48 protein-coding genes, 19 tRNA genes, 2 rRNA genes, 1 riboswitch and 2 other annotated features (1 of these 72 running past the window's edge) are annotated in these 46,903 nt (G+C 49.8%); of the genes, 61 read left to right on the top strand and 8 right to left on the bottom strand.

Annotated elements, in window-relative coordinates; all coding sequences use genetic code 11:
• The 30 genes from QOR60_RS03700 to QOR60_RS03555 form a co-directional block, all read left to right on the top strand.
• Positions 1-197: ribosomal RNA gene (locus tag QOR60_RS03700) — 23S ribosomal RNA — on the top strand; the annotation flags it as partial.
• Positions 198-279: 82 nt separating this feature from the next.
• Positions 280-396 (top strand): 5S ribosomal RNA (gene rrf / locus QOR60_RS03695).
• A gap of 7 nt (positions 397-403) precedes the next feature.
• Positions 404-476: transfer RNA gene (locus tag QOR60_RS03690), tRNA-Val, on the top strand.
• A gap of 85 nt (positions 477-561) precedes the next feature.
• A tRNA-Thr gene (locus QOR60_RS03685) sits at positions 562-634 on the top strand.
• Positions 635-638: 4 nt separating this feature from the next.
• A tRNA-Gly gene (locus QOR60_RS03680) sits at positions 639-710 on the top strand.
• A 10-nt stretch (positions 711-720) separates the two neighbouring features.
• A tRNA-Leu gene (locus QOR60_RS03675) sits at positions 721-806 on the top strand.
• Positions 807-817: 11 nt separating this feature from the next.
• Positions 818-891, top strand: a tRNA-Arg gene (locus tag QOR60_RS03670).
• 5 nt (positions 892-896) lie between these two features.
• Positions 897-970: transfer RNA gene (locus QOR60_RS03665), tRNA-Pro, on the top strand.
• A 21-nt stretch (positions 971-991) separates the two neighbouring features.
• Positions 992-1,065, top strand: a tRNA-Met gene (locus tag QOR60_RS03660).
• Positions 1,066-1,083: 18 nt separating this feature from the next.
• Positions 1,084-1,157 (top strand) — tRNA-Ile (locus QOR60_RS03655).
• A gap of 36 nt (positions 1,158-1,193) precedes the next feature.
• Positions 1,194-1,285, top strand: a tRNA-Ser gene (locus tag QOR60_RS03650).
• A gap of 16 nt (positions 1,286-1,301) precedes the next feature.
• Positions 1,302-1,375: transfer RNA gene (locus QOR60_RS03645), tRNA-Met, on the top strand.
• Positions 1,376-1,379: 4 nt separating this feature from the next.
• Positions 1,380-1,451 (top strand) — tRNA-Asp (locus QOR60_RS03640).
• 8 nt (positions 1,452-1,459) lie between these two features.
• A tRNA-Phe gene (locus tag QOR60_RS03635) sits at positions 1,460-1,532 on the top strand.
• Between the two features lie 10 nt (positions 1,533-1,542).
• Positions 1,543-1,613 (top strand) — tRNA-Gly (locus QOR60_RS03630).
• A 14-nt stretch (positions 1,614-1,627) separates the two neighbouring features.
• Positions 1,628-1,701: transfer RNA gene (locus tag QOR60_RS03625), tRNA-Ile, on the top strand.
• A gap of 4 nt (positions 1,702-1,705) precedes the next feature.
• Positions 1,706-1,793, top strand: a tRNA-Ser gene (locus QOR60_RS03620).
• A gap of 4 nt (positions 1,794-1,797) precedes the next feature.
• A tRNA-Glu gene (locus QOR60_RS03615) sits at positions 1,798-1,869 on the top strand.
• A 7-nt stretch (positions 1,870-1,876) separates the two neighbouring features.
• Positions 1,877-1,968 (top strand) — tRNA-Ser (locus QOR60_RS03610).
• A gap of 16 nt (positions 1,969-1,984) precedes the next feature.
• Positions 1,985-2,058, top strand: a tRNA-Met gene (locus tag QOR60_RS03605).
• Positions 2,059-2,062: 4 nt separating this feature from the next.
• Positions 2,063-2,134: transfer RNA gene (locus tag QOR60_RS03600), tRNA-Asp, on the top strand.
• A gap of 180 nt (positions 2,135-2,314) precedes the next feature.
• A complete protein-coding gene (locus QOR60_RS03595) occupies positions 2,315-3,577 on the top strand; it encodes an ISL3 family transposase (protein WP_283581988.1) in 1,263 nt (420 codons plus the stop codon).
• A 469-nt stretch (positions 3,578-4,046) separates the two neighbouring features.
• Positions 4,047-4,433: a hypothetical protein gene (locus QOR60_RS03590; RefSeq protein WP_283581987.1), complete on the top strand. Its 387-nt coding sequence runs from the start codon at positions 4,047-4,049 to the stop codon at positions 4,431-4,433.
• A gap of 173 nt (positions 4,434-4,606) precedes the next feature.
• Positions 4,607-4,873, top strand: a complete 267-nt coding sequence (locus QOR60_RS03585) for an AbrB/MazE/SpoVT family DNA-binding domain-containing protein (protein ID WP_283581986.1) — start codon at positions 4,607-4,609, stop codon at positions 4,871-4,873.
• Positions 4,866-5,195 carry a type II toxin-antitoxin system PemK/MazF family toxin gene (locus QOR60_RS03580; RefSeq protein ID WP_283581985.1) on the top strand — a complete coding sequence of 110 codons (330 nt, stop codon included), beginning with the start codon at positions 4,866-4,868 and terminating at the stop codon, positions 5,193-5,195. Before QOR60_RS03585 ends, QOR60_RS03580 begins: the two co-directional genes overlap by 8 nt.
• 481 nt (positions 5,196-5,676) lie before the next feature.
• Positions 5,677-7,407: a CAP domain-containing protein gene (locus QOR60_RS03575; protein ID WP_283581984.1), complete on the top strand. Its 1,731-nt coding sequence runs from the start codon at positions 5,677-5,679 to the stop codon at positions 7,405-7,407.
• Positions 7,408-7,519: 112 nt separating this feature from the next.
• Positions 7,520-7,604: riboswitch (SMK box riboswitch) on the top strand.
• A complete protein-coding gene (gene metK / locus QOR60_RS03570; protein WP_283581983.1) occupies positions 7,602-8,804 on the top strand; it encodes a methionine adenosyltransferase in 1,203 nt (400 codons plus the stop codon). Its footprint overlaps the riboswitch before it by 3 nt.
• 250 nt (positions 8,805-9,054) lie before the next feature.
• Entirely contained in the window at positions 9,055-11,469 is a 2,415-nt protein-coding gene (gene leuS, locus QOR60_RS03565; RefSeq protein ID WP_283581982.1) for a leucine--tRNA ligase, read from the top strand.
• 172 nt (positions 11,470-11,641) lie between these two features.
• Positions 11,642-12,988 carry an amino acid permease gene (locus tag QOR60_RS03560; RefSeq protein ID WP_283581981.1) on the top strand — a complete coding sequence of 449 codons (1,347 nt, stop codon included), beginning with the start codon at positions 11,642-11,644 and terminating at the stop codon, positions 12,986-12,988.
• Between the two features lie 195 nt (positions 12,989-13,183).
• The gene (locus QOR60_RS03555) at positions 13,184-14,770 is read left to right on the top strand and encodes a putative polysaccharide biosynthesis protein (RefSeq protein WP_456298551.1); all 1,587 of its coding nucleotides are present in this window, start codon (positions 13,184-13,186) and stop codon (positions 14,768-14,770) included.
• A gap of 68 nt (positions 14,771-14,838) precedes the next feature.
• On the opposite strand, the gene QOR60_RS03550 is transcribed toward QOR60_RS03555, so the two are convergent.
• Entirely contained in the window at positions 14,839-15,666 is an 828-nt protein-coding gene (locus QOR60_RS03550) for an NAD(P)H-hydrate dehydratase (RefSeq protein ID WP_283581979.1), read from the bottom strand.
• An 88-nt stretch (positions 15,667-15,754) separates the two neighbouring features.
• Between QOR60_RS03550 and pepV the strand changes: the two genes are divergently transcribed.
• The 15 genes from pepV (at position 15,755) to QOR60_RS03475 (ending at position 27,309) form a co-directional block, all read left to right on the top strand.
• On the top strand, positions 15,755-17,152 hold the full coding sequence (gene pepV / locus QOR60_RS03545) for a dipeptidase PepV (protein WP_283581978.1): 1,398 nt from the start codon (positions 15,755-15,757) through the stop codon (positions 17,150-17,152).
• Positions 17,153-17,206: 54 nt separating this feature from the next.
• Positions 17,207-17,282, top strand: a sequence feature (ribosomal protein L21 leader region).
• Between the two features lie 15 nt (positions 17,283-17,297).
• Positions 17,298-17,606, top strand: coding sequence for a 50S ribosomal protein L21 (rplU, locus tag QOR60_RS03540; protein ID WP_283581977.1), 309 nt, complete (start codon positions 17,298-17,300; stop codon positions 17,604-17,606).
• Between the two features lie 11 nt (positions 17,607-17,617).
• Positions 17,618-17,938, top strand: a complete 321-nt coding sequence (locus QOR60_RS03535) for a ribosomal-processing cysteine protease Prp (RefSeq protein ID WP_283581976.1) — start codon at positions 17,618-17,620, stop codon at positions 17,936-17,938.
• Positions 17,939-17,955: 17 nt separating this feature from the next.
• A complete protein-coding gene (gene rpmA, locus QOR60_RS03530; protein ID WP_283581975.1) occupies positions 17,956-18,237 on the top strand; it encodes a 50S ribosomal protein L27 in 282 nt (93 codons plus the stop codon).
• Positions 18,238-18,404: 167 nt separating this feature from the next.
• Complete coding sequence (gene efp / locus QOR60_RS03525; protein ID WP_283581974.1) at positions 18,405-18,962, top strand: elongation factor P; 558 nt, start codon at positions 18,405-18,407, stop codon at positions 18,960-18,962.
• An 18-nt stretch (positions 18,963-18,980) separates the two neighbouring features.
• Complete coding sequence (locus QOR60_RS03520; protein WP_283581973.1) at positions 18,981-19,424, top strand: Asp23/Gls24 family envelope stress response protein; 444 nt, start codon at positions 18,981-18,983, stop codon at positions 19,422-19,424.
• Positions 19,411-19,806 carry a transcription antitermination factor NusB gene (gene nusB, locus QOR60_RS03515; RefSeq protein WP_283581972.1) on the top strand — a complete coding sequence of 132 codons (396 nt, stop codon included), beginning with the start codon at positions 19,411-19,413 and terminating at the stop codon, positions 19,804-19,806. Before QOR60_RS03520 ends, nusB begins: the two co-directional genes overlap by 14 nt.
• 202 nt (positions 19,807-20,008) lie before the next feature.
• Entirely contained in the window at positions 20,009-20,869 is an 861-nt protein-coding gene (gene folD / locus QOR60_RS03510) for a bifunctional methylenetetrahydrofolate dehydrogenase/methenyltetrahydrofolate cyclohydrolase FolD (protein ID WP_283581971.1), read from the top strand.
• Positions 20,859-22,229: an exodeoxyribonuclease VII large subunit gene (xseA, locus tag QOR60_RS03505; protein WP_283581970.1), complete on the top strand. Its 1,371-nt coding sequence runs from the start codon at positions 20,859-20,861 to the stop codon at positions 22,227-22,229. The genes folD and xseA overlap by 11 nt, the downstream gene beginning before the upstream one ends.
• Entirely contained in the window at positions 22,204-22,443 is a 240-nt protein-coding gene (locus QOR60_RS03500; protein ID WP_283581969.1) for an exodeoxyribonuclease VII small subunit, read from the top strand. The genes xseA and QOR60_RS03500 overlap by 26 nt, the downstream gene beginning before the upstream one ends.
• Positions 22,430-23,332 (top strand): polyprenyl synthetase family protein, encoded by a 903-nt coding sequence (locus QOR60_RS03495; RefSeq protein ID WP_283581968.1) that lies wholly within the window; start codon positions 22,430-22,432, stop codon positions 23,330-23,332. The genes QOR60_RS03500 and QOR60_RS03495 overlap by 14 nt, the downstream gene beginning before the upstream one ends.
• Positions 23,329-24,141, top strand: a complete 813-nt coding sequence (locus QOR60_RS03490) for a TlyA family RNA methyltransferase (RefSeq protein WP_283581967.1) — start codon at positions 23,329-23,331, stop codon at positions 24,139-24,141. Before QOR60_RS03495 ends, QOR60_RS03490 begins: the two co-directional genes overlap by 4 nt.
• Positions 24,142-24,149: 8 nt before the next feature.
• A complete protein-coding gene (locus tag QOR60_RS03485) occupies positions 24,150-24,608 on the top strand; it encodes an arginine repressor (RefSeq protein WP_283581966.1) in 459 nt (152 codons plus the stop codon).
• 3 nt (positions 24,609-24,611) lie between these two features.
• Positions 24,612-26,282: a DNA repair protein RecN gene (recN, locus tag QOR60_RS03480; protein WP_283581965.1), complete on the top strand. Its 1,671-nt coding sequence runs from the start codon at positions 24,612-24,614 to the stop codon at positions 26,280-26,282.
• 103 nt (positions 26,283-26,385) lie between these two features.
• The gene (locus tag QOR60_RS03475) at positions 26,386-27,309 is read left to right on the top strand and encodes an IS30 family transposase (RefSeq protein WP_283581964.1); all 924 of its coding nucleotides are present in this window, start codon (positions 26,386-26,388) and stop codon (positions 27,307-27,309) included.
• A gap of 79 nt (positions 27,310-27,388) precedes the next feature.
• On the opposite strand, the gene QOR60_RS03470 is transcribed toward QOR60_RS03475, so the two are convergent.
• Both QOR60_RS03470 and lexA read right to left on the bottom strand, forming a co-directional pair.
• The gene (locus QOR60_RS03470) at positions 27,389-27,898 is read right to left on the bottom strand and encodes a YbhB/YbcL family Raf kinase inhibitor-like protein (protein ID WP_283581963.1); all 510 of its coding nucleotides are present in this window, start codon (positions 27,896-27,898) and stop codon (positions 27,389-27,391) included.
• A 17-nt stretch (positions 27,899-27,915) separates the two neighbouring features.
• Positions 27,916-28,539 carry a transcriptional repressor LexA gene (gene lexA, locus QOR60_RS03465; protein ID WP_283581962.1) on the bottom strand — a complete coding sequence of 208 codons (624 nt, stop codon included), beginning with the start codon at positions 28,537-28,539 and terminating at the stop codon, positions 27,916-27,918.
• A 150-nt stretch (positions 28,540-28,689) separates the two neighbouring features.
• On the opposite strand from lexA, the gene QOR60_RS03460 reads away from it, so the two are divergent.
• Together QOR60_RS03460 and QOR60_RS03455 are read left to right on the top strand one after the other, a co-directional pair.
• Positions 28,690-28,950, top strand: a complete 261-nt coding sequence (locus QOR60_RS03460; protein WP_283581961.1) for a DUF896 domain-containing protein — start codon at positions 28,690-28,692, stop codon at positions 28,948-28,950.
• A 75-nt stretch (positions 28,951-29,025) separates the two neighbouring features.
• Positions 29,026-29,253, top strand: a complete 228-nt coding sequence (locus QOR60_RS03455; protein ID WP_283581960.1) for a YneF family protein — start codon at positions 29,026-29,028, stop codon at positions 29,251-29,253.
• Between the two features lie 65 nt (positions 29,254-29,318).
• Here the strand turns inward: QOR60_RS03455 and QOR60_RS03450 are convergent, their stop codons facing one another.
• A complete protein-coding gene (locus tag QOR60_RS03450) occupies positions 29,319-29,945 on the bottom strand; it encodes a lysophospholipid acyltransferase family protein (protein ID WP_283582016.1) in 627 nt (208 codons plus the stop codon).
• 103 nt (positions 29,946-30,048) lie between these two features.
• On the opposite strand from QOR60_RS03450, the gene QOR60_RS03445 reads away from it, so the two are divergent.
• The 6 genes from QOR60_RS03445 (at position 30,049) to QOR60_RS03420 (ending at position 34,958) form a co-directional block, all read left to right on the top strand.
• The gene (locus QOR60_RS03445) at positions 30,049-30,807 is read left to right on the top strand and encodes a tRNA1(Val) (adenine(37)-N6)-methyltransferase (protein ID WP_283581959.1); all 759 of its coding nucleotides are present in this window, start codon (positions 30,049-30,051) and stop codon (positions 30,805-30,807) included.
• The gene (locus QOR60_RS03440) at positions 30,791-31,078 is read left to right on the top strand and encodes a GIY-YIG nuclease family protein (protein ID WP_283581958.1); all 288 of its coding nucleotides are present in this window, start codon (positions 30,791-30,793) and stop codon (positions 31,076-31,078) included. Before QOR60_RS03445 ends, QOR60_RS03440 begins: the two co-directional genes overlap by 17 nt.
• 146 nt (positions 31,079-31,224) lie before the next feature.
• Positions 31,225-32,025, top strand: coding sequence for a 30S ribosomal protein S2 (gene rpsB / locus QOR60_RS03435; RefSeq protein ID WP_283581957.1), 801 nt, complete (start codon positions 31,225-31,227; stop codon positions 32,023-32,025).
• Between the two features lie 95 nt (positions 32,026-32,120).
• Complete coding sequence (gene tsf / locus QOR60_RS03430; protein WP_283581956.1) at positions 32,121-32,996, top strand: translation elongation factor Ts; 876 nt, start codon at positions 32,121-32,123, stop codon at positions 32,994-32,996.
• A 138-nt stretch (positions 32,997-33,134) separates the two neighbouring features.
• On the top strand, positions 33,135-33,581 hold the full coding sequence (locus QOR60_RS03425; protein ID WP_283581955.1) for a DUF805 domain-containing protein: 447 nt from the start codon (positions 33,135-33,137) through the stop codon (positions 33,579-33,581).
• 12 nt (positions 33,582-33,593) lie between these two features.
• Entirely contained in the window at positions 33,594-34,958 is a 1,365-nt protein-coding gene (locus QOR60_RS03420) for a DUF975 family protein (protein ID WP_283581954.1), read from the top strand.
• 79 nt (positions 34,959-35,037) lie between these two features.
• Here QOR60_RS03420 and QOR60_RS03415 read toward each other — a convergent pair whose 3' ends face one another.
• Positions 35,038-35,832: an MBL fold metallo-hydrolase gene (locus tag QOR60_RS03415; RefSeq protein ID WP_283581953.1), complete on the bottom strand. Its 795-nt coding sequence runs from the start codon at positions 35,830-35,832 to the stop codon at positions 35,038-35,040.
• A gap of 104 nt (positions 35,833-35,936) precedes the next feature.
• Between QOR60_RS03415 and QOR60_RS03410 the strand changes: the two genes are divergently transcribed.
• A complete protein-coding gene (locus QOR60_RS03410; RefSeq protein WP_283581952.1) occupies positions 35,937-36,323 on the top strand; it encodes an iron-sulfur cluster biosynthesis family protein in 387 nt (128 codons plus the stop codon).
• Positions 36,324-36,384: 61 nt separating this feature from the next.
• Here the strand turns inward: QOR60_RS03410 and QOR60_RS03405 are convergent, their stop codons facing one another.
• The gene (locus QOR60_RS03405; protein ID WP_283581951.1) at positions 36,385-36,735 is read right to left on the bottom strand and encodes a hypothetical protein; all 351 of its coding nucleotides are present in this window, start codon (positions 36,733-36,735) and stop codon (positions 36,385-36,387) included.
• A gap of 12 nt (positions 36,736-36,747) precedes the next feature.
• The gene (locus QOR60_RS03400; RefSeq protein WP_283581950.1) at positions 36,748-37,704 is read right to left on the bottom strand and encodes a nucleoside hydrolase; all 957 of its coding nucleotides are present in this window, start codon (positions 37,702-37,704) and stop codon (positions 36,748-36,750) included.
• A 176-nt stretch (positions 37,705-37,880) separates the two neighbouring features.
• Here QOR60_RS03400 and prmA point away from each other — a divergent pair, with 176 nt between their 5' ends.
• The 5 genes from prmA to QOR60_RS03375 are packed head-to-tail and all read left to right on the top strand — an operon-like array spanning position 37,881 to position 42,899.
• Positions 37,881-38,762, top strand: coding sequence for a 50S ribosomal protein L11 methyltransferase (prmA, locus tag QOR60_RS03395; protein WP_283581949.1), 882 nt, complete (start codon positions 37,881-37,883; stop codon positions 38,760-38,762).
• Complete coding sequence (locus tag QOR60_RS03390; RefSeq protein ID WP_283581948.1) at positions 38,762-39,538, top strand: 16S rRNA (uracil(1498)-N(3))-methyltransferase; 777 nt, start codon at positions 38,762-38,764, stop codon at positions 39,536-39,538. The genes prmA and QOR60_RS03390 overlap by 1 nt, the downstream gene beginning before the upstream one ends.
• A gap of 42 nt (positions 39,539-39,580) precedes the next feature.
• Complete coding sequence (locus QOR60_RS03385; protein WP_283581947.1) at positions 39,581-41,797, top strand: RelA/SpoT family protein; 2,217 nt, start codon at positions 39,581-39,583, stop codon at positions 41,795-41,797.
• Positions 41,798-41,808: 11 nt separating this feature from the next.
• Positions 41,809-42,255: a D-aminoacyl-tRNA deacylase gene (dtd, locus tag QOR60_RS03380; protein WP_283581946.1), complete on the top strand. Its 447-nt coding sequence runs from the start codon at positions 41,809-41,811 to the stop codon at positions 42,253-42,255.
• Positions 42,256-42,269: 14 nt separating this feature from the next.
• The gene (locus tag QOR60_RS03375) at positions 42,270-42,899 is read left to right on the top strand and encodes an HAD-IA family hydrolase (protein WP_283581945.1); all 630 of its coding nucleotides are present in this window, start codon (positions 42,270-42,272) and stop codon (positions 42,897-42,899) included.
• A 77-nt stretch (positions 42,900-42,976) separates the two neighbouring features.
• Here the strand turns inward: QOR60_RS03375 and QOR60_RS03370 are convergent, their stop codons facing one another.
• The gene (locus tag QOR60_RS03370) at positions 42,977-43,834 is read right to left on the bottom strand and encodes an N-acetylmuramoyl-L-alanine amidase (protein WP_283581944.1); all 858 of its coding nucleotides are present in this window, start codon (positions 43,832-43,834) and stop codon (positions 42,977-42,979) included.
• Between the two features lie 121 nt (positions 43,835-43,955).
• Positions 43,956-44,136 (top strand) — a binding site (T-box leader).
• 71 nt (positions 44,137-44,207) lie between these two features.
• Here QOR60_RS03370 and hisS point away from each other — a divergent pair.
• Positions 44,208-45,485 (top strand): histidine--tRNA ligase, encoded by a 1,278-nt coding sequence (gene hisS, locus QOR60_RS03365; protein ID WP_283581943.1) that lies wholly within the window; start codon positions 44,208-44,210, stop codon positions 45,483-45,485.
• An 11-nt stretch (positions 45,486-45,496) separates the two neighbouring features.
• Positions 45,497-46,903, top strand: partial view of an aspartate--tRNA ligase gene (gene aspS / locus QOR60_RS03360; protein WP_283581942.1) — the 5' portion only. It continues 357 nt past the right edge of the window; the window shows 1,407 of its 1,764 coding nt (coding positions 1-1,407); the start codon lies at positions 45,497-45,499; its stop codon lies off the right edge, out of view.

Below are 46,903 nucleotides of genomic sequence, written 5' to 3'. Positions count from 1 at the left end.
CCAGGAGCAGCGCTGGGTAGCTATGTATGGATGAGATAAACGCTGAAAGCATCTAAGTGCGAAACTCACCTCAAGATCAGATTTCCCATTCCGTTAGGAAGTAAGACCCCTGAGAGATGATCAGGTAGATAGGATGGAAGTGGCAGTGTGGTGACACATGAAGCGGACCATTACTAATCGGTCGAGGACTTAACCAACGGTTAAGACGTGGTGGGTTCAAGCAAGAAGGAAAGAGTTGTTAGCTAGTTTTGAGAGCACAAAGTTCTCTTAAGAAGATAGTGCGGTGATGATGGCCTGAAGGATACACCTGTTCCCATTCCGAACACAGCAGTTAAGCTTCAGCGCGCCGAGAGTAGTTGGGGGACCGCCCCCTGTGAGGGTAGGACGTCGCCGTGCTCTTAATGGAGGATTAGCTCAGCTGGGAGAGCATCTGCCCTACAAGCAGGAGGTCACAGGTTCGAGCCCTGTATCCTCCATATACTTAAGTTAATCAACAAAATAGGTGATTGACTTTCATGTTGTTCCTTAATATAATAATAAGGTCGTTTGTGTTAAACAAATGCCGACTTAGCTCAGTTGGCAGAGCATCTGTCTTGTAAACAGAGGGTCGGAGGTTCGAATCCTCTAGTCGGCATTATGCGGAAATAGTTCAGAGGTAGAACATCACCTTGCCATGGTGGGGGTCGCGGGTTCGAATCCCGTTTTCCGCTTTTGCGATCTGCCGGGGTGGCGGAATTGGCAGACGCACGGGACTTAAAATCCCGCGGTAAGTAATTACCGTACCGGTTCGATCCCGGTCCTCGGCATTATATAGTTTGCACCCATAGCGCAACTGGATAGAGTGTCTGACTACGAATCAGAAGGTTGTAGGTTCGACTCCTACTGGGTGCATTGAACGGGAAATAGCTCAGCTTGGTAGAGCACTTGGTTTGGGACCAAGGGGTCGCAGGTTCGAATCCTGTTTTCCCGATTGGCGGAGGCCAATAAAGATCGCGGTGTAGCTCAGCTGGCTAGAGCGTTCGGTTCATACCCGAGAGGTCGAGGGTTCGATTCCCCCCGCCGCGATATTCATAATTAGAGCTTGGACCTTTAGCTCAGTTGGTTAGAGCAGACGGCTCATAACCGTCCGGTCGTAGGTTCGAGTCCTACAAGGTCCATTGGGTTCACAATGGATGCATTATGAGTACCATATTGGAGGGTTACCCAAGTCTGGCTGAAGGGAACGGTCTTGAAAACCGTCAGGTCGGGGCAACTCGGCGCGAGAGTTCGAATCTCTCACCCTCCTTTAAAAATAAGATTATCGCGGGATGGAGCAGTCTGGTAGCTCGTCGGGCTCATAACCCGAAGGTCGTTGGTTCAAATCCAGCTCCCGCAATTATGGTCGTATGGTCCAATGGTTATGACGCCGCCCTGTCACGGCGGAGATTCGAGTTCGATTCTCGGTACGACCGTTATAAATGGCTCGGTAGCTCAGTCGGTAGAGCAACGGATTGAAGCTCCGTGTGTCGGCAGTTCGATTCTGTCCCGCGCCATTTGACCCATGCGGGTATAGTTTAGTGGTAAAACCACAGCCTTCCAAGCTGTTGTCGCGAGTTCGATTCTCGTTACCCGCTTTAATTGAATATCTGGGCCTATAGCTCAGCTGGTTAGAGCGCACGCCTGATAAGCGTGAGGTCGGTGGTTCGAGTCCACTTAGGCCCATATTGGAGAAGTACTCAAGTGGCTGAAGAGGCGCCCCTGCTAAGGGTGTAGGTCGGTAACACGGCGCGAGAGTTCGAATCTCTCCTTCTCCGTTATGACCCGTTGGTCAAGTGGTTAAGACACCGCCCTTTCACGGCGGTAACATGGGTTCAAATCCCGTACGGGTCATTCCTATGGAGGGTTACCCAAGTCTGGCTGAAGGGAACGGTCTTGAAAACCGTCAGGTCGGGGCAACTCGGCGCGAGAGTTCGAATCTCTCACCCTCCTTTAAAAATAAGATTATCGCGGGATGGAGCAGTCTGGTAGCTCGTCGGGCTCATAACCCGAAGGTCGTTGGTTCAAATCCAGCTCCCGCAATTATGGTCGTATGGTCCAATGGTTATGACGCCGCCCTGTCACGGCGGAGATTCGAGTTCGATTCTCGGTACGACCGTGTGACTTAATTAATTTTCCGTCGCTTTTGCGGCGGTTTTTGCTATTTCGGCTCTACACTAAATCCTGTTGATATGGTTAAATGTTAAACTATATCAACAGGATTTTTGAGTACTATGACCAATAAAAAAGAGCCATAGTACCCAAAATCCACCAATACCCAAACAAAGGACTTGATACTATGAACTCCATTAACGATTATATCCACTTTGCGCTCGATATTGAAGACAATAATATTGTTTTTACTGGTTATAAAACAGAACTACGACATAGCCGACGAGTGAAAGTCTATTATGGCACCCTTAAAGCGACAGCTAAACGTTGTTCGTCATGTGGCTTTTCAACGCTCGTTCACAACGGAAGTGCTCGCGTGTCAATGCCATACCTGACGGTGGACGCTTCGCGGCCAGTTTATCTTGATTTACGCAAAGAACGATTACGTTGCCAACAATGTCACGCCACGATGATGGCCACGACACCGCTTGTTGATCGTCATTGTCATATCAGTAATGTCGTTAAACAGAAGGTGCGGATTAAGTTAACCCGTCAATTGGCAATGACAGAGATTGCGGCAGATACAGGGGTCTCCCCCAGTACAGTGGCCCGTGAATTAGCGACCGTCACTGACTTTCCGCAAGTCAAACAAGCCGGTTTACCAGTAAACTTAGCCTTCGATGAGTTTCGCGGCGTTGGCCACCAGCTACATTTTATCTGTTTAGATAACGATACCCATCGGATTTATCAAATTCTGGGTCAACGCGACCAACGGTCACTCTTGAATTACTTTAACGGCTTCTCAGCGGCTGAACGCGCTCGGGTTCAAACGATTACGCTCGACCTCAACTACCATTATCAAACGATTATTAAGCGTCTTTTTCCACATGCGATGATTGTTCTGGATCGTTTTCATCTTTGCCAAATGGTTAACCGGGCTTTTAATCAACTACGTGCGCAGATTACTAAAGACTTTGACCCGCATTCGCAGGCCTACAAGTACCTCAAGTTTGGCTGGAAACAGTATTTGATTGCCAGTGATCAGTTAAGTACGCACAATTACTATGATGTCCATCTTCAACAATGGATGTCGCCCGTAGAACACGTTAATAATGGCCTTCAACTTAATGAACAGCTAAGTAATACTTACGATGTTATGCAGGAGATTAACCATGCTTTACGACAGCGTGACCACCAGCGCCTCGCGGCGTGCTTAAACCAAACGCACCACGTTGGCCCCCAAATGCAGGGTGTTTTACGAAGTCTAAAACATAATTACCAGTATGTCATTAATGGCGCATGTTCGCCGTACTCAAATGGTGCTTTGGAGGGCACGATTCGGAAAATTAAACAGCTCCAACGGGTGGCATACGGTTTCCGCAATTACGATCAGCTTATCCGCCGAATTATGTTGCTTGAGAATGCGAAGGTACCAAAAAACGTCGCCTAAAAATAGGCGACGTAATCTCTTCATCAACAGGATTTGACAAAGAGCCGCTATTTCTGGCTCTTTGTCAACAAGCACTGATGAGTAATTTTGGCTCTACACTAAATCCTGTTGATATGGTTAAAGTTAAACTATATTAACGGGATTTAGTGTAGAGCCATTACTTCAAGGAAATCTAAAGAGTAAATTGCCTTTTAGTCTTTATTTGTCCATTGGTTTTAGTTTATCTAATAACTCATCATTAAGTCGTTGAACATGTATAATAGTACCGGATGGGAAATAAATAGAATAAAGATAGTGTGGGTCTGAATGAAAATGTTCTGTTTTTGTTTGGCTTGTCTCAGTACATTTACTTTTCACCTTAGTATTGGTTGCTAGATGTTCTTTTGTGCTAGTATTATTAATCTTATTCATTTCAAGAGAAAAGTATGTGCTAAGAACAATTGGGAGTGCAGTCATAAGATTCGAACAAATGAACTTTGTGGTTTCTGGATTGAACTGGAGAAGGTATAACCAAGCCTCAAGAAATCCCAAGACACCTGTTAGACTCAATGTGAATCCAAAAATGGATAGTGGATTACGCCATTTTTGTGTCTTATTGAAATATGAAAGCAGTGCTGCCACAAACAATAGCTCTGACCCAGATGTTAAGAAACCCCAGCAAATTTTTTCCTCAGATGAAAAGAAGAGTGATTTAGGGAGAAAGAAAATTAAAACTGTTATGACAATAGAAAAGATGAAAATCCGAAAAGGGTATTTCGCTATTAATCGCTCTAACCAATCTGGATTTTCATTTATGGATAATCTATTTACCTGTGTTCTATTGCTATGCATATTAAGTGTCCCCTTACCAGTTTAGTTCCCCGTTACATTTATACGATTGTATATATTTTACCACTATCGTTTTGATGAGATGAGTTGATTTGGGAATAATCTAGCTATTCCTTAAAAATCGAGGGAGTGAATGTTTGATATGGTTCTGTGGCCGTGTTATTCTTAGCGTAAGAGGTAGTACGTAAGGAGGTAATGCAAATGACAATGATGACGGCGAAAGTGTCACAAAAGGGACAGGTAGTAATTCCAGCTGCAATTCGTAAGGCTCAAAACATAACAACCGGAACGAAGCTTTCGTTTACGGTAACTGATGATGGTATTACGATAAAAAAAGTGCCTTCAAGTTTAAGCTGGGATAAGTTAATCAAAGATATTCCAAACGAAAAGGTCGAATTTGATCGGACAGGACATTATGATGCGGCGAAATCGCCATATTTTGACGAATGGATGAAAGAAAATGAGTAGTCCGATGGAAATTTATTTGGCGGAAATTCCTTACGAAGATTGTAATCAAGTAAAGTACCGCCCAGCATTAGTCGTTTCGATGGGGCGTGATGACGTCACGGTTTTTAAAATAACGTCAAAGTACAAGTCAAAATCTGAGCGAATAAGGAAATATTATTATCCGATTCAGGAATGGCAGCAGGCGGGATTAAACCGACAATCTTATGTTGATACCCACCGAACGTTTACGTTACCACAGAGAATTGTATTTAAGAAACCGCCGTTAGGAAAATTAACTATAATTGATACGATTGGGTTATTCGAGTTTATTAAGAAAAGTTAGATCGTAAAAATGGCATTAATGACAGATTCATTTTCACAACACTCTTGAACAAGACGAACGGTTATACTATAGGCGAATAAGAAAATCCTCTTAAACGAGCGAGCTCGGCTGATAATAGCCGAGTTCGTTTCGTCTAGTGACTGTTCTGTTGAGGTCGCGCGTTAGGACCTATACCTCTGTTTAACAGTCAAAAACGTTTTATTATATATTATTTATTGTATATAATTAAGGCTCTTTATCAAACTCTGCTGATGGGTGGAAAATACGTTGCCATGTCACGGGTTATTGCGCTTGAATTGACAATCCCCGTGCCTAAAACACTTAAAATCCAGCTAACATAATTTAATCACATTAATAAGGCTTAATGTAGATTACAAAATGTAACAAAAATGTAATGGGGGGGGGGGGTACTCCCATTTGTTATATACTGAACGTGTTGGGTAAAAGTTACATAGGTTTGATTTATTCGGAGGTATTCTTTATGAAGAAGAAGCAATTATTGACAGCGGCTGCCGTTGGGGCAGCTACGGTTGTTGCCGGGATGGGGGCAGCTAACGTTCACGCTGACTCTGTTACGGTTACCAAGCAACACATTGGTGACGAAACCAAGGTCACAACGACAACGCACCATGACGGTAAGAGCCAGTCACAGATTTCAAGTGACAAGGCTGCCGTTGCTAGTCAAAAGAAAGTTGTCAGCAGCGCTAAGGCCAGCATGGATAGCGCCCAGAGTGTTGTTAACAACGACAAGACAAAGGTAAGTTCAGCACAGGCTAACGTTAATAGCGCTAAGTCCAAGTTAGACAGTGCTCAGTCCAAGGTTAATGAACCGTCATCATTAAAGAATGATATGTCCAAGCAGTCCCAGCGGATTAGCAGTGACAAGACGGCAATCGCTAACAAGCAAAACGACGTTAAGAACGACCAGGCAAAGGTCGTTCAGGACAAGCAGCACAAGTTAACGCCAGCTCAGCAGTCCAAGATTGCTGCGGACAAGCAGGCGGTGGCTAACGCTCAGTCTAAGGTTAGCCAGGACGAGCAGAACGTTAAGAAGGCGGAGACTAATAATCCGGATGGGTTAACAGCACAGGAACAAGCTGCTTTAGATGAAATTAATAAGTGGCGCGCACAAAACGGACTTGCCCCGGTAAAAGTTGCAGGTAATCTCCAGAAGTATGCCGAGCAGTATGCTAATGATTTGAGTAACGGTGCGTCCGAGAGAGATTGGCACGTGGTTGATAAGGCCGTGCGCGCAATGGGATATCCTGCTAGCGATGCATCAATTGGAGGTCCTGTTTATAGTGGCAAACAAATGGCTGATGCATGGTATCAAGAAAAACCACATCAGTATGTTGATGGCGTCTTGAATCTGGATGATGGAACGCCACATCATAACATGATGATCCAGTCTGCTTGGGGAAGCGTTGGGGTTGCTGAGTGTAATGGCCATTGGGCAGTTGTATATGCTGCTGGTGCTCCAATTGGACCAAGCGTCACAGACAATCCAGCCTTAACCGCTGCCCAGAACCAGCTGAAGAACGATCAGCAGGCTCTGCAGAATGCGCAAAACCAGCTGAACAATGACGAACAGACTTTTGGCGTTAAGCAGTTAGAAAACGACCAGAAGCAGTTACAACAGGATCAGCAGGACCTGAACAACCTGCAAAATGACCTGCAAAACGCCCAGAACCAGCTGGACAACGACCAGAAGACGTTGAACAGTATCACGCCAGCCGACATCGCGAACGCCAAGAAGGTCTTGGCAGACGCCCAGAACGACTACAACAACGCAGTTCAAGCACTTAATCAGGCTCAGGCTCAGGAAAATGCAGACCAGGCAACCTTAGCTAAGTACCAGACTGCATATCAGGCTGCCCTGCAGAAGTTGGACGAATTAGAAGCCGCATTGAAGGCGGACGAACCGTATGACACAACGTCTGTTCAGTGGATCAAAGACCGGCAGCCAATGACGAGTGCTGAGATCAGCAGTCGTTACGTCATGCGGTCAACCGCGAAGGCATCATATAAGAATGGGGACGCCGATGTTGTGTACGCTGACACGGTAACAGCTAACAAGCAGGCTACTAAGAAGGCCCTGCCGGATACTGGTGATGCGCAGAACGGCGCCGCTTCAGTGGCTGGGATTCTGGGATTAGGATTAGCCGGAATCTTAAGTATGTTTGGTTTAGCTGAGCGGAAGAAGCGGAACTAGGCCAAAAATTATCCATTTTCGTATCAAGCAGAAAGCTACCGTTACGGCGGTAGCTTTTTGTTATAATAACGGTTTTATCTGCGCTCCACACCCAATGTTTGTGTTAGACTAGAACCGTTATAAGTCCATTTCCCGATAGGATTCACAAATCGTGAAGATGCCTTGTAACCAAATTATCTTTGGGGGAATTATTAATGACCGAGAAACATTTATTTACATCAGAATCGGTGTCAGAAGGACATCCAGATAAGGTTGCCGACCAAATCAGTGATGCGATTCTTGATGCGCTTTTAACTCAGGATCCCAATGCGCGGGTTGCCTGTGAGACGACCGTGACAACCGGATTAGTTGTGGTCGTGGGGGAAATCTCAACGACGGCATACGTCGATATTCAGCAGGTTGTCCGGAACACCATTAAAGAAATCGGCTATAAGGATAACCGGTTTGGGTTCGATGGCGATTCCTGTGCGGTAATGACGGCGATTGACGAGCAGTCGCCGGACATCGCCCAGGGGGTTGATGAGTCACTAGAACAGCGGGGCGGTAATACGGACCCGCTTGATCAAATTGGCGCTGGGGATCAAGGGTTGATGTTTGGGTACGCAACCGACGAAACACCCGAATTAATGCCGTTAGCGCTTGAGTTGAGTCATAAGTTAATGATTAAGCTTGCTCAGGTACGGAAATCAGGGGAGTTAACGTACCTTGGACCGGATGCAAAGGCCCAGGTAACGGTTGAATACGGGGACGATGGCCGCCCATTCCGGGTAGACACGGTTGTCCTTTCAACCCAACACCTTGAATCGGCTTCCCTTGACCAAATTCGCCAGGATATGGTTGAACACGTTATTAAACAGGTAATTCCTGCTGATTTACTTGATGAACAAACGCGGTTCCTGGTTAACCCCACGGGACGCTTTGTGATTGGCGGCCCTCACGGGGATGCCGGCTTAACCGGACGGAAAGTAATTGTCGACACGTATGGTGGGGCTGCTCACCATGGCGGCGGCGCTTTTTCCGGTAAGGACGCTACCAAAGTGGATCGTTCAGCAAGTTATGCTGCGCGCTACATTGCGAAAAACATCGTTGCAGCTGGGCTGGCCCGGGAAGTTGAGGTCCAGCTGGCGTACGCGATTGGGGTTGCTCAGCCTGTTTCCGTAAACGTGAACACGTTTGGAACGGGAAAGGTTAAGGAAACACTCCTTGCGCAGGCAGTGCGGCAGGTCTTTGATTTACGACCAGCCGGAATTATTCAGATGCTTGATTTGCGGCGGCCGATCTATAAGCCCACTGCTGCATACGGTGCGTTTGGCCGGACGGACATCGACCTTCCGTGGGAGCATACCGACCGGATTAATCAGTTAAAGCAAGCGGTAAAGGCGCTTGAATCCAAGTAGGGGCTTTGCTATGATTGGATAGGACGGAGTAGTAGGATGTGAGTTCTTTACAGAGAGTGATCGGGGCTGTGAGGTCATAGGAATGACTCCGAACTTGCCGTGCATGGGTTAATTAAGTGAATTAAAAAGAAAAAGTGCTAGTACCGCCCTGCGGACTAGAAGATGGGTGGTACCGCGCGCAAGCGTCCTGTCGGGATTTTCCCGGCAGGGCGTTTTTAATTAATAAAACAAAGTAAGGGGCGAACAAATCGTGGCGTACGATCACAAACGAATTGAACAAAAGTGGCAGCGTTACTGGGATGAGCATAAGACGTTTAAAACAACGGAAGATCCGGATAAGAAAAATTATTACGTCTTAGACATGTTCCCGTATCCGTCTGGTCAGGGACTCCATGTTGGCCATCCTGAAGGGTACACGGCAACGGATATTTTAGCCCGGATGAAGCGGATGCAGGGCTACAACGTTCTTCATCCAATGGGATTTGATGCGTTTGGGTTACCGGCCGAACAGTACGCCTTAAAGACGGGCCATTCACCACGGCAGTTTACCAAGAAGAACATTAATAACTTCAGGCGGCAGATTAAGTCGCTGGGATTGTCATACGATTGGGACCGGGAAGTCAATACGACGGATCCGGACTACTACAAGTGGACCCAGTGGATCTTTGAGAAGCTGTACGAAAAGGGGCTCGCATACGAAGCAGAGGTTCCGGTAAACTGGAGTCCTGACTTAGGGACCGTGGTGGCCAACGAAGAGGTCATCGACGGAAAAACGGAACGGGGTGGTTTCCCGGTTATTCGGAAGCCGATGCGGCAGTGGATGCTGCGGATTACTGCTTATGCGGACCGGTTGATTGATGATTTAGATGACCTTGACTGGCCGGAAGCAATTAAGGAACAGCAGCGGAACTGGATTGGCCGTTCCGTGGGGGCGCAGGTCAACTTCCCGGTTGCGGGTGATGAGGACACCAAGATTGAAGTCTTTACGACGCGCCCGGATACCATCTACGGCGTATCTTATATTGTAATGGCGCCGGAACACGCATTAACGAAGCAATTGACCACGCCAGAAAATCGGGCTGCCGTGGAGAAGTACCTGGAAGAAGTCGCCCACAAGTCTGACCTGGAACGGACCGACCTTGCCAAGGAGAAAACGGGGGTCTTTACTGGAAGTTATGCGGTTAACCCTGTTAGTGGGGAGAAACTGCCGATTTGGATTGCAGACTACGTTCTTTCGTCATACGGGACGGGGGCTGTAATGGCTGTTCCGGCACACGATGACCGGGATTACGAGTTTGCCCGGCAGTTTGATTTACCGGTTAAACCCGTAATTGAAGGGGGTAACCTAGAAAAGAAAGCATACACGGGTGACGGCAAGCACATTAATTCCGGGTTCCTCGACGGTTTAGGAAAACAGGAAGCCATTGACCGGATGATTGACTGGTTGAAGGAGCACGGGGTTGGTGACAAGAAGGTTAATTACCGGCTTCGTGATTGGCTGTTCTCCCGGCAGCGGTACTGGGGTGAACCGATTCCGGTAATCCACTGGGATGACGGGGAGACGACCCTTGTGCCAGAAGATGAGCTTCCGTTGCGGTTACCTAAGACGGATGATATCAAGCCTTCCGGAACGGGAGAAAGCCCGCTTGCCAACCTGGATGATTGGGTTAATGTTGTTGATGAAAACGGCCGGCACGGGAAACGGGAAACAAACACCATGCCGCAGTGGGCCGGAAGTTCGTGGTACTTCTTACGCTACGTTGACCCGCATAACCAGGCGGCCCTTGCGGATTACAACAAGTTAAAGCAGTGGTTGCCGGTAGACCTGTACGTCGGGGGCGCCGAGCACGCCGTTCTCCATCTTTTGTATGCTCGTTTCTGGCACAAGTTCCTGTACGATCTGGGAGTCGTACCGACAAAGGAACCGTTCCAGCGGCTGGTTAACCAGGGGATGATTCTTGGAGATAACCACGAAAAGATGTCGAAGTCAAAGGGGAACGTGGTTAATCCGGATGACATCGTTGAGCAGTACGGGGCGGACACCCTGCGGCTGTATGAAATGTTCATGGGCCCACTGGATGCTTCAATTGCGTGGAGCGAAGATGGTTTGAGTGGGGCGCACAAGTTTATTAAGCGGATTTGGAACCTGCTGATTGACGACCAGGACCGGCTCCGCGACCGGGTTACGACCGAGAACGACGGCGCGCTTGACCGAATTTATAACCAGACCGTTAAGAAGGTAACGGATGACTTTGAGCAACTCCACTTTAATACGGCAATTTCACAGATGATGGTCTTCGTCAACCAGTGCTACAAGGTAGACGCGCTCCCGCTTGAATACGTTGAAGGGTTTGTGAAGCTGATTGCACCGCTGACTCCGCACATTGCGGAGGAGCTGTGGACAAAGCTGGGGCATGTTGGAAGCATTGCGTACGCTCAGTGGCCGACCTACGATGAAAGTAAACTGGAGGAGGATACCGTCGAAATTATCGTTCAGGTCAACGGAAAATTGCGGGCGAAGTTGACGGCCTCCCAGAACATCACAAAGGATGAACTTGAGAAACAGGCGTTGGCGGATGAAAAGGTGCAACACCACCTCGAAGGAAAGACGATTCGGAAAGTAATCGTTATTCCAGGCAAGCTGGTGAACGTCGTGGCTAACTAGGATACAGTAATCAAACGTTCGGTTAATGGTGAGCAATTCACTTACAACCGAACGTTTTTGTGACTATTTGCCCAACCCAGTTCGCTTTAACGGGAGGTTGCGGTATAATTAAAACCACAATTTTCTTGATAGGAAAGAATTAGTGAACAACAACGAAGCGGAGCGAAGGAGAATGAGTGAAAATAAGTTAGCCCGTCAACTGTCTTCCCGACACGTTCAGATGATTGCGATTGGCGGGGCAATTGGGACCGGGTTGTTTCTGGGCTCTGGAACAGCAATTCATGCTGCCGGGCCCGCCTTATTGGGATTATATGCGCTTGCTGGGTTAATCTGCTTTTTTATGATGCGGGCAGTTGGTGAGTTGGTATTGTCTGATACCGGAAAATCATCGTTTATCGAGTTTATTCGTGAGTACTTAGGCGAACGGTGGGAATTTGTAATTGGGTGGACCTATTGGTTATGCTGGGAAAGTCTGGCGATGGCTGATTTGACGGCGAGTGGAATCTACATTAAATATTGGTTCCCGTGGATTCCACAGTGGGTCACGGCACTGGTAATCGTTGCGGTTTTATTGGCGTTTAACCTTTTAAGCGTTGGGTTGTTTGGAGAGCTCGAGTCGTGGTTTTCCAGTATTAAGGTTTTTGCCATCCTTGCCCTGATTGTGACTGGGGTGGTGCTCCTTGTTTTGCATGCCCATGTAGGGGGGCAGGTAGTAACGATGCGGAACCTGGTGAATTACGGGGGCTTTGCTCCGCGGGGGATTCGGGGGATTCTTGTTGCGTTACCGATGGTGATTTTCGCCTTTACCGGAATTGAAATGGTGGGGCTAACTTCGGGTGAAACGGCCCATCCCCAGCGTGATATCCCTAAGGCAATCAATACCCTCCTGGTGCGGATTGCGCTCTTCTACGTGGGTTCAATGTTTGTGCTGATGTGTATTTACCCGTGGGACAAGGTTACAACCACAGCCAGCCCCTTTGTCCAGGTGTTTAGTGCGTTAGGGGTGAAGGCAGCGGCCGGAATCATCAACTTTGTGGTATTAACAGCAGCGTTATCGGCATGTAATAGTACGCTTTTTAGTACCAGTCGGACCCTGTTTGTGCTTGCCCAGAGTCATTTTGCCCCGCAGCGAATGCACCGGACAAATAACCGGAGTGTTCCGGTGAGTGCCCTTGTGTTTTCTTCCGCGATTCTACTAATCATCGTTTTTCTGAATTATGTTCTTCCAGCAAAGATTTTTACTATTATTTCAAGCGTTGCAACGGTTAGTTTTGTCTTTGTGTGGTTGGCACTTTTATGGTGTCATGCGAAGTTCAGGCAGCGTCATTCGGCAACAGCGTTTAAGATGCCGGGATATCCGTGGACGACAGTTTTGACAGTAATCTTTTTCGTTGGTGTTTTAGGACTGTTGATAATGCAACCATCAACCCTGTTAGCATTAGTGTTTGCCATTATTTGGGCAGCTGCCCTTTTAGGGGGGTACAGCTTACTTAAGTGGTCCCGTCACCGTTTATCATAGATTGAAATTTTCTCCCGGTTGTGGTTTGTGGTAAGGTGTTTATGCGGCGCTTTAAGTGCTGAAACATGGATAAGAAAAACTAAACGGAGAGGGACGCACAGCGTGAATAACGAAACACATACACAAACAAACGATGAAACAACGGCCGCGACGGTTGCGGCGGCGAAGCAGCAGGATGTTTCTGCGAAGGAGAAAATGCTTCGGGGGTCTTCGTGGCTAACGATTGGGAGTATTTTTTCCCGGATTCTGGGAGCGATTTACGTCATCCCGTGGTACGCATGGTTAGGGCCAAACCGCCTTCAGGCCAACGCTTTGTACACAAAGGGATATACGCTGTACAGTACGTTTTTGATGATTTCGACGGCGGGGGTGCCGGATGCTGTATCTAAACAAGTTGCGCATTATAATTCGAAAAATGAGTATGGAATTGGACGCCGATTATATCGTAAATGTCTAACAATCCTCACATTATTTGGAGTAATTTGTGCTGGAATAATGTGGTTTGGTGCTCCGTATATTACACAGGGATCACGTGCTGTTATACCGGTATATCGTTCCCTTGCTGTTGCTCTTATTATAATTCCCGCATTAAGTTTAACGCGGGGATACTTTCAGGGTTATCAAGATATGGCTCCATCAGCTTTATCTCAACTAATTGAGCAGGTTGCCCGGATTGCATATATTTTACTCGCTACGTTTTTGATAATGCGCGTATGGCATGGAAGCTATCAAAGTGCCGTTATTCAATCGACGTTTGCTGCATTTATTGGGGCAGGCGTTGGATTATTGTTGCTTGTTTTTGTTTTTGTAAAAAAAAGAAAGCAACATGATCTATTGGTAGCGCAAAGTGATAATAAGTTGGTTGTATCAGATGGCTCGATAATTCGTGGTGTTATCAGGCAGTCAATTCCATTTATCATTGTTGGTGCTGCCTTTAATGCTTATAATCTGGTGGATTTAGTTTCCTTTCAACCAATTATGCAAGCAACTACACACTTGAGTATCCATGATATTAATAATTTATATGCGTTATTTGCAGGTAATGCCAATAAGTTAATTATGATTGTTGTATCCCTCGCGATTGCAATGGGAGAGACGTCCGTCCCCGTCTTATCCGAGTTAGTTACCAAGGGGAATATCGGGTTAGTAAAAAAACAGCTAATTGATGCGGTTGAAATCTTTCTCTTGGTAATGTTACCTGCTGCTTTGGGGATGGCTGCAATCAGCAGACCGATGTATGTTTTATTTTATGGATTTAATTTTCAGGGCATCTTTGTATTATGCGTAGCATCCTATACTGCAATTGGAATTGGCCTGGCATCTTTAATGGGGGCGACATTACAAGGAATGTATGAGAATAAAAGGGCGGTTCGGTATGCATTGATTGGATTCGCCACAAAAATAATTATTCAGGTTCCGTTAACCGTTTTGTTACATGCATACGGGCCTCTTTTAGCAACAGGAACAGGAATGCTCGTTGCCGCTATATTAATGTTTAGGTATTTGTACTACGCATACGACTTGAATATCACTCACTTACACCAGACGTTCAATGCATTAATGAAGTATGCTTTAATCATGTTCGCCGTTGTAACGACCTTTGTATGGTTAAGCGGACATGTTCTCAATATCTTTAGTCGTTTCCAGTCCGTGATTACGATTGTGATTGGCGGAATTATCGGTGCGGCGTTATACGGTTACCTGTGCTTGCGGTCACGCGTTGCGGATGATGTGTTAGGGAGTCGGGTGGCTGGATTACGGCGGGTGTTCCATATTCGGTAACCTATAATTGAGTTTGAATAGTAGTTAAAAAGCGGAGACTGTGATATGAAGCACGGTCTCCTTATTTTTTACACAAACCGGCGCATGAACGAGCTGAGGTGGTTACTCAAAAGTGTTGGGGTGACTATGTAGTGGGTTGCAGCCAAATCCGTGGCAAGGGCACTATGAAGGTAAACCGCTGCTTCAACCCGTTCTTTCAGGGGAACATTAAACTGCGCGCAAAACGCTGCGAGAATTCCGGTGAGGGTATCACCCATTCCCCCGGTTGCCATCGCGGGCGTCCCCGTGGTAAGCTGCCCAATTGTGTTGTCGGCATGGTAAATCACAGTGGGGGCACCTTTAAGAACCAGGGTTCCTCCCAAACGGGAATGTGCCCGCTGGTTTTGTGCCGTGGTCTGGTCACTAATTGGGATTTTACTCAGGCGTTGCCATTCCATCTGATGAGGGGTCATAATGACGGGAGCATTTGTCATTGTGAGAAGGGCGGGATGTGCCGCCAGCATGGTTAGTGCTCCTGCGTCGATAATAAGTGGAACGGTTACTGCCGGGAGAAGTGTTTTAAGGAGTGCTTGGTTTGCTGGCGTTGGTGCGAGGCCAGGACCGATTGCAACGACGGTCGCCCTTTTAGCCTGTGCAAGGACATTAGCGTGGTCTGAAAGGGAAGTAAACAGTGTTTCAGGGACAGCAACGTGCAGCGCGGTTTGGTTGGTAGCATCGGTGGCGCACACAACGAGTCCCGCTCCTGCATTTACTGCGGCCCGGGTTGCCATTAAAATGGCGCCGCCCATGGCCGAACTACCGCCGATTAAAAGAACCCGACCAAAGGTGCCCTTGTGACTTTGGCTGGGCCGGGGAATAATTACCCGTGATAAAACGTCTGCTGTAATCTGATGCATTGCAATCCCTCCTTAAAATCAGCATACCACAGGGACGGAGAACATTATGGTAAAATGAAGGCACTATTCACGAAGGGAGTAATCCGCAATGAGTTATGATTGGCAACAGGCGGTTACAGAACACCGCGATGAATTATTAGCAGACCTCAAGACAATGTTACGGATTAAGAGTGTCCGGGACGAAAGCCAGGCAACCCCAGAAGCACCGCTTGGCCCTGGCCCCCAGCAGGCGCTCAACCAGTTTTTGGCGTTTGGTGACCGGGACGGGTTTAAAACGCAAAACGTTGATGGAATGGCCGGACACATTGAATTTGGAACCGGCGACGAAACCCTGGGAATTCTAGGGCACGTCGACGTGATGCCTGCCGGTGAGGGGTGGAGCCACGCCCCGTTTGATCCGGTCATTAAGGACGGAAAGATCTATGCTCGGGGTGCGATGGATGACAAGGGACCGAGTATGGCGGCTTATTACGGACTAAAACTGGTTAAGGAATCAGGATTACCGGTCACGAAACGGGTCCGGTTCATTCTCGGCACGGATGAAGAAAGCAGTTGGCGGGGGATGAAGTACTACTTTGCCCATATGCCCGCCCCGGACTTTGGCTTCTCGCCGGACGCAGAGTTTCCGCTGATTAACGGGGAGAAGGGGAATGTTAGTTTAGAACTAAAGTTTGGTGGGACAAATGGCGGTAGCGTAACGCTGCAGCGGTTTACTGCCGGACTACGGGAAAACATGGTTCCCGGCAATGCCGAAGCGACGCTCAGTGGGGCCCACCTGGAAGAGATTGAACAAGCGTTTAACCAGTTTGTTAAAACGGCTCCGGTAAGCGGCGAGGCAACGCGGACGACGGATAGCCTGACGCTAGCAGTAACCGGAAAAGCTGCCCACGGAATGGAACCCCGGGAAGGAATCAATGCCGGAACATACCTGGCAACTTTCCTGAAGGATTATGATTTTGGGGGCGATGCCGCCCACTTCATTACGTTTATTGCGGATTACCTGCACGAGGCTTCCCGGCTAGAAAAGTTTGCCGCTGCATATACTGATCCGGTAATGGGCGACCTTACCATGAATGCGGGATTGTTAAACTTTACGGCTGACCAAGCTGGTGCAATTACGCTTAACTTTCGGTATCCGCAGGGAATTGATCCGGCAACTATTCGGGCAGCGATTGACCGCGTAACTTCTCAGTGGAACGTTGCGATTAGTGTTGGCGAAGCAATGGAACCACACTACGTTGCACCGGATGACCCGTTAGTGACAACGCTTCTTGACGTGTACCACCGGCAGACGGGAACAAATGCGCCTGCTGAAGTTGTCGGTGGGGGGACGTATGGCCGGTTGATGAAGCGGGGTGTAGCCTTTGGAGCGCTTTTCCCGGATTGCCCAAACATGATGCATCAGGTGGACGAGTATATGCCGGTTGAGGACATTATGAAGGCAGCGGCCATTTACGCAGAATCAATTTACGAACTAATCAAGTAAAAATTGACGGACAAATGATTATTTGATAACATGTACTCGTTGTGTTTGTGCATGTCACAACTGCAACCGCACGTTTTAGGTATTTTAAGTGGCAAATGCCCACCACATTACGGCGAGTCTAAGTCAACTAAGGGAGGTGCACAGAATGTACGCGATTATCAAAGCTGGTGGTAAACAGCTGAAGGTTGAAGAAGGTCAAACGATCTACGTTGAAAAGCTGGACGCTAAGGCTGGCGACAAGGTAACCTTTGACGAAGTAATCTTCGTTGGGGGGGACAAGCCGCAGATTGGTTCACCGCTTGTTGATGGTGCAAGTGTTACGGGAACTGTTGAAAAGCAGGGCCGGGCAAAGAAGGTTGTTACGTTTAAGTACAAGCCGAAGAAGCACCAGCACACCAAGCAGGGTCACCGGCAGCCATACACAAAGGTTGTCATCGACAGCATTAAGGCATAATAACGTTAACGATGATTAAGGTGAAGTTAACGTATGATGATGATCAGCTAGTGGCATTCCAGATGACCGGCCATGCTGATGCGGGGCCGTACGGACAGGACATTGTCTGTGCTGCGGCGTCGGTGTTAGCAATCAACACGGTTAATTGCCTTGAACGGATTGCGGGGGTTCACCCGCAGGTAACGGCGGATACGGATAATGGTGGACTGATGAAAGTTACCGTTAATGGACCGTTACCGGAAAAAGCGGCGACGATTATGGCTGTTTTTGATCAGGGCATTCGGGATGTTGCGCAGAGTTATCGTAATCATATACAGATAATGCAAAGTTAACGAGGAGGTGCACGCAGATGTTAATGGATTTACAGTTCTTCTCCCACAAAAAGGGGGGCGGTTCATCAGCTAACGGTCGTGATTCAAACGCTAAGCGGCTTGGCGCTAAGCGGGCTGATGGCCAGTTTGTTTCAGGTGGATCAATCCTGTACCGGCAGCGGGGAACGCACATTTACCCGGGTAAGAACGTCGGCATGGGTGGTGACAACACCCTTTACGCTAAGGTTGAAGGGGTTGTTAAGTTCGAACGGAAGGGCCGCGACAAGAAGCAGGTTTCCGTTTACCCGGTTGCTGAGTAATTACAGTTAACCATTATCGGGGGTTCATTGATGGGATGAACCTCCTTTTTTATGCTTATAAACCCTTGTGTGGATGGGACACCATTTGCATTTTATGGGGTAGTCCTGCTATGATTAGGTGTGATTAAAATGACGGGGCGGGGTACCCCTAAATGGAGTGAATTATTATGATTTCAGTTAACGATTTTAAGACTGGATTAACCATTGAAGTTGACGGCGAACTGTGGCGGGTTATTGAGTTCCTGCACGTTAAGCCGGGAAAGGGGTCAGCATTTGTGCGGTCAAAGCTGAAGAATCTGCGGACCGGGGCTGTTCAGGAAAAGACGTTCCGGGCCGGTGAAAAGGTTGAGCAGGCCCAGATTGATAACAAGCAGATGCAGTACCTGTACGCTGACGGGAACAACTACGTCTTCATGGATACAACAACGTACGAACAGCTCGAGTTGCCTGGTGATAAGATCAAGGATGAGCTGAAGTTCATGAAGGAAAACATGCTTGTGAACATCATGATGTACGGGAGTGAAACGTTGGGGGTTGACCTGCCGAACACGGTCGACCTTGAGGTTAAGGAAACCGAACCGACAATTAAGGGGAACACCGCTTCTGGTGGTTCCAAGCCCGCAACGATGGAAACGGGATTGGTTGTTCAGGTACCGTTCTTTATTAACGAAGGCGACGTGTTAACAATTAACACGCAGGATGGGACGTACATCTCAAGGGCTTAACGATTGGGGGAAACGGTAATGGCTGATGAAAGCAATATTATTTTAGCTGGTTCGGGTGACGAAACCGGACAAATCCGGATTGCACCAGAAGTTGTTGAAATTATGATTGGAATTGCTGCTAGTCAGGTCGATGGTGTTTTTTCCATGAGCGGGTCATTGGCCACGAGTTTTTCTGAGTTACTAGGACGGTCGTCACTGGGAAAGGGCGTTAAGTTGAGTCAGGATGATGACGGGCACTTGCAGGTTGCGGTGTACGTCACCCTGGCTTACGGCGTTTCAATTCCTAAGACCGCGCTTGAAATCCAGAAACGGGTAAAGCAACAGCTCCTGTTTATGACTGGATTAGAAATTCAAGAAGTTGATGTCCACGTTGAGGGGATTATGCCCGAAAAACAGCCGGCAACGGTTGACCCAGATAATTTATTTGCGGACGAAGAGGAAGGTACCGATGGAGTTAAGTAGGCATAAGATGCGTGCGGTGGCGTTTCAAACGTTGTTCGCCCTGACAAGTAATCCGGACGGGAAACCGGTTGATGTGTATGAGGGAATTTTAGGAACCACAACCGTTCCTGAGTTTCTTAGCGGGCTTGTTGCGGGCGTGTTGGCGCACCAAACGGAAATTGACCAGGCGATTATCCCGCACCTTGCGGCGGGGTGGTCACTGGAACGGTTAAATAAGGTTGACTTGAATCTTCTTCGGCTGGCGACGTATGAGATTAAGTACTGTCCGGATGTTCCGGATAAGGTAGCCGTAAACGAAGCACTTCAGTTGGCTAAGGAGTTCAGTGATGATCAGTCCCGGCGGTTTATTAACGGGGTGCTCGCTGCAATCTTGAAGGACTAGTTTTGCGAATAACAGAAAGGGCTGGGACGAAGGTCTCAGTCTTTTTGTGTATAACCGGGGACGGCAGGACAAACTGGTTTTCCTGCCGTGGTTCACTTGAATTACCGTTTTTCCATCCGTGATTTTGGTTTAACCCGGCCACTTTTTAACGTGGGAGTATGCTAAAATAACAGGGAAACAGTGGACTAAGGGGCGTGAGAAGATGACAGCAAAAATACTTGATGGTCGCCGGGTGGCCCGGGAAATTCGGGCTGATTTGAAGGAGAAAGTGTTACGCTTACAGCAACGGGGCGTGGTGCCTAAGCTCGTGGTGATTCTGGTAGGAAATGATACCGGGAGTGAAGTTTACATTCGAAATAAGAAGCGGGCCGCGGAAGCAATTGGGATCGAAACCCTTGATGTGCGCCTTCCGGCTGAAACGAGCGAGTATGATTTGCTGAAGTTAATCGCGAAGTACAATGCGGACGAGTCCATTGACGGGATTCTTGTCCAGTTACCCCTGCCATCACACATTAATGAAGACACGGTTGAGCGGGAAATTGATCCCCGAAAGGACGTTGACGGGTTTCATCCCATTAACATGGGGCACCTGTTCATGAATGAACCCAATTCCTTGCCATGTACTCCTCGGGGGATTATGGCACTGCTTGCTGCCGAAAAGATTGAGGTTGCCGGGAAGCACGTGGTGATTGTCGGCCGCAGCAATATTGTTGGGCGGCCCATGGCGGCACTAATGTTAAACCACGACGCAACGGTCACGGTCGCACATAGTCATACAAAGGACCTGGCGGCAATCACCCGGCAGGCGGATATTCTCATTGTTGCGGTGGGAAAGCCTGAAATGATTACTGCGGATTACGTTCGGGATGGCGCAGTGGTGATTGATGTTGGGATGAACCGGAACGCCGCCGGTAAACTTGTGGGGGACGTTGCCCAGGAAGAGGTTGCTCAAAAGGCCGGGTACATCACTCCCGTTCCGGGTGGAGTGGGTCCAATGACCATCGCAATGTTAATGCAACAGGTGGTCGAGTTTGCTGAAAGGAATACCCATAATGACAAGTGAGCATGAATATTTAACGGTGGGACAGTTAACCCGGTATATTCACCGTAAATTTACTGCGGACCCGTACCTTGAGCGGGTGTACGTTACGGGGGAAATTTCAAATTTCCGTGAGCGGCCGCGGCACCAGTATTTTAGCTTAAAGGATAAGGATGCAGTCCTCGGCGTGGTGATGTATGCGGGGGCGTACCGCAAAATTAAGTTTAAACCCGAAGAGGGAATGAAGGTGCTCGCGACTGGCCGGGTTGACGTGTACGAAAAAAGTGGGCGTTACCAGTTAATTATTGACCACATGGAACCCCAGGGGGTGGGGGCGCTCTACCAGGCGTACGAACAGTTAAAGGCGAAGTTAAAGGCGGAAGGACTGTTTGATCGGCCGAAGCGGCCCATTCCTCATTTTCCCCGGCGAATTGCGGTGATTACAAGCCAGTCGGGAGCAGTGATTAAGGATATCATGACCACCGTTAACCGGCGGTATCCGATTGCGCAGCTGGTTCTTTTCCCAGCGGCCGTCCAGGGGGAGCAGGCCGCTGATTCTCTGGTTGGGCGCCTAAAAGAGGTAAATGCCCGGGGGGATTTTGACACGATCATTATCGGTCGGGGCGGTGGTTCAATCGAAGATCTTTGGCCGTTTAATGAAGAGAAGGTTGCCCGGGCAATTGTTGCAAGCAAGATTCCAGTGATTTCATCCGTGGGGCATGAGACGGATACGACCATTGCTGATTTGGTTGCGGACCGGCGGGTAGCCACTCCTACCGCTGCGGCAGAAATTGCGACGCCGGTATTAACTGAAGAAATTGCTAAAATTATTGATGAGCGGGAGCGCATGGTCCGGGCGGAAAATAAAATGTTGCGGTTCTACGCTGACAAGGTTCAACGGTTAGTAACTGTGCCTGTTTTACAGCACCCGCACCGGTTTCTCGAACAACGCAGCCAAACGCTTGACCAGTTAATGCTACGGTTAGAAAACCGGCAAACAACCCTGGTGAAAACGTTGCACGAGCGCGTGACGGCATTAGCAACGCGGCTTCAACGCCAGTCCCCGCAGGCCAAGGTCGCGGCCTGGAAACAGCAGGCCCAGGCGTACACTCAGCGGCTCCAAACAAGTGAGGCGCAGTTGCTTCAAATCCGCCGGCAACGGATTAGCCAACTGGTCGGTCAGCTCGATGCGTTGAGCCCACTAAAGATTATGACGCGCGGGTACGCTTATGTTACCGGTGCTGACGGTCAGGTTGTGCGGGATGTGACTGCGTTTAAACCGGACGATCAGGTTCGCTTGCATATGAGTACGGGCCAAGCAACGGCGCGGATTGAACAAATTGAAAGGAACGATAGTGATGACAGCAAAACAACCAACGTTTGAGGAGCAATTGAACCAGCTCGAACAAATCGTTAAGCAGTTGGAGGCGGGCGACCTCACCCTGGATGATTCCCTGACCAAGTTTAAGCAGGGAGTTACCCTGAGCAAGGAATTGCAGCATAAGTTGGCTGACGCAGAACAAATGATGACGCAGATTATCGGGCCGGACGGAAACGAAACGGATTACCAGCGGGACACGTACCATGATGCAAAGTAGTAGTGTGCTTATAAATTTTGAACAGCGGATGTTACCGCTCATTGACGAGACCCTCACCACGTACTTAGATGGGTTGGCGGCTCCTGTCCAACTCCGGGATGCGATGAAGTACTCCGTGATGGCTGGTGGGAAACGAATCCGGCCCCTTTTAGTGCTTGCGACCGCAGCAAGTTGTGGGCGGCGGGCGGATAAGGCTGCCCTCCAGGTTGCGGCGAGTCTTGAATTGCTGCACACCTATTCGCTTATTCACGATGATTTACCAGCAATGGATGATGATGATTTACGGCGGGGAAAACCGACAAACCATAAAAAGTTTGGCGAGGCCGTTGCCATTTTAGCCGGTGATGGGCTACTAACCGCGGCCTTTGACCTGGTAAGCCGGGCAGAATTACCGACCGTTACCACAACCAAGCTTGTTAGTGCTTTAGCCCGGGCGGCAGGTCCCGAGGGAATGGTTGCGGGGCAAACCCTTGACGTGACGAATACCGGAAAAAAACTAACACTTCCGCAGCTCCAGCAGGTTCACCGGGGCAAAACCGGAGCCTTAATCAAGTATGCGTGCTATGCAGGGGCGGTCTTGAGTGACCAGTCCCGGACGGTAATTGACCTGGTAAGTGAATACGGGGCTCACTTTGGCCTCGCCTTTCAGATTTACGATGATATCCTTGATGTCACTGGGACACAGGAACAGTTGGGGAAGGCGGTCAATAAGGATGCGACCGCCCAGAAAAACACGTATCCGGGATTACTTGGGATGGCTGGAGCAAAGGAGCAATTAACCGCAGCGGTAACGGCGGCCCGGCGGTGCGTGCGGCAAATCGAGCGGGTTGGTCTGGATGGAACGTTACTTGGTGAAATGTTGCGGTATTTTGAGGATGAGGTGCAATGACGAAGGAACGGGTTGATGTTTTACTAGTTAAGCAGGGGTTGTTTGCAACGCGCGAACAGGCTAAGCGGGCAGTGATGGCCGGTGAAATCCTTGGTGCTAACGAAGAACGGCTGGATAAACCGGGAATGAAGATTGATCCGGAAACGAAGCTGCACTTTAAGGGGACCAAGATGCCGTACGTTAGCCGGGGCGGACTCAAGCTTGCTAAGGCGTTGAAGGTTTTTCGCCTTAGTGTCCGGAATTTAACTGTGCTTGATATTGGTTCATCCACGGGAGGATTTACGGATGTCATGCTTCAAAAGGGCGCGAAGCTTAGTTATGCCCTTGACGTGGGAACCAATCAGTTAGTGTGGCAACTTCGGCAGGATCCACGGGTTGTGGTCATGGAAAACACCAATTTCCGGTACAGTAAGCCCGCCGATTTTACCCACGGGCAGCCGGAATTTGCTTCAATTGATGTTTCGTTTATTTCGTTAGGGTTAATCTTACCGCCGCTCCACGCCATTATTAAGGATGGCGGGCACGTGGTAGCGCTAATCAAACCGCAGTTTGAGGCGGGCCGTGACCGGGTGGGGAAACACGGAATCGTGCGGGATCCAGTCGTTCATTGTGATGTCATCCAACACGTGATGGCACTGGCGACGGAAGCGGGGTTTAACGTGTGCCACCTGGACTTTTCACCGATTACCGGGGGGCACGGCAACATTGAGTTTCTGGTTGACTTACAAGCAACGGAAAATGCTGTCACCATTGATCCGGCGCTTGACCCGGCAGCCGTTGTGAAACGAGCGCACGCAACGTTAAAGTAGGTGGTTGAATGCAACGACAGGTACGCCAACAGGCCGTCAAGCGGTTGTTACAGGACGGACGATACCGCAACCAGGCAGAAATCGTTGCGGCCCTCGCTCACCGCGGGATTCACGTTACGCAGGCAACGGTTTCCCGGGATCTGGCCGCTTTACGGGTTGAAAAAACGACGAGTGCGGGCGGTGCTGGATACTACCGCCTTCCGACTGCGGGCGATTCGTCTACCCTTGCTCGCCTTGAGCGGACGGTGCGGGGGGCGCTGGTTGGAGTCCGGGTGCACGATGCAATGTGTGCTCTGCAAGTCCTTCCCGGAAACGGTCCGGTGTTGGCCCATTTGATTGAGCAGGTCCAGTTTTCGACGGTTTTTGCGGCATTGGCAAACGATGCCGTGGTGGTTGTTTTTATGAATGATCCGGCAGCGGCTAAGCAGTTTGCTGACCAGGTGATGGCATGGCGTAAGGAGGTGTAGGGTGTGCTTCAGGAACTTGAAATCCATGATTTTGCAATCATTGAGCAGTTAAACGTTACTTTTCATGATCAGATGACCGTTCTTACTGGAGAAACGGGCGCTGGGAAATCCATTATCATTGATGCGCTCGGGCTTCTTGCCGGCGGGCGGGGACGGAGCGAGTTTATCCGTAAGGGAGCGTCCAAGGCAGTACTCCGGGGCCTTTTCGTTGTTCCCACTAATGCAACGGCCGTCCAGGAGCTAACGGATCGGGGAATTCCTGTGAGTGACGGTGAGATTCTCCTTGAACGCGACCTCACCCGGACGGGGCGGAACGTGTGTCGTGTAAACGGCACCCTGGTAAACCTGGCAACGCTTCGGGCAGTGGGCGAACGGTTGATTGATATTCACGGGCAAAATGAACACCAGGAGTTGATGCGTCCCGAAACGCATTTGGGATTGCTTGACGAGTACGCGCGGGAAACACGCCAGCTCCGGGAGCAGTACCAGGCTGCTTACAAGGATTACGAACAGCAGCAGCGCGCCCTTAACCAGCGAAAGAAGGACGAACAGGCCTGGGCGCAGCGGCTTGATATGCTTGATTTTCAGGTAAAGGAAATTGAAGCGGCGCACTTAAAGCCGGGCGAAGAGGAGGAGTTAGCCGCCGAAAAGGAGCGGCTCGTTAACTACCAGGCGATTCATGATGCGCTCGAACATAGTTACCAGTTACTGAACGGGCAGGCTGATGTTCTTGGTAATTTAGGAACGGCCATGGACGAGTTGGAGCAGGTTGCCCAGTATAGTGACCGGTTAACGCAGATTAGCGAAGCAGTGAATGCGGCGTTTTATAGTCTGCAAGACGTTGAACGGGATATTGCGGACGAACGGGATGATTCGGCGTGGGACGAAGACCGGCTGGACGAGATTGAACAGCGTCTAGACGTAATTCACCAACTGAAGCGAAAGTATGGTGACTCGGTTTCAGCTATTTTAGAATATTACGAGAAGATCAAGCGGGAACTTGCGACGATGCAGGAGGGCGACGCTGATCTCCAATCGCTTGAGCAGGACGTGCAGGCCGCTAAGGAAAAGGCAACAGGTCTTGCCGATCAACTCACCGCTGCCCGGGAAAAAGCGGCGCGGCGGCTTGAACAGGCGGTTCACGCTGAATTAGCGGCGTTGTACATGGATAAGGTTGTTTTTGAAGTGCGCTTTAGAAAAGACGGGTTAACCCCAAGCGGACAGGACGGCGTCGAATTTTACGTTCAAACCAACCCGGGTGAAGAGATGGGGCCGTTAGCAAAGATTGCGTCGGGTGGTGAGTTGTCCCGGATAATGTTAGCGTTAAAAACAATTTTTGCACACCGGAAAAACGTCACCAGTATTATCTTTGATGAGGTGGATACTGGGGTAAGCGGCCGGGTTGCTCAGGCAATTGCCGAAAAGATTCACCAGATTGCCACGAATTCCCAGGTACTGTGCATTACCCACCTCCCGCAGGTGGCATCGATTGCACAGCACCACTACTACATTGAAAAAGCGGTTCATGCTGGGCGGACGACCACCCACCTAACGGTCCTAAACGACACCCAGCGGGTTGATGAGATTGCCCGGATGTTAGCCGGAAGTACGGTAACCCCGTTAACCCAGGAACACGCCCGGGAAATGTTGGCCGCAACGCAAAAAGAAAAGTAAGGGGCAGATTGTAAAATTTAAGTTGAACATTTTAGTGGACAGAAAAACCCATAAAGGTCTTTAATGGTGTCGTTACAACATTCCATTAGAAAGAAGGACCTTTATGGGCACCACTATCTTATCATTTTCAGACCGCATTGTCATCGAAACGCTTCGTCATGAAAAGCGATCTCTTCGATATATCGCTGATTACCTGGGCTTTAGTAAGACTACTATCTTTAATGAAATTCACCGGTTAAAGGGTGAATACCATGCGACTAGTGCGCAAGCCGACCACGAAACTAAACTTAGTTATCGTGGTCGTAAATGCTCATTAACGGCTAACCTCAAGCGACTAATCGAAGACAAGATCAAGATTCAGAAATGGTCAATTGAACAAGTAGCCCATGTGGTTAGGATCGCCTACAAGACTATCTATAACTGGGTCGATCAAGGACTTCTAGATATTCGGATGACTGATTTACCTGACCATGGTATTCGTCGTAAGCGTGCTAAAGAAACCCGTGGGACTTTCAGTCATGGTCGTTCGATTGAAGATCGTCCAGCTGAAGCTTCTGATCGTAATATTGCAGGCCATTTTGAAGCTGATATAGTTTTATCTGGCAAGCGCAAAGGTCAAGCAGTAGCCACGTTTGTCGAACGCAAGAGTCGCCTTACTATCGTTAAACGGCTTGGTGGACGAGATAGCACTTCAATGACTAAGGCTATCCTTGAGTTAGCTAATCAATTAGGAACTAATCTCAAGACACTGACGGTTGATCACGGGAAAGAGTTCGCCAACTACCAATCAATTGAGAAAAATACCGGCGTGCCGTTGTACTTTGCCCATGCTTATTCTCCGCATGAACGTGGTAGTAATGAGAATCGTAATCGAGTGTTACGGCGATTTATTCCTAAGGGTCAGCCAATTGAAGAGATTAGTGATGATGAATTGATTCAGATTAACTGGTATCTGAATTCACGGCCACTCAAATGTTTGAACTGGCGAACTCCAATTGAGATCTTTTTGCTTAATCTGCGTCATTAAATTTGTTCAAGTTATTTATTGCAATCTACCAAGGATAAAAAATACGGAGACTGCGATATAGGTACAGCCTCCGTGTTTTTTAATCAGCAGCATATGGCAGTATAATTTGCGCCGTATCGAGGACGTGCCCCGTCATGGCATGCAACAGTTCGTTCATCCAGTATCCCTGCGGGAGGGAAAGCGCCGTGTCCAGTGCATAGCCAGTCAGAAGGTAGTCGTGCGTCCCGCGTGGTGGGCGGGGCCCCGTATACCCCTGGCAAATTTCAGCCGGTGCATTTACAAACCCGCTCGCATTACTGTTTTTCCCCTGAATAATCGGGGAAGAAAGGTGCCGACTTGCATCTTCCGGTAATGTGGGACTTGTTGCGGGAAGGTTTGCGAGGGTCCAGTGAATCCACGCAAACCCACACACGGGAATGGAATCGTAGTCCACGAATGTCAGGGCGAACGTTTGGGTTGCTTCCGGAAACGCAGTGAATGTTACCGGAAATGACCGGACTGGCCGCTCAGCGATTTGATCTTCACGGGGTGCCCGGCTTCCATACTGATCGGCAAGGTGACCATCAACGAGTGGAACCATAATTTTCATGGAATAACCCCCAATCACTAAATTGTGCTGCGGTAAAGGCCAACAACCTTTCCGAGAACGGTAACGTCAGGAAGAATAATCGGTGCCATGTTGTCGTTTTCGGGTTGGAGACGAATATGGTCTTTTTCCTTAAAGAAGCGCTTGCACGTTGCTTCGTTTTCGGCCGTCATGGCAATAATAATGTCACCGTTATCGGCAAAGCGTTGCTTGCGGACAATTACTTCGTCTCCGTCGAGGATTCCCGCATTCACCATACTTTCACCGCGAATTGTCAGCATAAAAAGGTCCTCGGCAGAACTAAATTCTGGCGGAAGCGGGAAGAAATCGTCTGTATCCTCAACTGCCAGAATCGGTTGTCCCGCAGTAACGGTTCCGATTACCGGAATCTGCTTGGCGTGGGGCCGAATCCCCAGCACTTCCTTGCCGGCGACGGTCACTTCAATGGCCCGGGGCTTAGTGGGGTCGCGCTGCAAGTAACCCTTTTTTTCGAGACGGGCAAGGTGGCCGTGGACCGTCGAGGTTGATGAGAGGTCTACGGCCTGGCAAATTTCGCGCACTGTCGGCGGGTAACCCTGCTCGTTAACGTGATTGTAAATGTAACGTAGAACGGCAATCTGCCGTTTTTCGGTTGGCTGAGACATTTCCTAACTCCTGTAGTAAGTAATTTCTACCGGTAGGATACCATAGAAGGACGTCACGGTGCAAACGGATGTTCGCACTGTGCTTGTACCACCCCGACGTTTTCGGTAAAATGAATAGTGACAAATACGTAGATGAAGGAGGAGTGGCCAGTGGCAGACGAACAGCGGGGAAAAATTCCGCAGGACTTAATTGACCGGATTAATGAGTTAGCCCGGAAGAAAAAGGCGACGGGTCTCACTACTGAGGAGCAGGCTGAACAAAAACGGCTGCGGGAAGACTACCTGGCACGGTTCCGGGCCAATTTTCGGAGCCAGGTTGAAATGTTGCAGGTATACGATAAAAACGGAAAAGAGGTTACACCGGAAAAGGTTAAGCAGATTCAGCGGGATCGCGGACTCCGGGACGATTGAGTGAAGCGGGTGTTGCCCCGCTTCTTATTATTATGTAAAATTACTAGGTGAAAGTTTAGAAAGGGGAATTTTAGGATGTCAACAGGGATTTGGATTCTAATTGTGGTAATTGGCGTAATTGGCGGGTTTGTAGGGGGCTTCTTCTTCACCCGGAAATACATGGAAAACTACTTCAAAAACAATCCGCCGTTTAACGAACAGATGCTCCGGACGATGATGGTGCAGATGGGACAACGGCCATCAGAAAAGAAGCTGCACCAGATGATGACGGCAATGAAGGCCAGCTACAAGAAGCAGAATTAATTATTACGAAGAAACAAAGAGGTTGGGACGGTCAGTTCCAACCTCTTTGTGTTATCCATGGAATGTTATTTTTTCGCTTTGGCGGGATCCTGGTAAACGTAGTTCGGATCGATTTGGTCGTCAAGCTGCTGGAAAGCAGTGTTCATCTGTTCAAGAATCCGCGCCTGGTCGTCCTTGCTGAGACGGCCCTGGCCGACGGTAATTGGATCGCCAAACGCAATGGCCGGCTTATGGCGTTTCAAAACGTCCCGGAACGTCAGGGGCCCCTGGTAAACGGCCGGAACAATCGGCACGTTAGCCATCTTAGCGATAAGCAGCACGCCTCCCTTTAGTTTTTGGGAGTGGCGGGTGCCGGACGGAAACATAATAAGGGAAATGTCGCGTTCCTTGAGCCACTTAACGGGCGTTTTGATTGCTTTCATACCCGGCTTACTCCGGTCAACCGGAAAGGCGTTGAGGTGGGTGATCAACCAGCGGAGAAGCGGATTTTTAAAGAGCTCCTTTTTGGCCATGTAGCAGAACTGTTTCGGGGTTGCCGCCCATGAGAGGTAGACCATGTCAAACCAGGCCCGGTGCGGGGCAACGAGAATGTAGTTTCCCTGAGGAAGGCGCTCCTTATTTAAAACGCGGGGCTTTCCGTTAATAATTCGGAGAAACGTGGTTCCGATAAAGCGGATAAACGAGAAAAACACGGTGGTCATTCCTTTCACATGTAATGTTAGAATTAAATCATGACTAGTATGCCGGATTTTTGCAGTGGGTGCAAGAAGAAGCCGGTGAAACGGAGGAAAAGTAGTGCAGGTAGAGTTACGGTCAGACGAACGCATTGATCAGTTGTATTCCCATGACATCCAGATTATTCAGAGTCCGCGGGTCTTTTCGTTTTCCCTTGATGCGGTGCTCTTAGCAGACTTTGCCCGCCCCGTCCTAAAAAGGAGCGGCCAGGTGGTGGACCTTTGTGCGGGTAATGGCGCAGTGGGGTTGTTTTTATCAGCAAAAACGCGGGCTGCCATTACGGCCGTTGAGCTCCAGCCACGGTTGGCTGATATGGCCCGGCGGAGTATTCTCTTGAATGACTTAGAAGACCGGATGAAGGTTTTGACGCTCGACCTAAACGATGCGTTTACGCGGATTCCCAAGGATTCGGTGGATACTGTAACGTGCAATCCCCCGTATTTTCCGGTCACCCCCGCAAGCAAAAAGAATCCTAACAGGTATCTGGCCGTCGCCCGCCACGAATTAACGGTGACCCTTGAACAGGTGATTCGGATTACCAGTGGCCTCCTCAAAACAACCGGGCACGCTTATTTAGTGCACCGTCCGGACCGGTTGGGCGAATTGATTACGTTGATGGGGAAGTACCGCCTTGCGCCGAAGCGGGTGCGGCTGGTATACCCGAAAGCGGGACGGGACGCTAACATCGTGTTGGTTGAAGGAATTAAGGACGGTCGTCCGGGAGGAATGAAGTTTGAGGCTCCCGTGATAATCTACGGGGAAGACGGCCAGTATACGCCGGCAATGAAGGAGATGTTGTACGGTGACGGCCACCAATAAGCAAAAGTACTATTTTTATGTCCTGCTGTGCGCAGACCAGACACTGTACGGTGGGTTTACAACGGACCGAAAACACCGGCTTGCCATGCATAATAGCGGCCGGGGAGCCAAGTATACCCGCACCCGGCGGCCGGTGAAGATGATCTATTCGGAGGAATATCCGACCAAGTCGGCGGCACTAAAGGCCGAGTACGCATTCAAACACCAACCCCGCCGCGCAAAGGTTACTTTTTTACGGCAACGCGGCGTAATTGTGCCTGAAAAGCGTTGAATTTTAGTAACAAATCCGGTAAACTAAGGAAGGCGTTGTCCAGCAACGCTAGTCTACACTCCGGTGGATGAAGACGGGGGTGCTCGGATGAGTCCTTGTTTTCGCAGAAACTGGAGGAAGCAAAAAACAATATGGAGGGAATTTCAATGGCAGTTATTACCATGAAGCAGTTGCTTGAAGCTGGGGTTCACTTTGGTCACCAGACCCGGCGGTGGAACCCGAAGATGAAGGAATACATCTTCACCGAACGGAACGGGATTTACATCATTGACTTACAAAAGACGGTTAAGTTAATTGATGAAGCCTACGATTACATGAAGGATGTTGCCGCAAACGACGGCGTTGTTCTGTTCGTGGGGACCAAGAAGCAGGCCCAGGACTCAATTGAAGAAGAGGCTAAGCGGTGTGGTCAGTTCTACGTTAACCATCGTTGGTTAGGTGGAACGCTGACTAACTGGAATACAATCCAGACCCGGATCAAGCGGTTAAAGCAGATCAAGAAGATGGCTGAGGATGGTACGTTTGATCGGCTTCCAAAGAAGGAAGTTGCTAAGTTAGAGAAGCAGCGTGACCGTCTGCAGAAGTTCCTCGGCGGAATTGAAGATATGCCGCGGATTCCGGACGTTCTGTTCATCGTTGACCCACGGAAGGAACGGATTGCCGTTAAGGAAGCACAGAAGCTGAACATTCCGATCGTTGCCATGGTTGACACGAACGTTGATCCGGACGAAATTGACGTTAAGATTCCGTCAAACGATGACGCTATCCGGGCCGTTCGTCTGATCACTTCAAAGATGGCTGACGCAATCGTTGAAGGCCGTCAGGGTGAAGACGACAACGACGTAACGGAGGAATCATTCGACAACAAGGATGATGCCAAGGCGGACTCAATTGAAGACATCGTTGAAGCCGTTGAAGGTGACAACGACAAGAAAGATGCTGAATAATTAATCAACAATCTTGGGCTGTCTCGGGAGGGCGTTAAGCCCGAACGAGGCGGCTTTTTATTAACAATGAATTAAAAGAAAGGGAGGCCACAAAAATGGCAAGTATTTCTGCAAAGCAGGTTAAGGAACTCCGTGACAAGACCGGGGTCGGAATGATGGACGCCAAGAAGGCGCTGGTTGCATGTGATGGTGACATGGACAAGGCAACGGACTTCTTACGTGAAAAGGGCATGGCCAAGGCTGCTAAGAAGAGTGACCGGGTTGCTGCTGAAGGGTTAGCGGACGTCGTAATCGACGGGAACACTGCTGCAATCCTTGAAGTTAACGCTGAAACGGACTTCGTTGCTGCCAATGACCAGTTTAAGACACTGGTTAAGCACATCGGGGCTGTGATTGCCGCTGAAAAGCCGGCGGACGTTGAGGCTGCCCTTCAGGTTAAGACGGACAAGGGAACAATCAACGACGAAATCGTTGAAGCAACGGCCGTAATCGGGGAAAAGATTTCTCTGCGGCGGTTCACGGTTGTTGAAAAGAATGATGATGAGCACTTTGGCGCATACATCCACATGGGTGGTAAGATTGCTTCTCTCGTTAAGGTTAACGGGGCGGACGATGAAACGGCCAAGGACATTGCAATGCACGTTGCGGCTATCAACCCGAAGTACGTCAACCGGGATGAAGTGCCGGCCGACGTTGTTGCGCACGAAAAAGAAGTGCTGACTGAAGAGGCCAAGAACGAAGGCAAGCCGGAGAAGATCGTTGAAAAGATGGTCATGGGCCGGATGAACAAGTTCTTCGGTGAGATTTGCCTGGATGACCAGGAATTCGTTAAGGATTCTGACCAGAAGGTTGGTAAGTACGTTGCTTCTAAGGGCGGCAAGGTTGAATCCTTTGTCCGCTACGAAGTTGGTGAAGGAATTGAGAAGCAGGCTGATAACTTCGTTGACGAGGTTATGGGGCAGATTAAGTAAGTAAGACTTTCAGTTAATTACGGGGATTGGCACGGTCAACCCCCGTTTTCTATTAAGAAAAGGTAAAGGTATGTCAAAAAACATGTTATACTAACTATGTTATTACTTTTACATTCTAAAAAGTGAGGGATTTATTCAATGCAACAAATTATTGAGCAGGGGAAGGTCACCTTTTGGCAGGCGCTTCGGGATTATTTTCACGGATTATGCAATGTTCAGGGGCGAACAACCCGGCGGGGAATTGCTTGGACTCTGATTGCGGCTTTTTATTTAATTGCAATTATTCAATGCCCTTTTAGAATATTGACGACGTACTGGCAATTTAGCATTATTTCTGCTGTTGTTTCAAATGGACTTACGTGGTTAATCATTTTAAGTTTAGTTCCATTGGTCATTCGTCGACTCCGCGATGCAGGCGTAAAGGGTTGGCCGGCGTTTATATGGCTGGTAATTAGCTTGGTATTAAGTGTTTTTGGTTGGCTTGGATACATTTTATTGGCATGTTTCATTGGGGTAATGTTATTCGTACCAACTGATAAATGGGCGTTACATAAGGATAATTGGATCCGGTACATTTTACGGTAGGAGGGGAATAGATTGAATCGTTCGGAATTAAAACAGCAAGCGAAGAACATGTTACGGGGTAATTGGTGGATGGGAGCGTTCTTTTCACTTTTACTCTTCGTAACATTATTTGGTTGTATGTTTATCGGCGGCTTTATTCTTGTAATAGTTACGGAAGGAATTGCTATGTTCAATGGTGCCGCTGGTAGTACAGTTGATTTGGCAAGAGTGCTAGGCCTGGCACTGGGAATGATATTTGGATTACTATGTTGGATCCCCTTTGGTGCAGGATGGAATTTTGTAATGTTGGAATGGGCTGAAACAGGACGCCGTCCAAAGCAATGGTTCAGTCTTTATATGACAGCCTTTAAGAAGGGATATTTCTGGCTTACTATCCGGGTTATGCTTTTAGTAATGATTTGGACCATACTTTGGAAAGGATTGTTTATTCCGTTGGGCTATGTTAAGCAGTGCGCATATTCGCAAGCACTACTAATTATGCGACAACATATCCAGGTAGGGGATAAGGTTACTGCTCGGCAGTGTATTACAGAAAGCCGTCAATTGATGAACGGGTGGAAGGAAGACTTTTTCATCCTTGATTTAAGTTTTATGAATTGGACTCTTCCAGCGCTTATTGTTGGAGTGCTTTGCTTTAGCTTTCTACGTGCAATTAATCGGGTCTTTTTGCTATGGAGTTCGACAACAATTCCTGCGATGAGTGCGTATATTGTTATTTTGGCATTAATGTTGTTTATTATGCTGTACCAACGGCTTACTCAAATTATTTTTTATCTCCAGTTAAAACGTCAGGCAATGGCTACAATGGCGACGGTTCCCGTGACAATTTATCCGGATGGACAAACCGAATTCCACGGAAATCAAGGCTACCAGCGTCCGTCGAACACGCTATTATGGTTTCTAGGGATTGGTACTAACGTTATCGTAATTGGAGGAATATTCCTTGCACTTTTTCTGTGCTGGTTAACCCCGAATTTGCGGGGGACAATCGCCGGGAACGAATATCGGGTGACTATTAAGGGTGAGATTTATGGATTTGATTATACCGGACACGCACGGATAATTTTTCATACAAGTAATGCACTTCAGAGCAGTGGAGACAACGGGCAAACATTTGCGTTCACCCCAGTTGATAATCACCACGATATTCAACAGTGGAATAAGGATGTTATTGATTTTCTTGACAATCCAGCGAAGTATCAAAAATATGTGGTGGATCCTAAACATAACGAGGTTATTTTGTACGATAACGATGGTAATCGTGCATTTGAGTTTCGGCACGTTCGGCGTTCAAATAACGGGAAAACCCTTACCGGGCAGTGGTACGTTAATTCAAACGATGAAACATACCACGCTAGATTTGAAAAGATTAACTAGTAAAAAGAGGTTGGGACTCGTTCCCAACTTCTTTTGCTATTTTAATCCGTTATTCATATCAAGGAGTGCGGTGACATTCCTAGTTTTCCGGAAGGCCGAGCTGTTTTATAAGGGCTGCTCGTTCGGCCGCCGTTCCCAGGGGGACCGGCGAAGCTTGCAGGACCGTTACAATGTCGTGCAGTTCGGCAACTGTCGGTGCGGTTGCTACCGGACTCGCCGGGACGGTGGTTGCCAGGTGAAGTGTTGGGTGGGCCGCCGTTTGGACCGGGAGTTGGTGGTCTACTTGGCGGAACAGAAACTGGAGCACCCGGCCGTATGCGGGAGAGACGGTTTGGTGGGAGTCCGCCGATAAAAGGCTAAGAACCCGGTCAGGTTCAAAGATTCTGGGAGCGTCCTGGTGGGCGGTAAGCGTGGCAGCTAGGAAGTAGAACTGCTTGATGCGGGCATCACGGAAGTGGCGTTTCCACTTCTTTAACCGTTTCTTCTTACTCCCATGGGTTGTAAAGGTTGCGCAGTACCCAATTGCCATGGCAGCATCTTCGATAAGAAGCGCAACGCTGCCGCACACCCCGTCATCGTTGGGCAACGGGGTGATACGCAGGTCACCGATGATTGTGGGGTAGCTGGTTGGCATAATTTGAATCCGTTCAAGGGAGAGCTTTAGTACTCCCGTCACGGTCAGAATTTGCAGGAGTTCGTAGAGATCCTGTGAAATAAAAACGGGCGCGGTACTTGGGCGTTGCAGGAAAGAAATCGCTGCCGGGGTGAGGTGACTAATAACGACGGGGGTTGGTTTATCCGTGAATTCGTCAACGTTTACGTTTATTTGAGGGGTTGTAATGGTTAACCCCGTTGCGTGCTCGATTATTTTCATGGTCGTTCCTCCATTTAATCTACCAATCATTATAGCAGACTGCTTGCCGGGGGTGCGCTTCGGGGGTATGCTTGAGCTAACGAAGGAATTAGGAGGGTGATGGCATGAAGTTAACCGTTACTGCTGCAGCTGAAGAGAAGCTGGCTAAGTACAATACGCCGGGAACGCTGTTTGTGCTTGATTTTGAGGATGGCGTGGGGCTTTCCAAGCAGGGTTCCGGGACCTGTTCGTTTGATAAGGAGTTTACGTTAGTCATTGCTGATCACCAGACTGATTTGAGTGACTACCAAAAACAACTCGATGCAACGTACGGCACGTGGTACTACAAGGGGTACAGCGCGGCGTTTATGGATAGTGACATGACGCTGACCGTTAATCCCCGCTACAGCAACTTAGAATTAAAGGGAAATCGCTCTGGATTGCTGTCAGCCGATTTACGAATTAAGGATGTGCGGGGAAAGCAACTTACCCCAGCTCATATTGAAGAATAGTTAAAAATACCGCTCCGGGAATGTGCTCCGGAGCGGTATCTTTAGTCTCTGTATAGGGGGATTATAGGCGGCGAAGCATTACCAGTGCCCCTCCTAAAACAAGGACGCATACTACGCAGTTTATGAGGGTGATGGTTTGATTTCCCCAATGGTGCAGAAGGTTACGGCCAAAGAGGAGCAGCATGAGCCCGGCAGTGATTGCCCCGGCGAGGTAGATTACGTGAAGGGTCCCAAAGTATACCAGGAGTGCAAGGGCAATGATTAGAATAATCATCCGCGGGCTCTGGTACCACCGCGCGCTTCCCATAAAAATTTGGGTGTAGGTGAAATGCCCCTGGGAAGCAAGCATGTTAAAGCGCAGGGCCGTTGTAAAGAGCCAGAAAACAAATAAAAGTAGTGCGATAAATTCCATAAGGAGCCTCCGTTAGTTGTTTTGAAAAAGGGCTGTAAGGCGGGTCATAAAGAGTTGTTCAAACCGTTCCTTGTCAACGTTAACGGCTGCCTGGCTGTGGACGGATTGATCAAGGAGCTCTTCGTCCCCGATTGTCCGGCCGGCACACGGGCCATCAACTTCAACTTTCATGTTAAGCGGGAGCGTCGTTACCAGGCTAGGATCAACCGCAACCGCAACTGCAAGCGGGTCGTGCAGGGCACACCCGTTCAGGTGCGGGTGAACGTCTGCGTAAGTGTCGATGTAGTAATCAACAATGGCGGCGTACTTCTTTCCGGCCGTTGTTCCCAAAGCGCGCCACTGGGCCGTTTTTTTCTTCGTGAGCAGGGTGCGGGTGGTAACATCCAACCCCACCATTGTTAGCGGAAGGGGACTTTGAAAGACCTCGTTAGCGGCCACTGGATCCTGGTTAATGTTGGCCTCCGTGGCAGGCGTTACGTTTCCCGGGATTGTCAATGCTCCGCCCATTAGGGTGACGTTCCCGATGAGGTGGGTAATGGCCGGATCCTTTTTAATTGCAGCGGCAAGCGTTGTTAGGGGATCGGTGGGCACAACAATGAGATCGTCGCCGTACTGGTGCGCAGCTTCGATGATAAAGTCCCGGCCACTCATTTGTTCTGCGGTGCGTGAGGAGTGGGGTAAGGAAACGTCACCAACCCCGTTCATGCCATGGATGCGCTGGCTAATTGGCATGACGCTAAACGTTGTGGTGGTCGAAGAATGCGTGGGGCCCGCAAAGACGGGAACTTCGGGATGGCCAAGCATGTCGAGTAGATCGAGACAGTTTTGGACTGCCTGGGGGGTTAAGACGTTGCCGTATGAGCCGATTACCCCAATCAAATCCGCCTCGGGAACGGTGAGCGCGTACGCAATTGCGAGGGCGTCGTCGATTCCCGTATCAAGGTCTAAAATCATTTTCTTCTTGGCCATGCTGTTCACTTCCATAGTAATAATTATCTCCAGTGTAGCAGAAAATTCCCTTTGTGTGGGGAAGCCCCGTGATTTTGTGGGGTGGGAAACTAGTCGTTGTTTGTAAAATACGCTATATTGGTAGCAAGACGACCAAATTTTGGCCAAAACTGAATCCCGGAAGGAAGAGGAACGCGATGAAGTGGAATGAAGTTCGCGTGGTGACAACCGCTGAGGCGGCGGATGCGGTTACCAACATTTTAATGACAAACGGCGCTGGGGGTGTCCAGGTCGACGATTCGGGAACGGAATACCAATTAATTACGTATTTCCCAGCGACAACGGCCCTACCTGAAGTGGTGGCTCAAATTGAAACGCAGGTGCAGGGATTAGCACAGTACGGCCTTAATCCCGGGAAGGGTACCGTCCGCGTCCAGGCGCGGGATGATGCCGACTGGGTTGATAAGTGGGAGCAGTACTACCATCCGGTGCGGTTAACGCGCTGGTTAACGATTGTTCCCCGCTGGGAGGATTACCAGCCCCAGCAACCCGGTGAACGGTTGATTTACCTTGATCCGGGTAAGGCGTTTGGAACGGGAACCCACCCGACGACCCGGCTTACATTGCAGGCCCTCGAAGCCGTTGTTCGTGGCGGCGAAGAAATGATTGACGTCGGGACGGGTTCGGGAATTTTAGCAATTTACGCTCGAATGCTGGGGGTATCCCGGGTTACGGCCAACGATATTAGCGAAGATGCCGTGGCATCAGCTAAGCGGAACCTTCAGCTTAATCCCCAAGCAGCACCCATTACGGTGAGCGTGGGTAGCATGCTGGACGGGGTTGCCCGGCAGGTTGACTTAATTACGGCCAATATCTTGCCGGATGTTCTCACCCCGCTCATTCCCCAGGCGTGGAATTGTTTGAAACCAGCGGGCCACTTACTATTGTCGGGAATCATTACCGCAAAGAAGGAGCAACTAGTTGATACGTTGACTGCAGCAGGGTTTGTGCTTGAAGAAACGGTGCAGCGGGAGGACTGGGTTGCCCTCATTGCCCGCCGGCCAGGGGAGGATGAATAATGCAGCATTACTTTAGTTCCGTTCCATTTTCACTAACCGCTTCCTTTGCACTTCCGGAAGAAACCTACCGCCACATTGCAACCGTAATGCGGATGCAGGCGGGGGATCAGGTTGAGCTAGTTCATCCGGATCGCCGGTGTTACGTAGTTGAACTGGAAGAAGTTAGTCCGCACCGGATCACCGGCCACGTCGTGCGGGAGGTCACCCGCCCCGTTGAACTTCCGGTTGAGGTAACAATTACGTGCGGGGTTCCCAAGAAGAACAAGGCCGAGTGGATTGTGCAAAAGGGGACGGAGCTTGGCGCCACACACTTTGTTTTCTGTGATAGCCAGTACGCGGTGGCTAAGTGGCAGGCAAGTAAACAGGCGCGGAAGGTTGATCGGTTACAGAAAATTGTGCAGGGCGCGGCTGAACAGTCCCACCGGCTAGTCATCCCGACCGTTGAGTATGTTCCAGGAATTGAAGCGGTTGCCACGCAGGAGTACGCGGTAAAACTAGTGGCGTACGAAGAGGAAGCCAAGCAGGGCGAGGTCACCCGCTTAGGACAGCAGGTCCAGGCGCTCATGCCGAAGGATACGGTCAACGTGGTGATTGGGCCGGAAGGGGGGCTTGCCCCCGCGGAGGTCACAGCACTGCAACGGGCGGGCTACACGGCAGTGGGGTTAGGTCCGCGAATTTTACGGGCCGAAACCGCGCCGTTGTATGTCTTAGCGACGTTATCGTATGCAACTGAGCTTACCCCAGGAACCCAGATGGGCGTTTTGGAGGATAAGTAGTAAGATAGGAATAAATACTTCTGGATTTGGAGGAATGGGACCGTGAAGCAGGAAACAGTTTGGGATGCACAGGACGTTGTTGATATGTGCCGGGAGTACATGAATGATGACCACGTTGCGTTCGTTCAGCGGGCATGTGACTTTGCAACGTACGTTCACCGCGAACAGCGGCGGCAGTCCGGCGAACCGTACATTATTCATCCCATTCAGGTGGCTGGTATTTTAGCCAACCTGCACATGGATCCCGAAACGGTGGCGGCCGGTTACCTGCACGATGTGGTGGAGGATACGCCGGTCACCCTTGGCGATGTGGGTGAACTTTTTGGTCACGACGTAGAAGTGATTGTCGACGGGGTAACTAAGCTAAGCAAAATCCAGTACAAGTCCCATGAAGAGCGGTTAGCTGCGAACCACCGGAAGCTATTACTTGCGATGGCCCAGGACCTCCGGGTGATTATTGTGAAGCTTGCGGACCGGCTGCATAACATGCGCACCCTGGTTCACTTGCGGCCGGATAAACAGCGCCGGATTGCCAATGAAACGCTCGAAATATACGCGCCGTTAGCGGACCGTTTGGGAATTAACACCATCAAATGGGAACTGGAGGACCTCTCCCTCCGGTACCTCAATCCCCAGCAGTATTACCGGATTGTGCACCTAATGAACGCCAAGCGGGAAGAACGGGTGCACTACATTAACGCGGCGATTCAGGAAATTCGCCGGGTAATCGCAGGTCTGCACCTTGATTGTGAAATCTACGGGCGGCCCAAGCACATCTATTCTATTTACCGGAAAATGCACGACCAGCACAAGGAGTTTAGTCAGATTTATGACTTACTCGCTGTCCGGGTAGTGGTGGACTCCATTAAGGACTGCTACGCCGTGCTGGGAGCAATCCACTCGGAATGGAAACCGATGCCGGGACGGTTCAAGGACTACATCGCAATGCCTAAAGCCAATATGTACCAGTCACTCCACACGACGGTGATTGGCCCGCAGGGGAAACCGTTAGAGGTCCAGATTCGGACGAAGAAGATGCACCGGGTTGCTGAGTACGGAATTGCGGCTCACTGGGCATACAAGGAAGGCAATACTAGCGGAGTGAAGCAGAGTGCCACGGGCGACCGGCTGAACCTGTTTAAGGAAATCGTTGAATTGCAGCATGAAACGACCGATGCCAGTGACTTCATGGAAAGCGTGAAGGGCGACCTCTTTGGCGACCGGGTTTACATTTTTACCCCTAAGGGTGAGGTGGTCGAACTCCCGCAGGGCGCTGGTCCCCTTGACGTTGCGTACGCCATCCATACGGAAATCGGGAACCGGACAACGGGCGCTAAGGTCAACGGGAAGATCGTCCCGCTTGATTACCACGTTAAGAACGGGGATATTGTGGACATCTTAACTTCCAAGAATTCAGCGGGGCCAAGTAATGACTGGCTGGACATGGTGCGGACGAGTCGGGCCCGGAACAAGATTAAGCGCTTCTTTAAGCGCCGTGACCGGGAACAAAACATTGATAAGGGCCGCGACATCATTGACCACGCCCTGTTGGATGCGGGGTATAATCCGCGGCAGGTATTGACCCCCGCAAATATTGACCGGGTGTTAGCTAAACGGCAGTTGACCTCAGCGGATGATATGTATGCGGCGGTTGGGTTTGGTGAGCTTCAACCTGAAGGGGTAGTTAACCGGCTGACAGAAGCGATTCGGAAGGAACAACAGGCGCAGCGGGACGCCGCCAGAGAGCAGGCTGTCCTGCAGCATGAATCCACGGCAGCTGATGATCACCACGAAAAGAAACGGCCAAAGCCAAACGATGCCGTGCTCCTTGAAGGGGCCGATAACATGATGATGCACCTAAGTCGGTGTTGTAATCCAATTCCGGGCGATGAGATTATCGGCTACATTACCAAGGGCCGCGGGGTATCGGTCCACCGCGTTGGGTGTCCGAATATTCCTCAGGGTGAGGATGCCCGGCTGGTGGCGGTTGATTGGAACATGATTCCCGGAACTGACCGGACATACGAGGCTGAACTTGAGGTTCAAGGGTATAACCGGTCGGGCTTGCTGACGGATGTGTTGCAAGCCGTGACCAACACGGTGAAAAACATCACGTCCATCAACGGGCGCGTTAACCACCAGCGGACGGTGATTATTACGGTTGCCATGGCAATTCGGGATCAGGCTCACCTCCAGCGCGTGATTGATAACGTCAAGCGCGTGCCGGACGTGTATGTTGTCAAGCGGCCGATTCACTAGGAGGAGTAAAAATGCGGGTTGTTTTGCAGCGGGTTAAGCGGGCCCAGGTGACGGTTAACAAAACTGTAATTGGTAAAATTGGAACGGGCGTGGTACTATTAGTCGGGTTCACTGATGGGGACGGACCAGCAGAGATTGAGTACTGTACCCGGAAAATTATCCGGGCGCGAATCTTTACTGATGCGGATGGTAAAATGAACCAGGATATTCAGGCGGTTGGCGGGGCAATTTTAGCTGTTTCTCAGTTTACCCTGTACGCCAATACCCGCCGGGGGAACCGGCCGAGTTTTACGGCGGCCGAAGAGGCAGAGAAGGCGCACCGTCACTATGAACAGTTCGTTACCTGTCTGCGGGAAACCGGCATTCCGGTTGCAACGGGGCAGTTTGGCGCTGACATGCAGGTTGACCTGGTCAACGACGGCCCGGTTACCATTATTTATGACACTAACAACAAGTAGAAAGAGGGAGAACCATGAGCGAGACCTACTTCTGGGACTTTGACGGAACGTTGTACAATACATACCCGGTGATGGTGGCTGCGTTTGTTCACGCAATGCAGGAACAACACATTAAGGTGAAAAAGGATGAGGTGTACCACCACATGCGGCAGACGTCACTGGGGCGGACGTTCAAGTGGGCGTTAACGAATCATCCTGAACTGGACGAACCGACTGCCCGGGCAGCATACAAGGAATACGAGGAACAGCGTCACGATGAAATGCACCCGTTTCCGGGGGTTGTCGAGGTGTGCGCGCAGGTTGTCGATCATGGCGGCCGGAACTTCTTGTTAACCCACCGCGATGAACAGGCCGTCGCAATTTTGGAACGTGACGGGTTAAAGAAGCTCTTCAGTGGTTTTGTGACCTCGAAGTTATCGTTTCCCCGGAAACCGGACCCGGCTTCCCTCAACTACTTATGTAACGAATACGCAGTTGATAAGGAACACGCAACCATGATTGGTGACCGCGCCTTGGACGTCGAGGCGGGGCATAATGCGGGCATGAAGGGGATTCTTTTTGACCCGGACAACATCATTAACGAGGACGGAAACCCGGATAAACGGATTAAGTCGATGTGGGAGCTTGTTGATAAAAAAGCTTAAATTGGGCTGTATAATTCAGTCTGGCTACTTACAGCAAACGATAAAGGGACGCACCTTTTTGGCGCATCCCTTTTTGGCTAGTGGTTAGTCTCGATGAAATGTTGCACTCCGGTGACCACATCACTTGTCATTACGTTGCGGTACCGTGACGAGCGAATATACTGGAAGTCGTGGCTCGTGTTAATGTACCCGCCTTCGATTAAAATCGCGGGAACGGTGTTGTCCCGGATTACCAGGAAGTTCCCGAACCGCGAGCCCTTATCCGTGATTGGAAGGTGGCGCATTTGGTGGTTAACGTCCTGGGCAAGTTGGAGGGACGGTCCCCGGTGATAGTAGTAGGTGGTAAACCCAGAGGCTTCGTTTTCGTCCGGTGAAGAATCGAAGTGGAAGCTAATAAAGAGGTTGGCGTGGACCCGTTTCGCCAGGGCAGGGCGGGCCTTCAAGCTGACAAACCGGTCACTATCGCGGGTCAGGTAGACCTTTGCGCCTTTCGCGCGAAGTTTAGCCGCAACCATCCGGGCAAACTTCAGGGTATACGTTTTTTCCATTTGCCCGTGCACGGCTAGGGCGCCTGAATCAGACCCGCCGTGACCGGGATCAATAACAATCGTTGCGTTTTTCAGGCTCCGGATTACGGGGCGGTACTTGGCGGGAAGCTTCCAGGCAGGCACCCATCCTTGTTGGTTGGCGCTCGTTGTGACCTTGAGCCATTCATACTTTGAGCGGATAACCGCCACGCGGGTGCCCTTTGGTAATTCCATCGTACCGCGGTATTCAATTCCTGGTCCGGTCCGCATGGTCGTTGTCTGTTGAATGGTTGTCTGGTTAAGGTATGTTTTTGTTCGGTAGGCGAGGTATCCGCCTAGAACGCAGAACACCGCAATGAGAACGAGCAGGTCGCCTCGTAGTTGACGGTGCTGGTGGTTCGTTTGCATAATTGCGTTCAACTCCCGTGTAATTAGTTGTTCTCTGCCATTATAGTACAAAGAAATGGGCTTTAAAAACGGGGGATGACTTGACTTTTAGGGGCCCGGCCAGTATTCTGAAAATTGAATATGAAAACCAGTGAGAGGGATTAGTACCTGGTGAACGACCAGTAGCGACCGAACGGATGGTGGAAGGTTCGGGGTTAGTGTTGGGGAAGACACCCTTGAGGTACATTGAATCAATGTCGTGTGATACGTTATCTCAGTTAAGTTAAAAATAAGGTGGTACCGCGCCACGTTGCGCCCTTATCTGGCTGTTGCTGGATGGGGCGCTTTTATTTTATTAACTGGAAGGGCCGACATTGTTAGAGGAGGTTATTAAATGAAGTACCAAAAGCCAAAGGGAACCGCGGATATTTTACCGACCCAAAGTGCTGCATGGCAGTACGTTGAAGGGGTTGCCCGGAAATTATTTAACCAGTACCGGTACCACGAAATCCGGACGCCGATGTTTGAAAACTACGAGGTTTTCTCCCGGACATCAGGGGAAACGTCAGACATTGTCACGAAGGAAATGTACGACTTTAACGATAAGGGTGGCCGGCACATCACGTTACGGCCGGAAGGAACGGCCGGTGTTGTCCGGGCGTTCATTGAGAACAAGCTGTACGGGCCGGAAGTACAAAAGCCCCTGAAGGTCTACTACATGGGACCGATGTTCCGGTATGAACGGCCACAGTCTGGTCGGCTCCGGGAATTCCACCAGATTGGCGTGGAAGCGTTCGGGGTGGACAGTCCAGCCTTAGATGTCGAAGTAATGGCTATGGCGGTTGACTTTCTCCACCGCTTGGGGTTAAGCGGATTACGGATTGCCCTGAATACGCTGGGAGACGTTGAATCCCGGAAGGCATACCGGCAGGCTTTGATTGACTTCTTAACCCCGTACGAAGCAGAGCTATCGGATGACTCCAAGGAACGGTTACACAAGAACCCTCTCCGGGTGCTTGATAGTAAGGATGAGCACGACCAGGAGATTGTTAAGGACGCCCCGTCCATTCTTGATTACCTGACACCAGCGGCCCAGGAACACTTTGACCAGGTGAAGCGGCTCCTTGATGAACTAGGAATTGAATACGAAGTTGATCCGAACATGGTGCGGGGGTTGGATTACTACAACCACACAATCTTTGAAATTATGAGTAACGCCCAGGCCTTTGGTGGCAAGTGGATGACCGTGTGTGCAGGTGGCCGGTATAACGGGTTAGTTGAACAACTCGGCGGTCCGGAAACACCGGGAATTGGCTTCGGAATTGGGGTTGAACGGCTCCTCTTAATCCTGGAAGCAGAACAGGGCAACTTACCGACTGACGACCAACTGGACGTATACGTGGTTGGAATCGGGGCGGAAACGGATGCGGCAACGTTACGTGTGGTTCAGGCTTTGCGGCAGCAGGGAATTAGCGCTGACCGGGACTACCTGGCAAGAAAACCGAAGGGGCAGTTTAAGACGGCGAGCCGGTTAAACGCCCGGTACACGTTAACTATCGGGCAACAGGAACTTGCGAACCAGACCGCTAACCTGAAAGAAATGGCAACGGGAACGGAACGGCAGGTTTCCCTGGCAGATGTTGAACAGCACTTTAACGAGTTACTGAAGTAGGGAGTAGGAGCATGAGAAGAACAACGTATTGTGGAAATGTAACGGCGGAGTTTGTTGGCCAGCAGGTGGTTTTAAAGGGCTGGGTCCAAAAGAAGCGGAACCTCGGGAACCTGGTGTTCATCGATTTGCGGGACCGGCATGGCATTGTGCAGCTGGTCGTTAACCCGGAAACACCGGAAGCCGTGCGGAACACGGCGGAGTCGTTACACGGTGAGGATGTGATTGAGGTCCACGGAACCGTGGTTAAACGGGGAGACGGTGCAATCAACCCTGACATGAAGACCGGGGAGGTTGAGGTCAACGTTCAGGAAATGATTATTCTGAATAAGGCCAAGACCACGCCGTTTGAAATTAAGGATGATATTAGCGCAGCGGATGACTTACGGTTAAAGTACCGGTACCTGGATCTGCGGCGGCCGGAAATGCAGCGGGCGTTATTGATTCGGAACCGGATTACCCAGGCCGTTCACCGGTACCTCGACGAAAACGACTTTATTAACGTGGAAACGCCGTACTTAACAAAGTCAACGCCTGAAGGGGCGCGGGACTACTTGGTGCCATCACGGGTTTACCCGGGATCGTTTTACGCGCTCCCGCAATCACCGCAGCTGTTTAAGCAGTTGTTGATGGGCGCGGGCTTTGACCGGTACTACCAGATTGCCCGGTGCTTCCGGGATGAAGACCTTCGGGGCGATCGCCAGCCAGAATTTACCCAGATTGACATGGAGATGTCGTTTATGGACGCGGAAGAAATCCAAACCATGACTGAGGGTCTCCTTAAGCGGGTAATGAAGGAGACGCTGGGGGTTGACATTAAGACGCCAATCCAGCGGATTACGTGGAACGAGGCCATGGACCGGTTTGGCTCAGACAAACCAGATATTCGGTTTGGCATGGAGTTAAAGGACGTTGCTGAAGCGGTGCGGCCGGCCGGATTTAAGGTCTTTGATAGTGCGCTTGAAAACGGTGGGCAGGTCAAGGCCATCGCTGTTCCAAACGGAGCGGAGAAGTACTCCCGGAAACAAATCGAACAAAAGCAGGAGTACATTAAACGCTTCGGGGCCAAGGGATTGGCCTGGATGAAGGTTACGGCGGACGGCTTTAGCGGGCCAATCGCAAAGTTCTTTAGGGATGATGCGGTGGTTCAGGCCGTTAAGGACGCAACGGCGGCCAAGGAAGGCGACCTGCTGTTATTTGTAGCGGACAAACGGAAGGTCGTAGCGGATTCCCTCGGGTACCTGCGGTGTGCCATTGCGAAGGAACAGGGCATGATTGATGAGAACGAGTTTGCCTTTATCTGGGTGGTTGATTGGCCACTATTCGAGTACAGTGAGGAATTTGGCCGCTACATTGCTGCCCACCATCCGTTTACGATGCCAAACGAAGAGGACGTTGCCTTACTTGAAACGGATCCACAT

Source organism: Ligilactobacillus hohenheimensis, from assembly GCF_947381805.1.
GTDB classification, from domain to species: Bacteria; Bacillota; Bacilli; order Lactobacillales; family Lactobacillaceae; genus Ligilactobacillus; species Ligilactobacillus hohenheimensis.
This window is presented reverse-complemented; position numbering and strand designations above follow the sequence as displayed.

Coding starts and splice junctions, on each gene's coding strand:
- QOR60_RS03595 (WP_283581988.1), top strand. CDS start 2,315: ATGAACTCCATTAACGATTATATCCACTTTGCGCTCGATATTGAAGAC.
- QOR60_RS03590 (WP_283581987.1), top strand. CDS start 4,047: ATGAACTTTGTGGTTTCTGGATTGAACTGGAGAAGGTATAACCAAGCC.
- QOR60_RS03585 (WP_283581986.1), top strand. CDS start 4,607: ATGACAATGATGACGGCGAAAGTGTCACAAAAGGGACAGGTAGTAATT.
- QOR60_RS03580 (WP_283581985.1), top strand. CDS start 4,866: ATGAGTAGTCCGATGGAAATTTATTTGGCGGAAATTCCTTACGAAGAT.
- QOR60_RS03575 (WP_283581984.1), top strand. CDS start 5,677: ATGAAGAAGAAGCAATTATTGACAGCGGCTGCCGTTGGGGCAGCTACG.
- metK (WP_283581983.1), top strand. CDS start 7,602: ATGACCGAGAAACATTTATTTACATCAGAATCGGTGTCAGAAGGACAT.
- QOR60_RS03560 (WP_283581981.1), top strand. CDS start 11,642: ATGAGTGAAAATAAGTTAGCCCGTCAACTGTCTTCCCGACACGTTCAG.
- QOR60_RS03555 (WP_456298551.1), top strand. CDS start 13,184: ATGCTTCGGGGGTCTTCGTGGCTAACGATTGGGAGTATTTTTTCCCGG.
- QOR60_RS03550 (WP_283581979.1), bottom strand. CDS start 15,666: ATGCATCAGATTACAGCAGACGTTTTATCACGGGTAATTATTCCCCGG.
- pepV (WP_283581978.1), top strand. CDS start 15,755: ATGAGTTATGATTGGCAACAGGCGGTTACAGAACACCGCGATGAATTA.
- rplU (WP_283581977.1), top strand. CDS start 17,298: ATGTACGCGATTATCAAAGCTGGTGGTAAACAGCTGAAGGTTGAAGAA.
- QOR60_RS03535 (WP_283581976.1), top strand. CDS start 17,618: ATGATTAAGGTGAAGTTAACGTATGATGATGATCAGCTAGTGGCATTC.
- rpmA (WP_283581975.1), top strand. CDS start 17,956: ATGTTAATGGATTTACAGTTCTTCTCCCACAAAAAGGGGGGCGGTTCA.
- efp (WP_283581974.1), top strand. CDS start 18,405: ATGATTTCAGTTAACGATTTTAAGACTGGATTAACCATTGAAGTTGAC.
- QOR60_RS03520 (WP_283581973.1), top strand. CDS start 18,981: ATGGCTGATGAAAGCAATATTATTTTAGCTGGTTCGGGTGACGAAACC.
- nusB (WP_283581972.1), top strand. CDS start 19,411: ATGGAGTTAAGTAGGCATAAGATGCGTGCGGTGGCGTTTCAAACGTTG.
- folD (WP_283581971.1), top strand. CDS start 20,009: ATGACAGCAAAAATACTTGATGGTCGCCGGGTGGCCCGGGAAATTCGG.
- xseA (WP_283581970.1), top strand. CDS start 20,859: ATGACAAGTGAGCATGAATATTTAACGGTGGGACAGTTAACCCGGTAT.
- QOR60_RS03500 (WP_283581969.1), top strand. CDS start 22,204: ATGACAGCAAAACAACCAACGTTTGAGGAGCAATTGAACCAGCTCGAA.
- QOR60_RS03495 (WP_283581968.1), top strand. CDS start 22,430: ATGATGCAAAGTAGTAGTGTGCTTATAAATTTTGAACAGCGGATGTTA.
- QOR60_RS03490 (WP_283581967.1), top strand. CDS start 23,329: ATGACGAAGGAACGGGTTGATGTTTTACTAGTTAAGCAGGGGTTGTTT.
- QOR60_RS03485 (WP_283581966.1), top strand. CDS start 24,150: ATGCAACGACAGGTACGCCAACAGGCCGTCAAGCGGTTGTTACAGGAC.
- QOR60_RS03475 (WP_283581964.1), top strand. CDS start 26,386: ATGGGCACCACTATCTTATCATTTTCAGACCGCATTGTCATCGAAACG.
- QOR60_RS03470 (WP_283581963.1), bottom strand. CDS start 27,898: ATGAAAATTATGGTTCCACTCGTTGATGGTCACCTTGCCGATCAGTAT.
- lexA (WP_283581962.1), bottom strand. CDS start 28,539: ATGTCTCAGCCAACCGAAAAACGGCAGATTGCCGTTCTACGTTACATT.
- QOR60_RS03455 (WP_283581960.1), top strand. CDS start 29,026: ATGTCAACAGGGATTTGGATTCTAATTGTGGTAATTGGCGTAATTGGC.
- rpsB (WP_283581957.1), top strand. CDS start 31,225: ATGGCAGTTATTACCATGAAGCAGTTGCTTGAAGCTGGGGTTCACTTT.
- tsf (WP_283581956.1), top strand. CDS start 32,121: ATGGCAAGTATTTCTGCAAAGCAGGTTAAGGAACTCCGTGACAAGACC.
- QOR60_RS03425 (WP_283581955.1), top strand. CDS start 33,135: ATGCAACAAATTATTGAGCAGGGGAAGGTCACCTTTTGGCAGGCGCTT.
- QOR60_RS03415 (WP_283581953.1), bottom strand. CDS start 35,832: ATGAAAATAATCGAGCACGCAACGGGGTTAACCATTACAACCCCTCAA.
- QOR60_RS03410 (WP_283581952.1), top strand. CDS start 35,937: ATGAAGTTAACCGTTACTGCTGCAGCTGAAGAGAAGCTGGCTAAGTAC.
- QOR60_RS03405 (WP_283581951.1), bottom strand. CDS start 36,735: ATGGAATTTATCGCACTACTTTTATTTGTTTTCTGGCTCTTTACAACG.
- QOR60_RS03400 (WP_283581950.1), bottom strand. CDS start 37,704: ATGGCCAAGAAGAAAATGATTTTAGACCTTGATACGGGAATCGACGAC.
- prmA (WP_283581949.1), top strand. CDS start 37,881: ATGAAGTGGAATGAAGTTCGCGTGGTGACAACCGCTGAGGCGGCGGAT.
- QOR60_RS03390 (WP_283581948.1), top strand. CDS start 38,762: ATGCAGCATTACTTTAGTTCCGTTCCATTTTCACTAACCGCTTCCTTT.
- dtd (WP_283581946.1), top strand. CDS start 41,809: ATGCGGGTTGTTTTGCAGCGGGTTAAGCGGGCCCAGGTGACGGTTAAC.
- QOR60_RS03375 (WP_283581945.1), top strand. CDS start 42,270: ATGAGCGAGACCTACTTCTGGGACTTTGACGGAACGTTGTACAATACA.
- QOR60_RS03370 (WP_283581944.1), bottom strand. CDS start 43,834: ATGCAAACGAACCACCAGCACCGTCAACTACGAGGCGACCTGCTCGTT.
- hisS (WP_283581943.1), top strand. CDS start 44,208: ATGAAGTACCAAAAGCCAAAGGGAACCGCGGATATTTTACCGACCCAA.